General features: G+C 67.9%; 63 protein-coding genes (1 of these 63 only partly in view). 29 read left to right on the forward strand and 34 right to left on the reverse strand.

Annotated features, from left to right (window positions below):
* Positions 1 to 191: 191 nt before the first annotated feature.
* Positions 192 to 629, reverse strand: coding sequence for a DUF4307 domain-containing protein (locus EV653_RS31610; RefSeq protein WP_134108256.1), 438 nt, complete (start codon positions 627 to 629; stop codon positions 192 to 194).
* A 58-nt stretch (positions 630 to 687) separates the two neighbouring features.
* Here EV653_RS31610 and mca point away from each other — a divergent pair, with 58 nt between their 5' ends.
* The 3 genes from mca to EV653_RS31625 all read left to right on the forward strand — a co-directional run bounded on the left by mca (position 688) and on the right by EV653_RS31625 (position 3,263).
* On the forward strand, positions 688 to 1,551 hold the full coding sequence (mca, locus tag EV653_RS31615) for a mycothiol conjugate amidase Mca (RefSeq protein WP_134108258.1): 864 nt from the start codon (positions 688 to 690) through the stop codon (positions 1,549 to 1,551).
* A 65-nt stretch (positions 1,552 to 1,616) separates the two neighbouring features.
* Positions 1,617 to 2,090 (forward strand): hypothetical protein, encoded by a 474-nt coding sequence (locus EV653_RS42875; protein ID WP_238160559.1) that lies wholly within the window; start codon positions 1,617 to 1,619, stop codon positions 2,088 to 2,090.
* Positions 2,091 to 2,228: 138 nt separating this feature from the next.
* On the forward strand, positions 2,229 to 3,263 hold the full coding sequence (locus tag EV653_RS31625) for a copper resistance D family protein (protein ID WP_238160560.1): 1,035 nt from the start codon (positions 2,229 to 2,231) through the stop codon (positions 3,261 to 3,263).
* On the opposite strand, the gene EV653_RS31630 is transcribed toward EV653_RS31625, so the two are convergent.
* Positions 3,260 to 3,808 (reverse strand): nitroreductase family protein, encoded by a 549-nt coding sequence (locus tag EV653_RS31630; protein WP_202871919.1) that lies wholly within the window; start codon positions 3,806 to 3,808, stop codon positions 3,260 to 3,262. The two genes, EV653_RS31625 and EV653_RS31630, sit on opposite strands and share 4 nt — an antisense overlap.
* A gap of 28 nt (positions 3,809 to 3,836) precedes the next feature.
* On the opposite strand from EV653_RS31630, the gene EV653_RS31635 reads away from it, so the two are divergent.
* The 3 genes from EV653_RS31635 (at position 3,837) to EV653_RS31645 (ending at position 9,601) form a co-directional block, all read left to right on the forward strand.
* A complete protein-coding gene (locus tag EV653_RS31635; RefSeq protein ID WP_134108264.1) occupies positions 3,837 to 5,789 on the forward strand; it encodes a thioredoxin domain-containing protein in 1,953 nt (650 codons plus the stop codon).
* A gap of 252 nt (positions 5,790 to 6,041) precedes the next feature.
* A complete protein-coding gene (locus EV653_RS31640) occupies positions 6,042 to 8,096 on the forward strand; it encodes a M4 family metallopeptidase (protein ID WP_134108266.1) in 2,055 nt (684 codons plus the stop codon).
* A gap of 53 nt (positions 8,097 to 8,149) precedes the next feature.
* Positions 8,150 to 9,601: a M28 family metallopeptidase gene (locus EV653_RS31645; protein ID WP_134108268.1), complete on the forward strand. Its 1,452-nt coding sequence runs from the start codon at positions 8,150 to 8,152 to the stop codon at positions 9,599 to 9,601.
* Here EV653_RS31645 and EV653_RS31650 read toward each other — a convergent pair.
* Both EV653_RS31650 and EV653_RS31655 read right to left on the reverse strand, forming a co-directional pair.
* A complete protein-coding gene (locus EV653_RS31650) occupies positions 9,598 to 10,086 on the reverse strand; it encodes a hypothetical protein (RefSeq protein ID WP_134108270.1) in 489 nt (162 codons plus the stop codon). The two genes, EV653_RS31645 and EV653_RS31650, sit on opposite strands and share 4 nt — an antisense overlap.
* Positions 10,087 to 10,186: 100 nt before the next feature.
* Positions 10,187 to 11,338 carry a phosphotransferase gene (locus EV653_RS31655; protein WP_238160561.1) on the reverse strand — a complete coding sequence of 384 codons (1,152 nt, stop codon included), beginning with the start codon at positions 11,336 to 11,338 and terminating at the stop codon, positions 10,187 to 10,189.
* Positions 11,339 to 11,392: 54 nt separating this feature from the next.
* On the opposite strand from EV653_RS31655, the gene EV653_RS31660 reads away from it, so the two are divergent.
* The 3 genes from EV653_RS31660 to EV653_RS31670 all read left to right on the forward strand — a co-directional run bounded on the left by EV653_RS31660 (position 11,393) and on the right by EV653_RS31670 (position 13,234).
* Positions 11,393 to 11,842 (forward strand): MarR family winged helix-turn-helix transcriptional regulator, encoded by a 450-nt coding sequence (locus tag EV653_RS31660; RefSeq protein WP_134108272.1) that lies wholly within the window; start codon positions 11,393 to 11,395, stop codon positions 11,840 to 11,842.
* Between the two features lie 55 nt (positions 11,843 to 11,897).
* Entirely contained in the window at positions 11,898 to 12,821 is a 924-nt protein-coding gene (locus EV653_RS31665; protein WP_134108274.1) for a phosphotransferase family protein, read from the forward strand.
* An 83-nt stretch (positions 12,822 to 12,904) separates the two neighbouring features.
* The gene (locus tag EV653_RS31670) at positions 12,905 to 13,234 is read left to right on the forward strand and encodes a hypothetical protein (protein WP_202871921.1); all 330 of its coding nucleotides are present in this window, start codon (positions 12,905 to 12,907) and stop codon (positions 13,232 to 13,234) included.
* 129 nt (positions 13,235 to 13,363) lie between these two features.
* Here the strand turns inward: EV653_RS31670 and trhA are convergent, their stop codons facing one another.
* On the reverse strand, positions 13,364 to 14,059 hold the full coding sequence (gene trhA / locus EV653_RS31675) for a PAQR family membrane homeostasis protein TrhA (RefSeq protein WP_134108276.1): 696 nt from the start codon (positions 14,057 to 14,059) through the stop codon (positions 13,364 to 13,366).
* Positions 14,060 to 14,319: 260 nt separating this feature from the next.
* On the opposite strand from trhA, the gene EV653_RS31680 reads away from it, so the two are divergent.
* The 3 genes from EV653_RS31680 (at position 14,320) to EV653_RS31695 (ending at position 18,756) form a co-directional block, all read left to right on the forward strand.
* Complete coding sequence (locus tag EV653_RS31680) at positions 14,320 to 15,099, forward strand: isoprenyl transferase (protein ID WP_134108278.1); 780 nt, start codon at positions 14,320 to 14,322, stop codon at positions 15,097 to 15,099.
* A gap of 1,444 nt (positions 15,100 to 16,543) precedes the next feature.
* Complete coding sequence (locus EV653_RS31690) at positions 16,544 to 17,875, forward strand: PhoH family protein (protein WP_134108280.1); 1,332 nt, start codon at positions 16,544 to 16,546, stop codon at positions 17,873 to 17,875.
* Between the two features lie 182 nt (positions 17,876 to 18,057).
* Positions 18,058 to 18,756, forward strand: coding sequence for a hypothetical protein (locus EV653_RS31695; RefSeq protein ID WP_134108283.1), 699 nt, complete (start codon positions 18,058 to 18,060; stop codon positions 18,754 to 18,756).
* Position 18,757: 1 nt separating this feature from the next.
* On the opposite strand, the gene EV653_RS31700 is transcribed toward EV653_RS31695, so the two are convergent.
* Entirely contained in the window at positions 18,758 to 19,480 is a 723-nt protein-coding gene (locus EV653_RS31700; RefSeq protein WP_238160562.1) for an SDR family oxidoreductase, read from the reverse strand.
* 92 nt (positions 19,481 to 19,572) lie between these two features.
* On the opposite strand from EV653_RS31700, the gene EV653_RS31705 reads away from it, so the two are divergent.
* Positions 19,573 to 20,214: a hypothetical protein gene (locus EV653_RS31705; protein WP_166679635.1), complete on the forward strand. Its 642-nt coding sequence runs from the start codon at positions 19,573 to 19,575 to the stop codon at positions 20,212 to 20,214.
* On the opposite strand, the gene EV653_RS31710 is transcribed toward EV653_RS31705, so the two are convergent.
* Positions 20,199 to 20,576, reverse strand: a complete 378-nt coding sequence (locus tag EV653_RS31710; protein WP_134108291.1) for a DUF3224 domain-containing protein — start codon at positions 20,574 to 20,576, stop codon at positions 20,199 to 20,201. The two genes, EV653_RS31705 and EV653_RS31710, sit on opposite strands and share 16 nt — an antisense overlap.
* A 78-nt stretch (positions 20,577 to 20,654) precedes the next feature.
* On the opposite strand from EV653_RS31710, the gene EV653_RS31715 reads away from it, so the two are divergent.
* Genes EV653_RS31715 through EV653_RS41400 form a run of 4 tightly spaced genes read left to right on the forward strand, consistent with a single transcriptional unit; the run spans position 20,655 to position 23,454 of the window.
* Positions 20,655 to 22,058 carry a class II fumarate hydratase gene (locus EV653_RS31715; protein ID WP_134108293.1) on the forward strand — a complete coding sequence of 468 codons (1,404 nt, stop codon included), beginning with the start codon at positions 20,655 to 20,657 and terminating at the stop codon, positions 22,056 to 22,058.
* The gene (locus EV653_RS31720; RefSeq protein WP_238160563.1) at positions 22,055 to 22,720 is read left to right on the forward strand and encodes a DUF402 domain-containing protein; all 666 of its coding nucleotides are present in this window, start codon (positions 22,055 to 22,057) and stop codon (positions 22,718 to 22,720) included. The genes EV653_RS31715 and EV653_RS31720 overlap by 4 nt, the downstream gene beginning before the upstream one ends.
* Positions 22,720 to 23,238: a hypothetical protein gene (locus EV653_RS31725; RefSeq protein WP_134108295.1), complete on the forward strand. Its 519-nt coding sequence runs from the start codon at positions 22,720 to 22,722 to the stop codon at positions 23,236 to 23,238. The genes EV653_RS31720 and EV653_RS31725 overlap by 1 nt, the downstream gene beginning before the upstream one ends.
* Before the next feature lie 57 nt (positions 23,239 to 23,295).
* Positions 23,296 to 23,454, forward strand: a complete 159-nt coding sequence (locus EV653_RS41400; protein WP_166679636.1) for a hypothetical protein — start codon at positions 23,296 to 23,298, stop codon at positions 23,452 to 23,454.
* A gap of 414 nt (positions 23,455 to 23,868) precedes the next feature.
* Here the strand turns inward: EV653_RS41400 and EV653_RS31730 are convergent, their stop codons facing one another.
* Positions 23,869 to 25,533 carry a fumarate hydratase gene (locus EV653_RS31730; protein ID WP_134108297.1) on the reverse strand — a complete coding sequence of 555 codons (1,665 nt, stop codon included), beginning with the start codon at positions 25,531 to 25,533 and terminating at the stop codon, positions 23,869 to 23,871.
* 79 nt (positions 25,534 to 25,612) lie between these two features.
* Positions 25,613 to 25,945 (reverse strand): hypothetical protein, encoded by a 333-nt coding sequence (locus tag EV653_RS31735; RefSeq protein ID WP_134108300.1) that lies wholly within the window; start codon positions 25,943 to 25,945, stop codon positions 25,613 to 25,615.
* 120 nt (positions 25,946 to 26,065) lie between these two features.
* Here EV653_RS31735 and EV653_RS31740 point away from each other — a divergent pair, with 120 nt between their 5' ends.
* Positions 26,066 to 26,737 carry a DUF1707 SHOCT-like domain-containing protein gene (locus tag EV653_RS31740; RefSeq protein ID WP_238160564.1) on the forward strand — a complete coding sequence of 224 codons (672 nt, stop codon included), beginning with the start codon at positions 26,066 to 26,068 and terminating at the stop codon, positions 26,735 to 26,737.
* On the opposite strand, the gene EV653_RS31745 is transcribed toward EV653_RS31740, so the two are convergent.
* Together EV653_RS31745 and EV653_RS31750 are read right to left on the reverse strand one after the other, a co-directional pair.
* Entirely contained in the window at positions 26,730 to 27,227 is a 498-nt protein-coding gene (locus EV653_RS31745) for a hypothetical protein (protein WP_134108304.1), read from the reverse strand. The two genes, EV653_RS31740 and EV653_RS31745, sit on opposite strands and share 8 nt — an antisense overlap.
* Entirely contained in the window at positions 27,218 to 27,721 is a 504-nt protein-coding gene (locus EV653_RS31750; protein WP_134108306.1) for a hypothetical protein, read from the reverse strand. The genes EV653_RS31745 and EV653_RS31750 overlap by 10 nt, the downstream gene beginning before the upstream one ends.
* 74 nt (positions 27,722 to 27,795) lie before the next feature.
* Between EV653_RS31750 and EV653_RS31755 the strand changes: the two genes are divergently transcribed.
* On the forward strand, positions 27,796 to 28,608 hold the full coding sequence (locus EV653_RS31755) for a hypothetical protein (protein WP_134108308.1): 813 nt from the start codon (positions 27,796 to 27,798) through the stop codon (positions 28,606 to 28,608).
* On the opposite strand, the gene EV653_RS31760 is transcribed toward EV653_RS31755, so the two are convergent.
* Both EV653_RS31760 and EV653_RS31765 read right to left on the reverse strand, forming a co-directional pair.
* Positions 28,550 to 29,338 (reverse strand): ABC transporter ATP-binding protein, encoded by a 789-nt coding sequence (locus tag EV653_RS31760; protein ID WP_134108310.1) that lies wholly within the window; start codon positions 29,336 to 29,338, stop codon positions 28,550 to 28,552. The genes EV653_RS31755 and EV653_RS31760 overlap by 59 nt on opposite strands.
* On the reverse strand, positions 29,326 to 30,654 hold the full coding sequence (locus EV653_RS31765; protein ID WP_238160565.1) for a 2-isopropylmalate synthase: 1,329 nt from the start codon (positions 30,652 to 30,654) through the stop codon (positions 29,326 to 29,328). The genes EV653_RS31760 and EV653_RS31765 overlap by 13 nt, the downstream gene beginning before the upstream one ends.
* Before the next feature lie 187 nt (positions 30,655 to 30,841).
* Here EV653_RS31765 and EV653_RS31770 point away from each other — a divergent pair, with 187 nt between their 5' ends.
* Positions 30,842 to 31,510: a FadR/GntR family transcriptional regulator gene (locus EV653_RS31770; RefSeq protein ID WP_134108313.1), complete on the forward strand. Its 669-nt coding sequence runs from the start codon at positions 30,842 to 30,844 to the stop codon at positions 31,508 to 31,510.
* Here EV653_RS31770 and EV653_RS31775 read toward each other — a convergent pair.
* From EV653_RS31775 to glpX, 3 genes are read right to left on the reverse strand one after another with little or no spacing between them, the layout of a single operon-like run.
* Positions 31,507 to 31,977 (reverse strand): hypothetical protein, encoded by a 471-nt coding sequence (locus tag EV653_RS31775; protein WP_134108315.1) that lies wholly within the window; start codon positions 31,975 to 31,977, stop codon positions 31,507 to 31,509. The genes EV653_RS31770 and EV653_RS31775 overlap by 4 nt on opposite strands.
* 1 nt (position 31,978) lies before the next feature.
* Positions 31,979 to 32,926 (reverse strand): carbohydrate kinase family protein, encoded by a 948-nt coding sequence (locus EV653_RS31780; protein WP_134108317.1) that lies wholly within the window; start codon positions 32,924 to 32,926, stop codon positions 31,979 to 31,981.
* A 5-nt stretch (positions 32,927 to 32,931) separates the two neighbouring features.
* Positions 32,932 to 33,966 (reverse strand): class II fructose-bisphosphatase, encoded by a 1,035-nt coding sequence (gene glpX / locus EV653_RS31785; RefSeq protein WP_134108319.1) that lies wholly within the window; start codon positions 33,964 to 33,966, stop codon positions 32,932 to 32,934.
* 69 nt (positions 33,967 to 34,035) lie between these two features.
* Here glpX and EV653_RS31790 point away from each other — a divergent pair, with 69 nt between their 5' ends.
* Positions 34,036 to 34,650 (forward strand): DUF4245 domain-containing protein, encoded by a 615-nt coding sequence (locus tag EV653_RS31790; protein ID WP_134108321.1) that lies wholly within the window; start codon positions 34,036 to 34,038, stop codon positions 34,648 to 34,650.
* A 165-nt stretch (positions 34,651 to 34,815) separates the two neighbouring features.
* Complete coding sequence (locus EV653_RS31795) at positions 34,816 to 35,469, forward strand: nucleotidyltransferase family protein (RefSeq protein WP_134108323.1); 654 nt, start codon at positions 34,816 to 34,818, stop codon at positions 35,467 to 35,469.
* Between the two features lie 133 nt (positions 35,470 to 35,602).
* On the opposite strand, the gene EV653_RS31800 is transcribed toward EV653_RS31795, so the two are convergent.
* Positions 35,603 to 35,923, reverse strand: a complete 321-nt coding sequence (locus tag EV653_RS31800; protein ID WP_134108325.1) for a DMT family transporter — start codon at positions 35,921 to 35,923, stop codon at positions 35,603 to 35,605.
* A gap of 25 nt (positions 35,924 to 35,948) precedes the next feature.
* The gene (locus tag EV653_RS31805; protein ID WP_134108327.1) at positions 35,949 to 36,554 is read right to left on the reverse strand and encodes a flavodoxin family protein; all 606 of its coding nucleotides are present in this window, start codon (positions 36,552 to 36,554) and stop codon (positions 35,949 to 35,951) included.
* Positions 36,555 to 36,594: 40 nt separating this feature from the next.
* On the opposite strand from EV653_RS31805, the gene EV653_RS31810 reads away from it, so the two are divergent.
* Complete coding sequence (locus EV653_RS31810) at positions 36,595 to 37,221, forward strand: TetR/AcrR family transcriptional regulator (RefSeq protein WP_134108329.1); 627 nt, start codon at positions 36,595 to 36,597, stop codon at positions 37,219 to 37,221.
* Here EV653_RS31810 and EV653_RS31815 read toward each other — a convergent pair.
* Genes EV653_RS31815 through xseA form a run of 3 tightly spaced genes read right to left on the reverse strand, consistent with a single transcriptional unit; the run spans position 37,199 to position 39,182 of the window.
* A complete protein-coding gene (locus tag EV653_RS31815) occupies positions 37,199 to 37,717 on the reverse strand; it encodes a GNAT family N-acetyltransferase (protein ID WP_134108331.1) in 519 nt (172 codons plus the stop codon). The two genes, EV653_RS31810 and EV653_RS31815, sit on opposite strands and share 23 nt — an antisense overlap.
* 38 nt (positions 37,718 to 37,755) lie before the next feature.
* On the reverse strand, positions 37,756 to 37,950 hold the full coding sequence (locus tag EV653_RS31820; protein ID WP_238160646.1) for an exodeoxyribonuclease VII small subunit: 195 nt from the start codon (positions 37,948 to 37,950) through the stop codon (positions 37,756 to 37,758).
* A gap of 17 nt (positions 37,951 to 37,967) precedes the next feature.
* Complete coding sequence (gene xseA, locus EV653_RS31825; protein ID WP_134108334.1) at positions 37,968 to 39,182, reverse strand: exodeoxyribonuclease VII large subunit; 1,215 nt, start codon at positions 39,180 to 39,182, stop codon at positions 37,968 to 37,970.
* Positions 39,183 to 39,228: 46 nt separating this feature from the next.
* On the opposite strand from xseA, the gene EV653_RS31830 reads away from it, so the two are divergent.
* Together EV653_RS31830 and EV653_RS31835 are read left to right on the forward strand one after the other, a co-directional pair.
* Positions 39,229 to 39,726: an HAD domain-containing protein gene (locus EV653_RS31830; RefSeq protein ID WP_134108336.1), complete on the forward strand. Its 498-nt coding sequence runs from the start codon at positions 39,229 to 39,231 to the stop codon at positions 39,724 to 39,726.
* A 146-nt stretch (positions 39,727 to 39,872) separates the two neighbouring features.
* Positions 39,873 to 40,913, forward strand: a complete 1,041-nt coding sequence (locus EV653_RS31835) for a 4-hydroxy-3-methylbut-2-enyl diphosphate reductase (RefSeq protein ID WP_134108338.1) — start codon at positions 39,873 to 39,875, stop codon at positions 40,911 to 40,913.
* On the opposite strand, the gene EV653_RS31840 is transcribed toward EV653_RS31835, so the two are convergent.
* The 3 genes from EV653_RS31840 to EV653_RS31850 form a co-directional block, all read right to left on the reverse strand.
* A complete protein-coding gene (locus EV653_RS31840) occupies positions 40,906 to 41,709 on the reverse strand; it encodes a hypothetical protein (protein ID WP_134108339.1) in 804 nt (267 codons plus the stop codon). The two genes, EV653_RS31835 and EV653_RS31840, sit on opposite strands and share 8 nt — an antisense overlap.
* Entirely contained in the window at positions 41,706 to 42,230 is a 525-nt protein-coding gene (locus EV653_RS31845) for a SigE family RNA polymerase sigma factor (protein ID WP_202871922.1), read from the reverse strand. The genes EV653_RS31840 and EV653_RS31845 overlap by 4 nt, the downstream gene beginning before the upstream one ends.
* An 82-nt stretch (positions 42,231 to 42,312) precedes the next feature.
* Positions 42,313 to 42,672 (reverse strand): winged helix-turn-helix transcriptional regulator, encoded by a 360-nt coding sequence (locus EV653_RS31850; RefSeq protein ID WP_134108343.1) that lies wholly within the window; start codon positions 42,670 to 42,672, stop codon positions 42,313 to 42,315.
* A 75-nt stretch (positions 42,673 to 42,747) separates the two neighbouring features.
* On the opposite strand from EV653_RS31850, the gene EV653_RS31855 reads away from it, so the two are divergent.
* Positions 42,748 to 43,356, forward strand: a complete 609-nt coding sequence (locus EV653_RS31855) for an NAD(P)-dependent oxidoreductase (protein WP_134108345.1) — start codon at positions 42,748 to 42,750, stop codon at positions 43,354 to 43,356.
* Here the strand turns inward: EV653_RS31855 and EV653_RS31860 are convergent.
* From EV653_RS31860 to EV653_RS31900, 9 genes are all read right to left on the reverse strand, one after another.
* Entirely contained in the window at positions 43,340 to 44,455 is a 1,116-nt protein-coding gene (locus EV653_RS31860; protein ID WP_134108347.1) for an aromatic ring-hydroxylating oxygenase subunit alpha, read from the reverse strand. The two genes, EV653_RS31855 and EV653_RS31860, sit on opposite strands and share 17 nt — an antisense overlap.
* 164 nt (positions 44,456 to 44,619) lie before the next feature.
* Positions 44,620 to 45,078 (reverse strand): SRPBCC domain-containing protein, encoded by a 459-nt coding sequence (locus EV653_RS31865; protein ID WP_134108349.1) that lies wholly within the window; start codon positions 45,076 to 45,078, stop codon positions 44,620 to 44,622.
* Positions 45,075 to 45,413, reverse strand: coding sequence for an ArsR/SmtB family transcription factor (locus EV653_RS31870; RefSeq protein WP_134108351.1), 339 nt, complete (start codon positions 45,411 to 45,413; stop codon positions 45,075 to 45,077). The genes EV653_RS31865 and EV653_RS31870 overlap by 4 nt, the downstream gene beginning before the upstream one ends.
* Positions 45,414 to 45,452: 39 nt before the next feature.
* Positions 45,453 to 46,625, reverse strand: a complete 1,173-nt coding sequence (locus tag EV653_RS31875; protein WP_134108353.1) for a glycoside hydrolase family 64 protein — start codon at positions 46,623 to 46,625, stop codon at positions 45,453 to 45,455.
* A gap of 97 nt (positions 46,626 to 46,722) precedes the next feature.
* Entirely contained in the window at positions 46,723 to 47,262 is a 540-nt protein-coding gene (locus tag EV653_RS31880; RefSeq protein WP_134108355.1) for a DinB family protein, read from the reverse strand.
* A 46-nt stretch (positions 47,263 to 47,308) separates the two neighbouring features.
* Positions 47,309 to 48,478: a DNA recombination protein RmuC gene (locus EV653_RS31885; protein WP_134108357.1), complete on the reverse strand. Its 1,170-nt coding sequence runs from the start codon at positions 48,476 to 48,478 to the stop codon at positions 47,309 to 47,311.
* Between the two features lie 40 nt (positions 48,479 to 48,518).
* On the reverse strand, positions 48,519 to 49,523 hold the full coding sequence (locus EV653_RS31890) for a methyltransferase (protein WP_134108359.1): 1,005 nt from the start codon (positions 49,521 to 49,523) through the stop codon (positions 48,519 to 48,521).
* Between the two features lie 23 nt (positions 49,524 to 49,546).
* The gene (locus EV653_RS31895; protein ID WP_134108361.1) at positions 49,547 to 50,320 is read right to left on the reverse strand and encodes a polysaccharide deacetylase family protein; all 774 of its coding nucleotides are present in this window, start codon (positions 50,318 to 50,320) and stop codon (positions 49,547 to 49,549) included.
* 78 nt (positions 50,321 to 50,398) lie between these two features.
* Positions 50,399 to 51,265: a DUF817 domain-containing protein gene (locus EV653_RS31900; RefSeq protein WP_238160566.1), complete on the reverse strand. Its 867-nt coding sequence runs from the start codon at positions 51,263 to 51,265 to the stop codon at positions 50,399 to 50,401.
* Positions 51,266 to 51,333: 68 nt separating this feature from the next.
* Between EV653_RS31900 and EV653_RS31905 the strand changes: the two genes are divergently transcribed.
* The 3 genes from EV653_RS31905 to EV653_RS31915 all read left to right on the forward strand — a co-directional run bounded on the left by EV653_RS31905 (position 51,334) and on the right by EV653_RS31915 (position 53,427).
* Positions 51,334 to 51,864: a GNAT family N-acetyltransferase gene (locus EV653_RS31905; RefSeq protein ID WP_134108363.1), complete on the forward strand. Its 531-nt coding sequence runs from the start codon at positions 51,334 to 51,336 to the stop codon at positions 51,862 to 51,864.
* A 208-nt stretch (positions 51,865 to 52,072) separates the two neighbouring features.
* On the forward strand, positions 52,073 to 53,149 hold the full coding sequence (gene ychF / locus EV653_RS31910) for a redox-regulated ATPase YchF (protein WP_134108365.1): 1,077 nt from the start codon (positions 52,073 to 52,075) through the stop codon (positions 53,147 to 53,149).
* An 11-nt stretch (positions 53,150 to 53,160) separates the two neighbouring features.
* Positions 53,161 to 53,427 (forward strand): hypothetical protein, encoded by a 267-nt coding sequence (locus EV653_RS31915; protein ID WP_134108367.1) that lies wholly within the window; start codon positions 53,161 to 53,163, stop codon positions 53,425 to 53,427.
* On the opposite strand, the gene EV653_RS31920 is transcribed toward EV653_RS31915, so the two are convergent.
* On the reverse strand, positions 53,416 to 53,760 hold the 3' portion of the coding sequence (locus tag EV653_RS31920) for a hypothetical protein (protein ID WP_134108369.1). Its footprint extends 243 nt past the window's final position; only the last 345 of its 588 coding nucleotides appear in the window; its start codon lies beyond the right edge, outside the window — the gene reads right to left on this strand; its stop codon occupies positions 53,416 to 53,418. The two genes, EV653_RS31915 and EV653_RS31920, sit on opposite strands and share 12 nt — an antisense overlap.

A 53,760-nucleotide genomic window follows, 5' to 3' on the forward strand; every position in this document is an offset into this window, starting at 1 on the left:
CTGCTGGCCGCCGTCGTCGACGGCGACCAATCCAACGAGCGTAGCAAGAGACCGCCGATAACGCAGGGGTTCCAGGGCGACGCAAACGCTTGGAAAACGTTTGCTCGGAAGGTTTTCGCCGCTATGCGGGCAGAGTCGCGGTAATCGGTTGCCGTGTCAGGTTGGCCGGCGCGATCGCGGGCCGGTGGGGCTCAGTGCGGGCGGTGCTGGTCGGCCGTCGTACAGCCGACCAGTACGACGGCGGTTGCGGAGCGTTGCGTTGTCAGCGTGACCGGGACCACCTGATGGCGAGGTGAATCCGCCTTCACCGTCACGGTCACCTCGCCGACGATCGAGAAGTCGGCCGCCTTCGCCTGCAGCCGGCAGCTGGCCTCGACCGATTTGGTCCGGTCCACCTGCATCGTGGCCTTCGCGCTCGTCGGCGAGACGATCTCGAAACCGTTCAGTTGCGAGGTGACCGGCGGATTCGACTGCACCCAGGCCGCCCACACCAGCCAGACCAGGCCGGCCAGGATCACGACCCCCAGAACCCCGATCACCAGCGGCCGCCGGGACCGGCCGCGCCTGCCGTACCGCGTGTTCAGGTCGGAGGTCGGGGTGGCGGCAGGTGACGCAGATGGCTCAGACACAGGTAGTCCAGGGGGTCGGTCGTGGGTTTTGCCGGAGGTTGGAGGACCATTGTGTCTTGTGAGTGGAGATCTTCGGTTGTTGCATGTGCACGCCCACCCGGATGACGAGTCGAGCAAGGGAGCCGCGTCGACGGCCAGGTACGTGGCCGAGGGCGTCGAGGTGATGGTCGCCACCTGTACCGGCGGCGAACGCGGATCGATCCTGAATCCGAAGATGGACCGCCCGGAGGTGCTGGCGAACATCACGGAGATCCGCCGCAAGGAGATGGACGCGGCCCGCGAGATCCTCGGCATCCGGCAGGAGTGGCTGGGCTGGGTGGACTCCGGTTTCCCCGAGGGCGACCCGCTGCCGCCGCTGCCCGAGGGCTGCTTCGGCCTGATGAAGGTCGAGGACGCCGCCGCCCCGCTGGTGAAGCTGATCCGCGAGTTCCGGCCGCAGGTCGTCACGACGTACGACGAGAACGGCGGCTACCCGCACCCGGATCACGTCATGTGCCACCAGATCACCGTCGCTGCCTTCGAGGCGGCCGGTGACAAGGACGCGTATCCGGAGCTCGGCGAGCCGTTCCAGCCGCTGAAGCTGTACTACCACCACACGTTCCACTACGAGCGGATGAAGGCCCTGCACGACGCGATGGTCGCGCGCGGCCTCGAGTCGCCGTACGCCGAGCGCCTGAAGGACTGGAAGCCGGACCCGGAGAACGAGCGCCGGATCACCACCCGGGTCGAGTGTGCCGAGTACTTCTCGGTCCGGGACCGGGCGCTGCTCGCGCACGCCACGCAGATCGACCCGGACGGTGGCTGGTTCACCGTGCCGCTCGAGGTGCACCAGGCGGCCTGGCCGACCGAGGACTACGAGCTGGCTCGGAGTCTGGTCGAATCCGAGCTGCCTGAAGATGACCTGTTCGCGGGGCTGCGCTGACGGGCGGCTGGGTGACCGGGGCGGTGGGGTGGGGAAGGAATCCAAGACAGTGAGAGACTGGTGGCGTGACAGCGACGACCTCCCTTCTGACGGCCGAGATCGACCCGAATACGGTGAAACCCGGTTGGGTCGCGCTGTTGATCGTGCTCGCTCTCGGTGCCGCCACGGTGCTCCTGTGGCGCAACATGGGCAAGCAGTTGAAGCGCATCGACGTGGACCGCGATGGTGCGGACGACCCAGCACCGTCCGGCGACCCAGCGAGTCCGGACAGCTCGCCGTCCCAGGATGGCGCTGCAGCGCCGACGACTTCGGACCGGACACCGACGCAGACTCCGGCGGAGACCTCGGCTGCGACTGACCCGGCGACCGACCCGGCGACCGACCCGGCGACCGACCCGGCGACCGACCCGGCGACCGACCCGGCGACCGACCCGGCGACCGACCCGGCGACCGACAAGGGGACTGACGCGGCGACGGGCACCGCGGGCGACGCGGCGACCGAGGCCGCGAAGGAGTCGAAGCAACACTCTCAGCACTGATTCCATGACAGTGCGGTAACCGAATCCTGGGAGCTCGGAAACACCCTGGTCACGAGATGGTGTCGGACTGGGCTGCCCACCTCTGCGTGACCCTATAGTGAGCCGGGTGCTGAATGGTGCCCCTCCCCGGTCCGCTCGGTGAGCGCGACTCGCGCTACCCGCGCCGCCCGGCATCGCATGCCCGGACGGCTGGTCGCGGCCGGGGCCGGTGCTGTCGTCATCGCCTCGGTGGCTCTGGTGGTCGCGCTGTTCGCGGCCGGCAGCCAGCCGCGGAACCTCGGCGGGATCGGCGGTCCGGACCTCTTCATCTCCTGGCTGCTGCCGCTGCTGAAGCTGATCTCCACGCTGGCGACGGTCGGCTGCGCCGGCGCGCTGCTCGCGGCGGTCGTGCTGCTGCGGATCGACGGCGGTCCGCTCGGCGTCCAGGGCCGGCGTGCCGTCCGCGACGCGAGCAACTCGGCGATCATCTGGGCGGTTTGCGCGTTCGCCAACGCGGTCGTCACGGCGGCGATCCTGCTCGACACCCCGGTCGGTCTGCTACGGATGCGGCTCGACGACGCGCTCGGCGTACCCGAGGTCAAGGCGCTGCTGATCACGGGCATCCTGGTGCTCGCGCTCGCGATCGGCATCCGCCGTGTGCAGACGTCATCGGCCGCGGGGCTCGGCGTACTGGTCGCGATCGCCGCATTGGTCCCGACCGCGGTCACGGCGTTCCCACGGAACGAGTCGTACGTCGTACTGGCCGGCGCGGCGCTGGTGATCCACGTGATCGCGGCGACCACCTGGGTCGGCGGGCTCGCGGGTCTGGTCCGGTACGGGCGGGCTAGCCGGACCGGACTGCCGATCGTGCTGGAGCGCTACGGACAGGTCGCAACCATCTCGTCGATCGCCGTGCTGTTCAGCGGCCTGATCAGTGCCGCCGGAAGGCTGGCCGCGAAGGGCGGCGGCTGGGGCTCGATCCTCGACCCGCTCACCGGCGACGCGTACGGCGCATTGCTGATCGTCAAGACCGCCGCGTTCCTGCTGCTGATCGTCTTGTCGGCCGTCCACCGTAGCCGCGCCCACGGCGACCTCGTCGACGGCGGCCAGCCGTTCTGGCGGATCGTCGGCGTCGAACTCTTCGTGATGGCCCTGGCTCTGGGCCTGTCGATCGCCCTGTCGCAGACGATCTAGTCCCAGGGCGCGGTCCGGAGTTCCTCGGTACTGCGTCGTTCGCGGTCTGCCGGGCGATCTTGGGCAGCGCGGCCGATCGCGATCATCGAGACGATGTGCCAGCCGGCGCCCGGCTTCAGGTCATCGGTCAGGGTCTCGAGGTTGAAGGCCCGGAATTGGCGGCAGGCGAGGTCCATGGCGTGGGCCTGGAGAGTCAGGTGGGCGACCGATTGGCCGAGGTCGTAGTCGGCGAAGTCCGAGTAGGCCCAGTCGGTGTTCTCGACGTACCGGTGGGCGATGGTCACGATCAGCAGGGATGCGCTCGGTGCCCAGCGGGCTGAGCTGCGGGCGAGGTGCTTGACGACGCGATCGTGCTCTGGCTCGCCGCGACGCGCGACGAAGTACGCCCAGGGCTGGGAGTTGCCCGCGGATGGCGCCCAGCGGGCCGCGTCGAGGAGGAGCTCGACGTCGTCCTCGGTGACGGTCCAGTCGGAATCGAACCACAGCGGGCTGAAACGGCTGGCGAGCAACGGATGCACGGGCATGCACCAGTCCAACTGCTGCACGCAACGGTCCATTCCGTACGGTTGGGGTATGGCGAACGAGCTCGGGCGATCGACCAGTCCGTACCTGCGGCAGCACGCGGAGAACCCGGTCGAGTGGCGGGAGTGGTCGGACCGGGCGTTCGCGGAGGCGCGGGAGCGGGACGTGCCGGTGTTCTTGTCGGTCGGGTACTCCGCTTGTCACTGGTGTCATGTGATGGCGCATGAGTCGTTCGAGGACGCGGAGACGGCGGCCTACCTGAGCGAGCACTTCGTGAGCGTGAAGGTGGATCGGGAAGAGCGGCCGGACGTCGACGCGATCTACATGGCGGCGACGGTCGCGATGACCGGGCAGGGCGGCTGGCCGATGTCGGCGTTCCTCACGCCGGCGGGCGAGCCGTTCTTCTGCGGGACGTACTTCCCGAAGGATGCGCGCGGTGGGATGGCGTCGTTCCGGCAGGTGCTGGAGGCAATCACCGACGCGTGGACGAACCGGCGCGAACAGATCGACGGGATCGGGAAGCGGGTGGTCGAGCAACTCGGTGCGCAGCAGCAGCCGGCCGGGGGAGAGTTCGACCTGGACCGGGCGGTGCAGCTGCTGAAGACCGACTTCGATCCGGTCGACGCCGGGTTCGGGCAGGCGCCGAAGTTCCCGCCGTCGATGGTGCTCGACTTCCTGCTCCGCCATCACCGGCGGACCGGCGACAAGGACGCGCTCGCGATGGTCGCGCACACCTGCGACCGGATGGCGCGCGGTGGGATGTACGACCAGCTGGCCGGCGGGTTCGCGCGGTACTCCGTCGACCGTCAGTGGATCGTGCCGCATTTCGAGAAGATGCTGTACGACAACGCGCTCCTCCTCGACGTCTACACGCAGTGGTGGACCGTCTCCGCCGATCCGCTCGCGCAGCGCATCGCCGAGGAGACCGCTGACTTCCTGCTGGACGAGCTCCGTACGCCGGAGGGCGGGTTTGCGTCGGCGCTCGATGCCGACACCGACGGGGAAGAGGGCAAGTACTACGCGTGGACGCCGGCGCAACTGCGTGAGGTCCTGAGCGCGGAAGATGCCGACTGGGTCATCGATCTCTGCGACGTGACCGGCACCTTCGAGCACGGCACCTCGGTCCTCCAACTCCGGCAGGATCCCGACGATGCCGGGCGTTGGCAGCGTATTCGGCAGGCGTTGAAGCATGCACGGAGCAGTCGTACCTACCCGGGCCGCGACGACAAGGTAGTTGCCGCGTGGAACGGTCTGGCGATCTCGGCCCTCACCCGCGCGGGCGTGGTGTTCGGCAAACCGCAGTACGTCGAGGCCGCCGTCGCGGCGGCTCGATTGATCCGGGACGTGCATCTCGACGGGCGGCTGTACCGGACGTCGCGAGACGGTGTGCGGGGGAGTGCGGACGGCGTACTCGAGGACTATGCGGCGTTTGCCCAAGCATGTATGACATTGCTGGGTGCGACCGGTGAGGTCGAGTGGTTCGAGACCGCAGAGGCCTTACTGGACAGGGTTCTGGAGCAATTTGTTGCTGATGGCTCCTACTTTGACACTGCGGCGGATGCGGAGGAGCTGGTCTGGCGGCCCCAGGATCCGACGGACAACGCCACGCCGTCGGGGGTCAGCTTGGCCGCGGAGGCGTTCACCACGCTGGCGAGTCTGACCGGATCGGTCCGGTACGAGACAGCAGCCCTTGAAGCACTGAAGGCCTCAGCGGCCATTGCCGAGCGGGCGCCGCGGTTTGCCGGCCGGGCGCTCGCCGTCGCCGAAACGATTGCCGGCGGCCCCCTTGAGGTCGCCATCGTCGGCATGCAGCCCGAGTTGATCAGGACCGCGTTCACCGACGCGCCATGGGGTACGGCGATCGTCGCGGGCGAGCCCGGTCTCGCCGTACCACTGATGGAGGGTCGCGGCCGGCGCGCGGCGTACGTCTGTCAGAAATTCACCTGCCGGCTGCCGGTCACGTTGCCGGAACACCTTCGGCGCGAGTTGCGCCCTGCGGACTGACAGCTCGTCGGACGCAGGTTTTCCCCTTCGTTTCGGTCATATCTCTTGACTCACGGCGACCGGACCGCAACAGTCGGTGCTCATGTCGGATGTAACAGAAATCGCATGATTCGACACGTAGTGTCACAAATGAGGCAGTGGCACTGCTGGGTCAGCATCCGGCGCGTCCCCAACTGAATTCGGTCGCTGCGCCCAAACAGCGACCACACGTGAGGAGATGTTGTCTTGAGACGACTGACATCAGCAGGGGCGGTGGCCATCGTCGCGGCAGCGGGTCTTGCCACGACGTTCACCGCTTCGACCGCGGGTGCCACCGACCGGGCGGTGCCGCTTCCGCCGTCCGGCTTCAACCAACCGGCCGCCGTCAAGGCCGAACAGGCGCTGGCCCCGCAGACCGCCGCCGCTCTCGGGCTCGGCAAGGGTGAACAGCTCAAGGTTCACGACGTGGTGAAGGACGCGGACGGTACGGAGTACGTCCGCTACGACCGCACATACAACGGCCTGAAGGTCGTCGGCGGTGACCTGATCGTCAAGCAGCAGGGCGAGTCGATCGGTCACGTCACGTACAACCGCGGCGCGAAGGCCGTCGAGGTTTCCACCAAGCCGACTCTGTCCCAGTCGGCGGCGCTCGCGAAGGGCGCGCAGGCAGCGAAATTCAAGGCTTCCGGCAACAAGGGGCAGCTGGTCGTCTTCGTGACGCCGACCAAGCCCGTGCTCGCCTATGAGGTCGTGACCACCGGTGTGAAGCCCGACCAGACCCCGTCGGTGCTGCACTCGTTCATCGACGCCAAGACCGGCGCGGTTCTCGACCAGGACGACGAGGTCAAGACCGGCACCGGCAACTCGATGTACGCCGGCACGGTCTCCATCGGCACGTCGGGCTCGTCCGGCAACTTCTCCATGACCGACCCGAACCGCGGTGGCAACTACACCACCGACCTGAACGGGTCGACCTCCGGCAACGGCACCACGTTCACCGACGCTGACGACACCTGGGGGACCGGTGCCGCGTCGAACCGCCAGACCGCCGGTGTGGACGCGCACTACGGCGCCCAGCTGACGTGGGACTACTACAAGAATGTCCACGGCCGGAACGGCATCTTCAACAACGGCCAGGGCGCCCGCTCCCGCGTGCACTACGGCAACGCGTACGTGAACGCGTTCTGGGACGGCACCCAGATGACGTACGGCGACGGGATCAGCAACACCCACCCGCTGACCGCCATCGATGTGGCCGGCCACGAGATGAGCCACGGTGTCACCGAGGCGACCGCCAACCTGAACTACTCCGGTGACGCGGGCGGCCTGAACGAGGCCACCAGCGACATCTTCGGCACGATGGTCGAGTGGTACGCCAACAACTCGAGCGACCCGGGTGACTACCTGATCGGCGAGAAGATCAACATCAACGGCGACGGTACGCCGCTGCGCTACATGGACAGGCCGTCGAAGGACGGCGCCAGCGTGGACTGCTGGTCGACCAGCACCGGTGGACTCGACCCGCACTACTCGTCCGGCCCGCTGAACCACTGGTTCTACCTGGCCTCCGAGGGCACCGGCAGCAAGACCATCAACGGCGTGACCTACAACAGCACCGCGTGCAACGGCACGACCTTCGCCGGCGTAGGCCGCGACGTGGCGTCGAAGGTCTGGTACCGCACGCTGAGCACCAAGCTCAGCTCGGGCAGCACCTACAAGGACGCTCGTGAGGGCGCGATCAACTCCGCGAAGGAGCTGTACGGCGCGGATTCCGCACAGTGCAAGGGCATCGAGGCCGCCTTCAGCGGTATCGCGGTCCCGGCCGGTTCGGCCGCCTGCGGCGGTGGCACCACGCCGCCGCCCACCGGCGACAACCTGCTGCAGAACCCGGGCTTCGAGTCCGGCGCGGTGAACTGGACCGGCACCTCCGGCCCGATCACCAACGACACCGGTCGCCCGGCGCGCACCGGTAGCTGGAAGCTGTGGCTGCAGGGCAACGGCCGCGCCACCACCGAGAACGTCGGCCAGTCGGTCGCGATCCCGGCGTCGGCGACGACCGCGACCCTGTCGTTCTGGATCCGGATCGACACCGCCGAGACCACCACCTCGACGGCGTACGACACCGCCAAGGTCCAGGTCGTCGACGGATCGACCACGACCACGCTGGCGACGTACTCGAACCTGAACAAGAACACGTCGTACGTGCAGAAGACGCTGAACCTCTCGGCGTACAAGGGCAAGACCGTCACGGTGAAGTTCGTCGGCCAGGAGGACTCCTCCGCGCAGACCAGCTTCGTCATCGACGACACCTCGCTGACCGCGAGCTGACACCCAACGTCCGGGGCGCGGGTCCACCGCCCGGGTCCGCGCCCCGGATCCCTTTGGCCGAAGGAGATCGGTCCACGCAGAAACTCCTCGTCGCCGCGCTCGCCACCTCGCTGACAACCGGCGCACTGGCGGCCGGCGCGCTGATTGCCCACGGCAACGTCGCTACCGCGGCGGAGTCACCGGACATTTCGGTCACCAACACCAAGGCCCATCTCGACCAGCTGCAGTCGATTGCCACCAGCAACGGTGGTAACCGGTACACGGGCCGGCCGGGCTACAAGGCGTCGGCCGACTACGTCAAGGCCAAGCTCGACGCGGCCGGCTACACCACAACACTGCAGTCGTTCAGCACTTCGGCGGGTACGTCCTACAACGTGATCGCGGAGTGGCCGCACGGCGACGCGAACCACGTCGTGATGACAGGCTCGCACCTGGACAGCGTCAGCGCCGGTCCGGGGGTCAACGACAACGGCTCAGGCGGCGCCGGCGTACTCGAAACCGCCCTCGCTTACGCTGCCAGCGGCCAAACCCCCAGGAATCGCTTGCGTTTCGGGTTCTGGGGTTCCGAGGAGCTCGGGCTGCTCGGTTCGAAGTACTACGTGAACAACCTGCCCGCGGCCGAGCGGGACAAGATCGAGCTGTACCTGAACTTCGACATGATCGCGTCGCCGAACCCGGGGTACTTCGTCTACGACGACAACCCGGCCGGCAACGGCGCTCGTGACGACCTGGTCTCGTACTTCGCCGGCAAGAGCGTGCAGACCGAGTTCATCGACGTACAGGGCCGCTCCGATCATGCGGCGTTCCGTTCCTTGGGGATCCCAACGGCGGGGACGTTCTCCGGCGCCGAGGAGACGAAGACGTCCGCCCAGGCGGCGAAGTGGGGAGGTACTGCGGGGCAGGCGTTCGACCCGTGCTACCACAGGTCCTGCGACACGATCAGCAATCTGGACCTGACCTCGCTGGACCGGCAGATCGATGCGATCGGCTACATGATCTGGACGTACGCGCAGAAGGACTACACCGGCGGGCCGCCGCCCGCCGGTGACAACCTCCTGCAGAACCCAGGCTTCGAGTCCGGTACGGCGAACTGGACGGGGACGAGCGGCGTGATCACCAGCAGCACCGGTCGCCCGGCCCGCACCGGGACCTGGAAGGCCTGGCTGCAGGGGAACGGCCGCAGCAGCACCGAGAACATCGGCCAAGCGGTGGCGATCCCGGCCTCGGCGGCGGCGTCCGCGTTGTCGTTGTGGATCCGGATCGACTCTGCCGAGACCACGTCGTCGACGGTGTACGACACGGTCAAGGTGCAGGTCGTCGACGGCTCCACGACGACCACGCTCGCGACGTACTCGAATCTGAACAAGAGTACGTCGTACGTGCAGAAGACGCTCGATCTCTCGCCGTACAGGGGAAAGACTGTCACTGTGAAGTTCGTCGGCCAGGAGGACTCGTCCTTGCAGACAAGCTTCGTGGTCGACGATGTCGCGGTGACCGCGTCCTAGATCTTCGTGCAGAGCTTGCCCGGTGGGATGGCGGCTTCGGTGAGCAGTTTGTTCACCGGGGCCGCCAGCGGCTTGACCTTCGGATCCTCGATCCGGGCAGTCTTTCCGTTCGCCGTGACCGCAAGGATCATGTCGTCCGGGTGCTTGGTCGTCGGCTTGGTCGCGACCAGGGCGGCCCAGTCGACCTGCTGTGCAGCCGCGGTGATGGTCGCCAGCAAGCTCGGGTCCAGCTTGCACCGGATTGTTTCCTTGCCGCGCCCGCTCACCGTCGCGACGCCGTCCGGGCTGATCTGCACCCGGTCGTCGAAACCCGCGAATCCACCGGTGCGGCTCACGGTCAACGGCAGACCGGCGCCGACCGGCGTGGACTGTGTCACGCTCGCGGTCGGCAGCGTCGGCGCTGAGGGCATCGGGGTGGTGGGGCTGCCGGCGGAACCGGACTCGTTACCGCACCCGCTCAGCACGAGTCCGGCCGTCACTGTCATGGCTGCCACTGCTGCGTATCTGCTCAGGTTCGTCACGCACTATGGATACACGGAGGCGGGGCGTTCGTTGCAGCTGTGACACGACTGAAATGTTCTGCTTTCAGACCACAGGTGAGACCAGGTCGACCATTGCGCGGGTCAGCTGGACACGCTGCTCGAACAGCTCCTTCGACGCGTCCGACTTGCCGAGTAGCTCCAGCGGCAGTGCGGTGAAGGCTGCACGGATGAGCAGCGAGCCCAAGTATCCGTACAGCACCTCGTCCTCGGACACCTGCATCCCCTCGGCTTTGAGCCCGTCCTGGAACGACTTCAGGATGACTTTGTGCACCGCGGGCAGCGCCTCCGGTGCCAGCTCGCCGGCGTGTGCCAACCCGATCAGCAGCTGCCCCAAGTCGAACCCGACGGCCTGCGGGCAGTCGAAACCCCAGTCGATCACTACGAACTCGTCCGGCTGGTCCCTCGGCACGAGGAGGTTCTGCGGGCTCGCGTCTCCGTGCTGGTAGCACTGCGGCAATGCCTCGAGCGCATCGAGTACTGCGGGGACGCGCTCGCCCAGCTCGAGCAGATCGTCGCGCAGGCCGTGCTCGCCCAGGTTGCAGACCGCTGCACTCAGCAGTGGCTGCTTCCAGGTCTGGGGGTCCGCCAGCGCGGGCAGTGCGGCACGGCGTACCCGACCTTCGGAGTAGAAGCGCAGTCCGATGCCCGGAGTGGTGACGTGATCGCGGGGGAGGAACGGCTCGACCAGGTGCGGCTGACGGCGCGCGGAGAGTCGGCCCAGCAGGTACGCCGCGCGCTCGAACCGGTCGATCGGCCACGGACCCCACTCCTGCACGACGTTCTCCATCCACAGGGTGGCGCGATCGTCGTCGTACACGTCGATCCGGTACGCCGCTGGTAGCCGCAGGCCCTCGGGGAGGAGCTCGGCGATGTCGCTGCGGTGGACGGCGATCTCGAGCTGCCACGGCAGGTTGTGGATGAAGAGAGCGCGGAACTCCTCGGGCAGCAGGTGCATCATCGGCCAGTACCGCACCGACTGGAACTTCTTCACGAAGCAGGACCACTCGACACCGTTGGACGTACCGAAGACCCGGTTGAGGGACTCGGTGCTCGGCGTACCGATCGGGTAGTCGACCGGCTCGACCCGGACGTCGGCGGGCACGGCCTCTGTATCGCCCGTGATCGTCCGGACCAGGGCGGTGAATTCGTCGTCGGGCAGGGCATCTCGCCCGAGCGGTTCGAGTGCGGTGATCATGATTCCCCCCAAGGAAGTAAAGCCACCTTACTAACGGCATAGTAAAGTGGCTTTATGACTTCCGTCAACGACGTTCCGGGCCGGGTGCAGGGACCGTGGTCCGGACACATCGCCGGCCTGCTCGGAGCCGCCCTGAAGCGCATCCGGGAAGAGATCCTGGCCAGCTCGGAGGAGCTCTACCCCGGCCTCCGGGTCTCGCACTACCGCCTGCTCGAGATGATCCCGCCCGACGGCGCCCGCATCACCGACCTGGCCGAGGTCGCGGTCATGACCAAACAAGGCCTCGGCCAGCACGTCGACTACCTCCAGCGCCTCGGCTACGCCGAATCCGACCGCCTCCGCGCCGACCGCCGCGTCCGCCTCGTCCGCCGCACACCGAAAGGCGACGAAGCAGCCGCCTACAGCCAAGCCGCCATCGAACGAGTCGAACAAATCTGGTCCACCCGCCTAGGCCCCGCCCGCTACGAAGCCCTACGAGAAACCCTCCGCGAACTGGGCAGCTAGCTGTAGCAGGTCAATTGCGGTGCGGTGATGGAGTCCGGGTCCTACAGTGCGTGGGGTGAATCTCTCGCAGCTCGGTGTGCCGGTCGGGCCGATGGTCCGTGTGCATGGCGGGTTCGCCAACCGGATGTATCGGCTCGACACCGATCAGGGGTCGTTCGCGGTGAAGGAGCTCAATCTCGGCGACCGTCGCTGGAGCTACCGCATCGAGGACGTGTTCAGGTTCGAACGGGCGGCCTTCGCGGCCGGCATTCCGATGCCGGAGCCGATCTCGGCGAGCGACGGCATGCTCGTGCACCGGTGGGTAGAGGGAGAAAAGGTGCCTGAGGCGCCGGTGGCGGAGGCCTATGCGTTCGAGCTCGGCGAGATTCTCGCGCGCCTCCACGGGCTGGAAGTCGAGTGGACCGAGACGGCGACAGAGGAACCGGCGTCACGGGACTGGCCCGAGCTCGCCGAGCGGGCGGCGGCGACCGGGCAGCCATGGGCCCATGAACTCGCGTCTCGAGTCGACGCGTTTCTGGCGATCGCACACTTCGTCGACACCTGCGAGCGGCCGGGTCCCGTCGTACTGACCCACAAGGACATCCAGCCGTGGAACCTGCTTGCTCGAGACAGTCGTCCGGTGATACTCGACTGGGAGCTCTCGGGCATGCTCGACCTGTCCGGTGAGCTCGGCTCCACCGCCTTGAGCATCTCGAAGGGCCCCGGCTTCGACACCGTCGAGCCCGCCATCTTCCGCTCGGTCCTCGACGGGTACGTCGTAGGAGGCGGCACGCTGCCGCCGCCGGGTCCAAGCTGGTTCGCGTTCATGATCGGCGGCTGGCTGGGCCACACACGGTGGAACATCCTCCGCTGCTTGGCCGGCGTCGAGGCGGGCACCGGGCCTGACCTCGCGCTGTCCCACGAGTCAGCGCGCAACGGTATCCGCGGCCTACCCGACATGTTCACCCGGCTGCCAGCCCTCGAGGCGCTACTCGCGTAGCCCGGTCGGCACTCGCCTGCTCCCGGGCCGAGCCTGTCGCCGGTGCATATCCCTCAGCTCAGGCTCGTGTGAGAATGCCAGGCATGGGCGGATTGTCGTTGCGGTCAGAGGACTCGTTTCTTTCGATCGCAAGCCGCGGATCGATCCTGTCGATCGGATCGGTCGGGTCGGTGCTCAGCATCGGATCGGTCGGCTCCGCGCTGTCGGTCGCGTCGGTGGGATCAACTCTGTCCGCCTTCTCGGCCGGCTCGGTGCTCTCCGTCGGTTCAGCACTCTCCGCCCGGTCCCGCTGGTCGCTGTTGAGCAGCGACGGCGACCGCGACGTACTGAAGGCCCCTCCCCGCGCCGCGTTTCGTGCAGGCACCGGGGTCGCGCTCGTCGTGCTCCTGGCAGCCTTCAGCCACAGGCGCTAGAAACCCCCCGCGCGGCTGGGCCGAGCCGGTAGCTCGATCGAAGAACGGGCGGTTGCACACGGCGCCACGCTCCCCCGCCAGCACGCCAGCCGGCAGTAGGTCAGCCGCGCCGGAGGCGTGGCCGATTTGCTAGCCGGCGTGGTAGGTGGCGATGCTGACGGCTATGTAGTGGCAGATGAAGGCGGCCACGGTGAAGGCGTGGAAGATTTCGTGGAAGCCGAACCAGCGGGGCGACGGGTTCGGGCGCTTGGTGGCGTAGACGACTGCGCCGATGGAGTACAGCCCGCCGCCGATAGCGATCAGGGTGACTACCGCGGCGCCGCCGGCGTGGTAGATGTCGCCCATCCAGAAGATGGCGACCCAGCCGAGCGCGAGGTAGATCGGCGTGTAGATCCAGCGAGGTGCGCTCAGCCAGAAGATGCGGAACAGGATGCCGAGTGCGGCGCCGCCCCAGACGAGGCCGAGCATCAGGAGGCGGTCCTTGCCGTGCAGGAGGACCATGCCGAGCGGGGTGTAGGTGCCGGCGATCAGCAGGAAGATGTTGCTGTGGTCCAGGCGGCGCAGGATCGCCTCGCCGGTAGGACCCCAGTAGAAACGGTGGTACAGCGCGGAGATGCCGAACAGCAGCATCGCGGCGGCGGTATAGACCGCGGCGGCCAAGCGGGCGTTCGCATGCGGGGCCAGGCAGATCAGGACGATGCCGGCGGCGGTGGCGACGGGGAACGTTCCGGCATGCAGCCATCCGCGGAGCTTCGGTTTGAGCGGTCCGAGCCGGCCGGAGAGCCGGTGACCGAGTTCCTGGGGCTGGGCGCCGGTAGCGGTCATCGCCGTCCTTTCGAGAGTTGCCGGGCGGGTTGTACCTACGCAACCGTAACCTACGGAACCGTAGGTTGCATGGGTCGGAAGGATGAAATGTAGGCGACGTCACCCGGTCGGCGCAGCACCACCCGAGGTTACGACGCACGAACGGCGAGGATAGTTCGGCCTTCCTGACAGCTTTCTGTGAGGCACTCCGAGGGCTCTCACCCGCACCGCGATGTGGGCTAGCCTCGTGACCGAGAGTCTTTGAGGAGAGCAACCTGCCCATGCGGACACCTGGCAAGCAGAAGCTGCGCGACGCGGTCTACGGTCTGTACGAACGCCGGCTGATGCGATCGCTGTCGCCGGACCGGATCCCGCGGCACATCGGCGTCATCATCGACGGCAACCGGCGCTGGGCCCGTCAGGTCGGCGATCCCGTGTCACGCGGCCACGAGGCCGGGGCGAACAAGATCTCCGAGTTCCTCGAGTGGTGCGACGACGTCGGCGTGAAGGTCGTCACGGTGTGGATGCTGTCCACCGACAACCTGACCCGCCCGGCCGACGAGCTGGAGCCGCTGCTGCGGATCATCGAGCAGACCGTCGAGGAGCTGACCGCGATCGGCCGCTGGCGGATCCACCCGGTCGGCGCACTCGACCTGCTCCCCGGCAGTACTGCGGAGGTCCTGAAGGCCGCCGAGACCGCGACCCACGACAACGACGGCCTGTTCGTCAACGTCGCCGTCGGGTACGGCGGACGGCGTGAGCTCGCCGACGCCGTCCGCTCGCTGCTCCTCGAGGAAGCCGCGAAGGGCATGTCGATCGAGGAGCTGGCCGACCGCGTCGACGTCGAACACATCGCCCGGCACTTGTACACGAAGGGCCAGCCGGACCCGGACCTGGTCATTCGTACGTCGGGTGAGCAGCGCCTGGGTGGCTTCCTGCTCTGGCAGAGCGCACTGAGCGAGTTCTACTTCTGCGAAGCGCTCTGGCCGGACTTCCGGCACGTCGACTTCCTTCGCGCGATCCGGAGCTACGCCCAGCGAGAGCGTCGCTTCGGCACGTGACGCCGCGTCCGCAGCGCGCACACGTCGTACGGCGGCGCAGGTAGTAGGCGTACGTCGCCGTACCGAGTGCCGCTCCCCACACGACCCAGAGGATGCCTGGGGCATTGATCGCCCAGTTGTCGCCGTCGAGGGGGAGTTGGGCGTTCATCAGGCCGGCGGGAACGAGTACGACGGCAACGATCGAGGCCGGGATGATCGCGAGCAGCGGTGGCACGCGCTTGCCTGCCTTGAACCAGATCCAGCGCGGGTAGATCTCGCCCCAGCGGTGCACGAGGCCGTGGGTGAGGACGCCGCCGGCGAGCCCCATCACGGCGAGGCCGAGGCCCATCTCGAGCATGCCGGGTGTGTCGGCCATCATCTGGTGGAAGTCGTCGCTGATACCGACCGGCCAGCCGAAGTACCAGGCGACGCGGGTGAACTCGTACGGAAGGTTCGCCGCCACTGCGATGCCCACGGCCCACTTGCCCCACCGGAGCGCGGCCGTGGGGCTCTGCCACGCCGGCTCGGAAGCTCCTCGACCGCACGACACGCAGACGTTCCGGCTGCGGCGGTGGTACGCGATAGCGGTCGCCGCCCACAGGACGCCGCCGATGAACAGGATGACCAAGTTCACCCGATGCCAGTACAGGATGTCGCCGATGCCACCCTGCGCGCCCGGTACGCCGGTGAACGCGAAGACCACGATCGCGGGTGAGAGGGCAACGACCGCGATCAGTGTGTAGTCAGGGATCACCAGCGCGAGTCCGACCGCGAGTACGGCGGCAATCGCCTGCAGAACCGATCCGCGCGGGCGCATCCGGGTCATCGCGACCGCAAGTACGGCGCCGGCGAGGCCGATCGTTGCCATCACCGGCGCGACCACGTCCACCGGCGTACCTTCCAGGATCGACGCGGTGGCGCGGTCGTCCGGCACGTGCGCGAACGGGTAGCCGGCTCCGCCGAAGCTCCAGTAAACGCCGAGTACGCCGTACAGGAGCGACCATCCGGCGGTGGCGTACCCGGTCCACGACGGCCAGTTCTTCCTCATGTACCGAGCGTCGCCGGGCGGAACGGCGTACCGGATCACCCTCCCGAGTGAACCTGCTCCCTCGGTTGGTTGAAGGCGTGTAACGCCGTGTTAACCCCGTGGCCGGGCGTGTCGGGCTGCGCCGTTTGCAGGGGGCTCCTACTCTGGCAGAGACGGTCGGAGGGGAAGCCGGCTGTCACGGGAGGCCCGATCAGTTTGAGAATCTCGTTCCAGCCGGTTGCCCCATGAGGGGCCGAACGGAGTCCCCGAGACCTAGGGCGTGTCCCCTGGTCTCGAACTCACTGATCGCCGTTGCCGCTCCTGCGGCGGCGCGGACGGGGTCAACACCGGACCCCGAGGGCGGCACCCGACCCATCACCTAACCACTGGCGGGCCGGGGCGAGGGTGTACGTCACGGCCTAGAAGAGGACGTGCGACATGGCCATCCACGCCAAGGCGTCAAGTACCTCATCAACACCGGACCAGCGCACCTTCGTGCTGGACACCTCGGTGCTTCTCTCGGACCCGCACGCGATGCTGCGGTTCGACGAGCACGAAGTGGTCGTTCCGGTGGTCGTTGTCACCGAATTGGAGGCCAAACGGCACCACCCGGAACTCGGCTACTTCGCTCGCACCGCGCTGCGACTGCTCGACGAGCTCCGGATCCTGCACGGACGTCTGGACGCGCCCCTGCCAGTGGGGGAGAAGGGTGGAACTCTCCGGGTCGAGTTGAACCACACCGACCCGGAGACGCTGCCGGCCGGTTTCCGGCTCGGCGACAACGACAGCCGCATCCTGGCCGTGGCCTGCAATTTCATGGCCGAGGGCAAGGATGTGACGCTGGTCTCGAAGGACCTTCCGATGCGGGTCAAGGCATCGGCGTGCGGGCTGCAGGCCGAGGAGTACCGCGCCGAGCTGACCCTGGAGTCCGGCTGGACCGGGATGGCCGAGCTCGAGGTCGAGACGCACATCGTGGACGACCTGTACGAGAACGGCTCCGTGGAGCTGCCGCAGGCGGGCGAGTTCCCGACGCACACCGGTCTGGTGATGCTGTCCGACCGCGGCAGTGCGCTCGGCCGGGTGATGCCGGACAAGCGGATCCGGCTGGTCCGCGGCGACCGGGAGGCATTCGGGATCCGCGGGCGGTCCGCCGAGCAGCGGGTTGCGCTCGACCTGCTGCTGGACCCCGATGTCGGGATCATTTCCCTCGGCGGCCGCGCCGGTACCGGTAAGTCCGCGCTGGCCCTGTGCGCCGGCCTGGAGTCGGTGATGGAGCGCCGGCAGCACAAGAAGGTCATCGTGTTCCGTCCGCTGTTCGCAGTCGGCGGGCAGGAGCTCGGGTACCTGCCGGGCACCGAGTCCGAGAAGATGGGGCCGTGGGCGCAGGCCGTCTACGACACGCTCGGCGCGCTGACCAGCGGTGACGTAATCGACGAGGTGATGGACCGCGGCATGCTCGAGGTGCTGCCGCTGACCCACATCCGCGGGCGGTCGCTGCACGACGCGTTCGTGATCGTGGACGAGGCTCAGTCGCTGGAGCGGAACGTGCTCCTGACGGTGCTGTCGCGGGTCGGGGCGAACTCGCGGGTCGTGCTGACCCACGACGTCGCCCAGCGGGACAACCTGCGTGTCGGTCGTCACGACGGCGTGGTCGCGGTGGTCGAGCAGCTGAAGGGTCACCCGCTGTTCGCGCACGTCACCCTGACCCGCTCGGAGCGGTCGCCGATCGCGGCTCTGGTCACGGAGATGCTCGACGACCTGCAGCTGTAAGGAGTGTTCGCGTTATTGGGTCATAACTTTCTGTAAAGCAGAGGTAAGGATTCCGCGCTCGGTGCGGTCGCCACGCTGGCGGCCGCACCGTTCGTTTGTGACCTGCTTGTGATCACGCACGGTTTACGTCAGAGTATGTTCTCGTTGCAGCCGACGGGGGTCGGGTTTTCTCGGAAGGACAGATGAAAGCGAAGCGCTCCGTCGCGGCTCTCGCAGTAACAGGAGTCGCCGTCGTCTCCGTTGTCGCGGGTATCGACCTCTTCAGCTCCCCCGGGAGCAGCAGTGCGTCGGAGAAGGTCTCAGGGCGAGCTGAGATGGCCGTCATCAACAGTGGCAAGGTGCTCTCCGGCGCCGCTACGCCATCGGCAGCCCCGAAGTCGACCAGCTCCGCCGCGGACGAGGCCGCCGACGCGATCCGGATGCGGAACCAGGTCGAGTTGATCACCGCGGCCCAGGATGCGGCCGACGTCAAGATGAAGGCCAAGAACGCTGCCCTGCGCCGGTACGAAGCGCTGGCGAAGGCCGACCGTTCGGTCCAGGAGGAGCGGGCCAGCCGCGACGCCGAGCGGAAGAAGTACCAGGGCACGCCCAAGGAGGTCGCGATGAACCTCCTGCCCGACCACGGCTGGAGCCAGAGCCAGTTCAGCTGCCTGGAGAAGCTCTGGAACAAGGAGTCGCGCTGGAAGGTCAACGCCGACAACCCGTCGTCGACGGCGTACGGCATTCCGCAGGCGCTGCCCGGCAACCGGATGGCGGCGTACGGCAAGGACTGGCGCACCAACCCGGTCACCCAGATCAAGTGGGGACTGGACTACATCGAAGCCACCTACGGCTCCCCGTGCTCCGCTTGGGGCCACTCCCAGGCCAAGGGCTGGTACTGAGTTACCAGGCGATCGGGCCGTTCTCGTCGTAGAAGCCCGCGGTCGGCCCGTCGGTGGGGAGAGTCGCGTACCGGACCACAACGGCCGCGGCCTGTGCCGCCGAGCGGTCCGCGCCGGGGGACATGTCGGTCTTGGTGAAGCCTGGGTTCACCGCGTTGACCTTGATCGGTGTCTCCCGCAGCTCGCTCGCGAAGGCGACGGTCACCGCGTTGACCGCTGATTTCGACCTGTTGTAAGCCAGGCCGTTCCACTCCGGCCGCCAATCCGGTGCGCTGACCAGGGCCAGCGACCCGGCGCCGGAGGACAGGTTCACGATCCGTCCGGCCTCGGCTCTGCGCAGCAACGGCAGCGCTGCTTGCGTCGTTGCGACCAGGCCGAACACGTTGGTCTCGTACACACGCCGCAGTACGTCGACAGGCACTTCACTCGGCCGGCCCTCGGGCAGGGCGACACCGGCGTTGTTCACGAGTACGTCGAGCCGTCCGTACTTCTGATCGATCAGGCGGATCGCGACCGCGACGCTGTCCAGGTCGCTGACGTCCAGGACGACGTACGACGTCCGCGCCCCGTCGGAGCGGAGTTTCTCCGCAGCGATCCGGCCACGGTCCTCGTCGCGCGAACCCAGCACCACTTGGTGGTCCAGCTGGGCCAACTGCCGGGCGACCTCGAAACCGATGCCTTTGTTGCCGCCGGTCACCAATGCGACCTTGCCGCTTTCCGTCACTCGCGTTCCTCGGCATAGGGTGTTGGTCCGCGTCCGGGAGGCCGGAGCGAAGGAGGACACCATTCTTACCATCGACTGCGGCGGCGTCTGACGTGGAGCTGGCACGAGCGGTCAGCCCGCGTGGCGAGCTGGTACTGCGCCGACGTGATGACGGGGCGCTGGAGTTGCGGGTCAACGGTGTGTTCGTGATGGACGACCGGGAGACGTCGAGCGAGGAACTGCTGGCTTCGGCTGCGCTGGAGGCGGTACGGCGGCCTGACCGCGTGCTCGTCGGCGGGCTCGGACTCGGTTACACGGTCTGCGCGCTGCTGGCTGATGCGCGTCTCGGCCAGGTGATTGTCGCCGAGATCGAACCGGACCTGGTGTCCTGGATGCGCTCCGGCCTGATCCCGTCGGTCCTCGACGACCCTCGGGTCGGTGTGGTGGTCGGCGACGTGCGCGCAGTCGTCACGGAGCTGCCCGACGCGTCCGTCGACGCGATCCTGCTCGATGTCGACAACGGGCCGGATTTCCTTGTCTACAACGAGAATTCGGCCATCTACACCTCTGACTTCCTCGCCACCTGCCAGGCGAAGTTGCGCACCGACGGCGTCCTCACCGTGTGGTCGTCGTCCTCATCTGCTGCATTGGAGTCAGCCGTCACAGCGGTCTTCGGCAAATGCCAGGTCGCCCCCGTCCCGGTCCGCCTGCAGGATCGGGACGAGACCTACTACGTCTATCAGGGCAGCTCGTAGTCCACCGAGACCCGAGCACCCTGCTCGTCGTGCACATACTCGACCGTGCCGGTCATCCCGGCCAGATCTCCTTCAGCCGCAACGATCCGCCCAGGAGACGAATTCTGGTCGGTCGTTGCCCCGTGCAGCATGACGAACGACCCCTTGCCCCCACCGAGCGTCCCGGTGAACCTCTCCATCGCCGTGTACGCCGTTGGGCCGTCCGCCGTCCCGACCATCAACAGCTCGGCCGAACTCGTGCCCTCGAGCTCGCCGCCGGTGAACGTCTTCCCGACCGTCGCCCGCCCGAGCTGGATCGAACCGGCCTCGTCGTACGCCGCCTGGTCCCACTGGGTGATCTCGAATACCTGGGTGAACTTCATCCAGTCCCCTCCTGTGTCGTTGTCCACAGCTTGTCTATCAGGGCGTTCCGACAACGCTCAGCGACGTACTCTGCAGGTATGGGTGATGACGTGGAATTCAGGATCGAGCACGACACGATGGGCGAGGTCAAGGTGCCTCGCGACGCGTTGTGGCGGGCGCAGACGCAGCGTGCGGTGGAGAACTTCCCGATCTCCGGGCGGCCGCTCGCGCCGGCGCTCGTGCACGCGCTGGCACAGATCAAGGCTTCGGCCGCGGTGGTGAACGCCTCGCTCGGCGTCATCGACGCGGGCCGGGCGGAGGCGATCGTTGCCGCGGCGGACAAGGTCGCCGCGGGGGAGTTCGACAACGAGTTCCCGATCGATGTCTTCCAAACCGGCTCCGGTACGTCGACGAACATGAACGCCAACGAGGTCCTGGCCACCCTCGCCACCCGCTCGCTCGGCGACGACGTGCACCCCAACGACGACGTCAACGCATCCCAGTCGAGCAACGACACGTTCCCGTCGGCGATCCACGTCGCCGCGACGGCCGGCGTCGTGCAGGACCTGTTGCCGGCGCTCGAACACCTCGCGGATTCCCTGTCTCGTAAGGGATCTGAGTTCGCCGAGGTGGTGAAGTCGGGGCGGACGCACCTGATGGACGCGACGCCGGTGACCCTCGGCCAGGAGTTCAACGGGTATGCGCAGCAGATCCGCCGGGGGGCCGCGCGGGTGCGGGCGACTCTGCCCAGGGTCGCCGAGTTGCCGCTGGGCGGGACGGCGGTCGGCACCGGAATCAACACGCCGCCGGGGTTCGCCGCCGCCGTCATCACCGAGCTGAACCGCCGGACCGGTCTGGAGCTGACCGAGGCCGAGGACCACTTCGAGGCGCAGGGTGCTCGCGACGGACTCGTTGAGCTGTCAGGGCAACTGAAGACCGTCGCCGTGAGCCTGACGAAGATCTGCAACGACCTGCGTTGGATGGGATCCGGCCCGCGCGCCGGGCTCGGCGAGATCTCGCTGCCGGACCTGCAGCCGGGCTCGAGCATCATGCCGGGCAAGGTGAATCCGGTGATCTGCGAGGCGACGCTGATGGTCGCCGCGCAGGTGATCGGCAACGACACCGCGATCACCGTGGCCGGTGCCGGAGGCAACTTCGAGCTCAACGTGATGCTCCCGGTGATCGCGCGCAACTTGCTGGAGTCCATCAGCCTGCTGGCGAACAGCTCACGCCTGCTGGCGGACCGTTGCGTCGACGGCATCACCGCGAACGTCGACCACGCCCGCGCTCTCGCTGAGTCGTCGCCGTCGATCGTGACGCCACTCAACCGCTACATCGGCTACGAGAACGCCGCCGCGGTGGCCAAGAGTGCTTTGAAACAAGGGAAAACGATCCGCGAGGTCGTGATCGAGAACGGTCACGTCGAGAAGGGAGACCTGACCGAGGAGCAGCTGGACGCGGCCCTGGACGTACTCTCCATGACCCGCCCGGCTGAGTCGTGACCGAATTCTGGGCGCCGGGGACAACGATCGAGTGGGTGTACGAAGGGACCGGGAGGCACGCCGACAAGCCGAACGTGCGGCCGATGACGGTCGTGCGTGACGACGCGGACGGGCTGGTCGCCTGGCTCGCACCGGGTACACCGTTGCTCAAACCGGTCCTCGTCGACGGACGCGAGACGCGGCACGCCGGTCCCGTCGCGATGTTCACCGAGGAGCGAGTGCTGAAGCTCGACGTCTGGCACGGGACCGGGATCCTCAAGGTATCGCCGTCCGGGAAGCCGTGGTCGGTCTGGTACTTCTGGGGCGAGGACGGGACGTTCCACGGGTGGTACGTGAATCTCGAGCGGGAGCATGTCCGCGACTGGGCAGCCCGCCGTACCAGCACGGTCGATCACGCGCTCGACCTATGGATGAAGCCCGACCGCACCATCGAGTGGAAGGACGAGGACGAACTGGAGGGCGCGGTCACCGCCGGACGCTTCTCTGAGGCCGATGCGGAGCGCATCGTTGGTGACGCCCACGCCGCCATCCGCGACATCGAGGCGTGGACGTCCCCGTTCTCCGACGACTGGCAGTTCTGGACCCCGCCGCCCACCTGGCGCCTCCCGGCCGCGCCGACGACCCACCAGCCCACCCTGATCGCGGAGGAGCTCCACAGCTGATGCCCCGCGCCTTGCTTCTCACCGGAGGCAGTGGTGTTGGCAAGACCACCACAGCCCAGGCGATCGGTGGTGTGCTGACGGGCGCCGGCCACACCACCGGCGTACTGGACCTGGACGCCGTCGCCCAGTTCGGCGGTCCTCGACGACGCACGCCGGATTCCGGCCTGCGCTTCAGCGACCACCTCCGCATCGACAACCTGGCCGCGGTCTGGCGGACCTACCGAGCGGCGGGCGCCGAGTTCCTGATCGCCAGTGGCCCGGTCTTCTCCGCCCAGCTCCGCGACGCCTATACCGCCGCGCTGCCCGACTGCGCGGTGCAGGTCGTGCGGATCGTCACGGCGCCCGAGCTGATCGACGCTCGCACCCGCACCACCCGCGGTCCGGAGTGGGATCTCGCCACGGCCCTTGCCTTTGCCGAGACCCATCAGCCAATCGAGGACTTCGTTGTTCGCAACGACGGCGAGGTGGCGGACACGGCGGCGGAGATCCTCAGGCTGGTGGGTTGGCCGGGGGGCTGACAACACAGGTGGGTCACGAGCGGTTGCAACTCGGGCGGATGGGCTTAGCTTGGAAGTATGTACACCATCGAATTGGAGGCTGAGGAGCTGCAGCTCGTCCGCGCGGCGCTGGGGTCTTACCTGCAGGCCTTCGGCCACAACGAAGCAGATCTCGTCAAAGCCACCCGCGTCCTGCTGGCGAAGCTCCCCGAGCAGATCGAGACCAAGGCCGGCTGAGGTCACTCCTCCAGCGGTTCCAGCACGGCGACGGGCACCGTCCGCCGTGCCTCCGTCGCGAACCGGCCGACACCCGGATGCGATTCCCGACCCGCAACAGCCATTCGCTCCACCCCCCAATCCTGAGGGTGGAGCGGTCAACTCAGCAGCTCAGCTCCGGGGACGCACGGTCGGGGACGGGCTTGCGGGTGTGACTACACCAACTGCTTGTTTCTTTTAGCTCCGCGGGCGCACGGTCAGGGGGATTGGCTTGCGGGTGTGGCTCCGCCAACTGCTGTTTCTTTTAGCTCCGCGGGCGCACGGTCAGGGGGGTTGCGGGTGTGACTCCGCCAACTGCTTGTTTCTTATAGCTCCGGGGACGCACGGTCGGGGGGACCGGCCTGCGGGTGTGACTTCACCAACTGCTTGTTTCTTTCAGCTCCGCGGGCGCACGGTTAGGGGGACCGGCTTGCGGGTGTCGGTGAAGAAGTCGTTGCCCTTGTCGTCGACCACGATGAAGGCTGGGAAGTCCTCGACCTGGATCTTCCACACCGCTTCCATCCCGAGCTCGGCGTACTCCAACACATCCACGGACTTGATGCAGTCCTGCGCCAACCGCGCCGCCGGACCGCCGATCGAGCCGAGGTAGAACCCGCCGTGCTCCTTGCACGCCGCCGTCACCTTCGCCGACCGGTTGCCCTTGGCAAGCATCACGAAGGACCCGCCGGCCGCCTGGAACTGATCGACGTACGCATCCATCCGCCCCGCCGTCGTCGGCCCGAACGACCCGGACGCGTATCCCTCAGGAGTTTTCGCCGGTCCCGCGTAGTACACCGCGTGATCGCGCAGGTACTGCGGCATCTCCTCGCCCGCGTCCAGCCGCTCCTTGATCTTCGCATGCGCGATATCGCGCGCCACCACCAGCGGCCCGCTCAGCGACAACCGCGTCTTCACCGGCAGCTTCGACAGCTCCGCGCGGATCTCGCTCATCGGCCGGTTCAGATCGATCCGTACGACGTCACTCGCGTCGTCGAGGTGCTCGTCGGTGGTGTCCGGCAGGAACCGCGCCGGGTCGCGCTCGAGCTGCTCGAGGAACACACCCTCCGGCGTGATCTTCGCCAGCGCCTGCCGGTCCGCCGAGCACGACACCGCGATCGCGACCGGGCAGGATGCGCCGTGCCGCGGGAGGCGGATCACGCGGACGTCGTGGCAGAAGTACTTCCCGCCGAACTGCGCGCCGATCCCGAACTCCTGCGTCAGCTTGAAGACCTCTTCCTCCAGCTCCACGTCGCGGAACCCGTGCCCCAGCGGCGATCCCGCGGTCGGCAGCGTGTCCAGGTAGTGCGCGGAGGCGTACTTCGCGGTCTTCAGCGCGTACTCCGCCGACGTACCGCCGACCACGACCGCGAGGTGGTACGGCGGGCAGGCCGCCGTACCGAGCGAGCGGATCTTCTCGTCCAGGAACTCCATCATCCGCGACGGGTTCAGGACCGCCTTCGTCTCCTGGTACAGGAACGACTTGTTGGCCGAGCCACCGCCCTTGGCCATGAACAGGAACTTGTACGCCGGGTCGGTCGTGCCCGGCGTGGAGTAGAGCTCGATCTGGGCCGGCAGGTTCGAGCCGGTGTTCTTCTCGTCCCACATGGTCAGCGGGGCCATCTGCGAGTAGCGCAGGTTCAGCTCGGTGTACGCGTCGTACACGCCGCGGCTGATCCACTCCTCGTCGACCGCGCCGGTCAGCACGCCCTCGGACTTCTTGCCCATCACGATCGCGGTGCCGGTGTCCTGACACATCGGGAGTACGCCGCCGGCCGAGATGTTCGCGTTCTTCAACAGGTCGAGCGCGACGAACCGGTCGTTCCCGGACGCCTCCGGGTCGTCGATGATCCGCCGCAGCTGGGCCAGGTGCGCGGTCCGCAGGTAGTGCGAGATGTCGTGCATCGCCTCCGCGGTCAACGCCTGCAGCACCTCAGGCTGAACCTGCAGGAACGTCCGGTCGCCCGCCGTGAAAGTGCTGACACCTTCCGTCGTCAGCAGCCGATACTCCGTCTCGTCAACACCCAACGGCAACAGATCGGAGTAGTTGAAGTCGGCAGACACCGCGCATACCTCCAGGAGGAGTGGACTGAACGGCCAAAGCCTAGTTCTCCCCACCTGCCGAGCCGACGCGACCTCCGTCTCACCCGCCGGTGAGGCCACCCTCACCACGGACGACGCGCCAAGCGCCCCTCAGCTCGAGCCCAAGTGCCAGCCGGTGGTACGCCCGCTGGTCCCCGGCCATGTTCTTGGTCAGCCTGTTCGTCTTCTCTGGCACCCGCTTGCGGAGCACCACGGACAGACCCGTGATCGTGAGCACGCCGGCCACGAAGAGGATCAGGGCGCCTCCGCCCCACCCGTCGTCCCCGGACCACTGCAGGATGAGGGTCCACACCACGCCGGCAAGCGTCGCCGGCCAGGCGGTCAGGTACAGGGCTGCCAGTGCGCGCCCCAGGGCTCCATCGGGCCAGGTCATGGTCGTCAGTATGAGGCCGGATCAGGGTCCTGGTCAGGGGTGAATCGGGGGAGAAACCTGGCGGCAGCTGGCGCGCTGCGCGCGTATGGTTTTGGGGTGGCTCAGGATGACGTTCCTCAGGTGAACCGACCGCAGGATGCCGTGCCCTCGCAGGCGGCGACCGGTGACGAGCTGGCGTTGCGGCGGCGGGTGTCCGACCTCGAGCGGGAGGAGGTCGCCGACGTACTGCGCGAGGCCGCGGGCGAAGGCCGGTTGTCGTACGCCGAGCTGGAGGAGCGGCTCGAGACGCTGTACGGCTCCAAGACGTACGGCGAACTCGTCGAGCTGACCGCCGACCTGCCGAACGGTCCGCGCGCTCCGGGCGTCCCGTCGGTCAGCCCGCAGTACAGCGGCGCGATGGTCGAGACCGGCCCGGTGATCAACGTGTTCATGTCCGAGACCAAGCGGATGGGCAACTGGCTCGTCCCGCAGCGGCAGGAGGTGAACGCGGTCCTCGGCGACGTCACGCTCGACTACACCGAGGCGCAGATCCCGTACGACGACATCCAGGTCGACGTGAAGTCGATCCTCGCCGACGTGAAGATCCGCGTTCCCGCGAACGCGATCGTCCTGCTCGACAGCAACCCGATCCTGGGCTCCGTCTCCGAACAGGAAGCCGGCCTGAAAGCCGTCCCCGACCCGAACGCGCAGCCCGCCGCCCCGAAACGCTTCCACATCCGCGGCACCGCCATCCTCGGCGAGATCAAGATCAAACGAGGCCCGCGCCTGAGCAAACGCCTCGGCCTCACCTAGGCGCCGTACGGCGGTGTTCCTCGAGCAGGTCGATCAGCCAGTCCCTGAACGCGACCACATCGCGTACGTGCTGCTCGCCGAGGCGGAGTCTCCTCCGGCGGATGCTCGATCCCACGGCGAACGACCGGTCGCCTGCTGGTCCGTCCAGCCCGTTGATGGTGTCGATCTCACTCCACGACACGAACCGCCTGCGTCCGCGCCGCACGCCGGTTGTATCGATCGTCAGCGTCGGGCGGCGGGTCAACAGTTGCCAGCCGCTGACGCATAGCCCGATCAGAACCGCGGTCGTGACGACGACGGCCACGACGCGAAGCACGCCGCCGCTCTTCAGCGCGTGGGGTAGCTGGGTGGTCGCCAGCAAGACCAGGAGGATGACGGCGGACCGGGTCTGCCGGAGCAGCGGTTGGCGCCGCAGTGGGAACACGACTCGTCCGGTCCGCCGCAGCTCGGCGGTCCAGACCTCGCTGGGCCCGTCCCCGATCATTGCCATTCCTGGTCCTTCGGGCTGGCTGAACGGCGCTGGTCGGTGAGTAGTTCGTCGAGCCAGGTGTGGAAGGACTTGAGGTCGTTGACGTGTCGGCGGGTGAGGACGAGGTCGTTGGCCCAGACGTTCTTCGGGTGGATGGGTAGTTTGCCGATGGGGTTCGGGCCGGTGACAAGACCGATGGAGCCGATCTCGTTCCAGGGGAGGAAGCGGCGGCCGGAGCGTATGCCTGCTCGGTCGACGACGACGTACGGGCGCCGGGTGACCAGTTGGTAGAGGAAGACCAGCACCAAGCACGCGTATGCCGTGATCCACAGGTAGGCGAGGAAGCGCCAGTTGCCGTCGGCGAGCATGTCCGGAAGGCTTGCCAGCACCATTGACGTGGGTGCCAACGCCAGTAGTAGCGGGAACTGCAGGAACGACCAGCCGCGGAGTGGGAATTCGACGCGGTTGTGGTGGTGCCACTCGACCATCCAGGCCTCGGGTAGGCGCTCGCCCATGACGGCCAAGTTGTCCCCCAGTCTCGCGACTCCACCCCCGGAGCAGAGTCACTGTAATGCACGACACTTGGTCCATGGGACGGGTCAGGGCGATGCTCAGCTGGGGGTTCGTGCGCGGGCCGGCGGCGACGTACGCGTTCCTCGGCTCCGGGTCGACGCTCGCCTCGTTCGCGTCGGTTGCCGCGATCGCCCTGTCCGCAGCCCTCGGCGCAGCAGTCGGCGCGCTGGTGGGAGTCGTGACCCGGAACTCGGTCGGCGACGTGGCCGGCGTCGGCGCTCTGATCGGCGGCGGTCTCCTGGTCGCGTGGCTCGTGCTGAGCCTGGTCGTCGGGGCGGTGCTGTGGGTCCGAGGCGTGAGCCCCGCCGAGACTGCGACCGGCGAGAAGCCGACCGGTAGGCACGCCGCTCCCTCAGACGGTTGGCGACGGCGTGGAGAACCACTCGTGCCTGTGAGCCTTGTGCTGTTCTTCGCGTTGATGACACTGGCGTTCGGCAGCCTGTGGGTGCACGCCCGCCAGGTGTCGCAGCCATGGGACGACCGGCTGACCGCGACGACGAACGGCACAGTGGTCACCGTGCACGAGCCCGCCTGGTGGGAGAAGGGCAGCGGCTCGGTCGACATCCGGTACTCCGTCGCAGGCGCGGACTACGTCATCGAAACCGGACGCGACCCGGGCGAGCACGTGCTCGCGGTCGGCGAGGTCGTACCAATCCAGTACGTCGCCACGGGCCCCGCCGACGCGCGCTGTGTGTGGACGGTGGAATCGGCGCGCTCGGACGTCACCTTCTGGTTCTGGCTCTCCGCAGGCTGCGCCTTCCTCGGGCTGCTCAGCCTGATCGGGTTCCTCGGTGGGCGGTGGCGGTCCAGCGGCCGGCTTGGCGGTTGATTTCGATCGGGTGGTCGAAGGTTGTCGAGATCAGCCCGGTGGTGATGGTCTCGTCGACCGGCCCGGCGGCCAGGACACGACCCCTGTTGAGGAGAGCCGCGTGCGTCGTGGAGGTCGGGAGCTCTTCCAGGTGGTGGGTGACCAGGACCCACGCAAGGTGTGGATGACTGGCGTCGATTTGGTCGAGGGTCTCCAGGAGCTGCTCCCGGGCGGCGACGTCCAGTCCGGTCGACGGCTCGTCGAGGAGGAGCAGCTTCGGGTCGGAGATGAGCGCCCGGGCGATCAAGGCGCGACCCCGCTCGCCCTGGGACAGCGTGGTCCAGGGCGAGCGGGCGAGGGTACTGACGCCCAGCAGGTCGATCAGCTCGAGGGCGCGGGTCGTTTGCTCAGGTGTCGGTTCCCAGCGGGGCATGCGTTCGACGGTGCCGGTCAGACCGGTGAGGACGACGTCGAGGATGGAGAGTGGCGAACGCAGCGGATGCCGCGGATTGACGTGCCCGATGGATTCTCGCAGCGTGCGGATGTCGACCGTCCCGAGTCGCTTCCCGAGGATCTCGACGGTGCCGCGGGTGGGGTGCGTGACCGCGCCGCAGAGGCCGAGGATCGTGCTCTTGCCTGCGCCGTTCGGTCCGAGCAGAGCCCACCGCTCACCGTCGCCGACCGTCAGCGACACCCCGGACAGCAACAGTTTGCCGTCCCGGACGAAGTCGACATCTTTCAGTTCGAGCACCCGTAAACCTCCTCGTACAACGCCTTCAGCTCCTCCGCGCTCGCTTCGCGCCCGGTCTCGTCCGTACGCCGCTGCACATGCTGCGCGAACTCGCGTTCCTGTGCGGCCGACAGCCGTACGCCGTACACAGACTCCAGCACGTGGGCGATCCCGCCCTTACCCGACTGGCTGTTGACCCGGACGACGGCCTCGTACCCGCGCCCGACATCCGCCGGATCGATCGGCAGGTACGGCACGTCCCAGAAACCGTCGTCCTGTACGGCGAACCCCTTCCGGATCGCGTCCTGATGCGTCCCGGAGAACGCTGTGTAGACGAGCTCCCCGACGTAGGGGTGTCGTGGGTGGATCGGCATCCGCGTGCAGTACTCGACCACCTCGCGGATCCGGTCGATGTCCGAGAAGTCGACCATAGGGTCCACGCCTTGCGCGTGCAGGTTGAGCGCGAGGGTCGCGATGTCCACGTTGCCGGTGCGTTCGCCGTTCCCGAAGATGCAGCCCTCGACCCGCTGCGCACCCGCGAGGACGGCGAGCTCGGCGCAGGCGATCCCTGTGCCGCGATCGTTGTGCGGATGCACGGACAGGATCACACCGTCGCGCCGAGGCAGGTTCTGGTGCATGTACTCGATCTGGTCGGCGTAGACGTTCGGCGTCGCGACCTCGACCGTCGCCGGCAGGTTCATGATCACCGGCCGCTCCGGCGTCGCGTCCCACTGCTTGGTGAGGTGATCCGCCAGTTCGAGCACGTAGTCCGGCTCGGTCAGGTTGTAGACCTCAGGCGAGAACTGGAACCGAACGGAATCGCCGGCCAACCGCAGGATCTCCTCGGATCCGGCGTAGATCATCGACGCCAGTTCGTCCCGCGTACGACGCAGTACGACGTCCCGCCACTTCGGCGCGGTCGCGGCGTACATGTGGATCACGACATCGCCGCGCATCCCGGCGACGGACTCGACCGTCCGGGCGATCAGATCGGCCCGGGCCGGCGTGAACACGACGATGGTGACGTCGGAAGGCACAAGATCCGACTCGGCCAGCAACCGGACGAAATCGAAGTCGGTCTGCGATGCGGACGGATACCCGACCTCGATCTCTTTGTAGCCGATGGCAACCATCAGCTCGAAGAACTTCCGCTTGCGCGCCGGATCCATCGGCTCGGCGAGCGCCTGGTTGCCATCGCGCAGATCGACCGGCACCCACAGCGGCGCGGTGGTGATCCGGCGGTCCGGCCAGGTGCGGTCGACCGGGGCGACCGGGACCTTGGCAAAGATGTCGCGGTAGCGGTGGCTCGGCATGGGGGAGGGCTGTTGGCGGTTCATGGGGGTGTGGTCCTTCCGGAGCGATGGGAGGACCGGCAGGCGAAAGCACTCCACGGAGGGAGCGCCGGTCGACTCAGCTCCCGCCGTGGCGGCGAAGAAGGAGAAGACCCGAAAGCTTGCGCATGCCGAGCACGCTACCAACTCCTCAGACAAGCTGACAACCTGAGGGGTCTCGTAGACTGTCGGGATGATTCGCCGTCACCCGCTGGCCGAGCAGGCCGCCGAGGAGCTGCTGCGCCGGATCGGGAGCGGTGAGTGGACGCTCGGCGAAAAGCTTCCCGGCGAGACCACGCTGGCCGCGCAGTTGGGCGTCGGCAGGTCGACGATCCGCGAGGCCGTGCGCGAGCTCGCCGGCCGCCGCGTGCTCGAGAGCCGTCAGGGCGCAGGCGTGTTCGTCATCGCGCGACAGGCTGCCGAGGACTGGGACAAGGTTCTACGGAAGGCCGACATCACCGACGTACTCGAGGGCCGGCTCGCGATCGAGACCGAAGGCGCCCGGCTCGCGGCGTCCCGTCGTACTCCGGAAGACCTGAAGAACTTCCGCTACACGCTGACCGACCGCAAACGCGCGGCGCTGAGTGCTCCGGACGACTGGTACATCGAGGCCGATATGGCGTTCCATCGCGCGGTCGTGGCGGCCGCGCACAACGCCGTACTCACGGAGCTGTTCGACTCGTTCGCACCGCGGATCCGCCGGGCGATGATCGACATGCTGAAGCTCGACGACCAGCACCGCCACCGGCACGACCAAGCTGCCCACGCGGCGATCGCCGAAGCCATCCGCCTCCAGGACCCCGAGCTCGCCGCGGCCCGCTCCCGCGCGCATCTCAGCGCGGTCCGCAACACCCTGGCCTAATCGCGGTGCTGATCCAGGAGTGACCGCAGCCAGGGCGTCAGCGCTTCGAGATCCTCGACGTTGTCCTGGGGGATCGAGATCGGGCGCGTACGGCGGTCCGCCGGGTTGACCTGCACCGTACGGGCGAGCGGGAGACCGGTCGGCGCGTCGATGCTGGTGATGCCGGACCAGGGCAGGTTGCGGCCGCGGGTGATGCCTTCGGCGTCGATCGTGACGACCGGACGGTTCGTGATCAGCTGCCACGCGGTCAGCGCCGTACCGTAGACGAAGGCGGCGAGCGCTGTCAGCCGCAGTACGCCCAGCGCACCGGAGACGCCGTCAGCGCGCAGGTGGTCGATGTTCGTCCACGCGGACAGCACCATCAACAGTGCGAACCCGACCAGCCGGACCGTCAGCCGGCCGCGGCGTGGCGGGAACACCACGCTGCCCTTGGACTCCAACTCGGACGTCCACGTCTCCGCCGACATGTCAGGCGCCCCACCGCGCAGCGTGTTCGGCCGCGGTCGGCGGATCCGCGCCGTGCCGCGTGCAGGTGATCGCAGCCGCCTTCACCGCGTAGTCCACGACGTCGTGCAGGGCCTCGGAAGTCAGCCCGGCGAGCCGGCGCTGGCCGAGCAAGTCACGCTTGAGCAGACCGGTGATGAGCGCCGCCATCAGCGAGTCGCCAGCCCCGACGGTGTCGACCACCTCGATCGCCGGCGCCTTCACCTCGACCTGCACGTCCCGGCCGACACCGATCGCGCCCTCGCCGCCACGCGTGATGACCACGCACTGCGTCCGCTCCTCGGTCAGCAACTCCGCGGCAATCTCGTCGAGCGACACTCCGGGGCGGAAGAACGCGCAGTCCTCGTCGCTCAGCTTGACCAGGTCGGACAGCGCGGCCAGCTTCCGTACGGCGGCCCACGCGACCACCGGGTCCGGCGTGATCGCCGGACGCGCGTTCGGGTCAAGCGTGACCGTGACGGGCTGGTCGACCACCGACTCCAGGAACCGGTGGATCGCCGTCGCGCCGGGCTCGAGCATGGTCGCGATCGAGCCGGTGTGGATCGCCGGGCAACCGCGCCGCAGCGACAACGCCGGCGGATCCCAGGTCATGTCGAACTGGTACGTCGCCACGCCCTCGGCGTCGAGCGTCGCGGTCGCGGTGCTGGTCCGGAACCCGGGATCGACCGTTCCAGGAGCGAGCTGAACGCCGTTGCCGAACAGGTGCGCGCCGAGCAGGTCGCCGTACTGGTCGGTGCCGAAGCGCGCCACCAACTCGGTCGGCACGCCCATCCTGGCCAGTCCGACGGCGACGTTCGCCGCGAACCCGCCCGGGATCGCCTTGCCCTTCCCGTTCCCATTGCGGGTGGTCTTGGCCGCAGCGTTGACGATGTCGACAAGCGCTTCACCAATGACGAGGACAGGTGCGGTCACGGGGCTCACCGGGCGTGCTCGAAGTCGATGGTGGAGTAGGCGCGCAGCTTGGACAGCTGGTGCTCGCTCTCGATGCTGCGGATCGTGCCGCTGCGCGATCGCATCACCAGCGAGTGCGTACGTGCGGTGGACCGCCCGTACCGGACGCCGCGGAGGAGCTCGCCGTCGGTGATCCCGGTCGCGACGAAGAAGCAGTCGTCGCCGCTGACCAGATCGTCGGTGTCCAGCACCCGGTCGAGGTCGTGGCCGGCATCGAGCGCCTTTTGCCGCTCGGCGTCGTCGCGCGGCCAGAGCTTGCCCTGGATCTTGCCGCCGAGGCATTTCATCGCACAGGCGGCGATGATGCCCTCCGGCGTACCGCCGATGCCGAGCAACATGTCCAGACCGGTGTCCGGCCGCGCCGCCTCGACCGCGCCGGCCACATCACCGTCGGAAATGAACTTGATCCGCGCGCCGGTCGCCCGGATCTGCGTGGCCAGCTCGTCGTGCCGCGGCCGGTCGAGCAGTACGACGGTGACGTCGTCGACCGTGGAACCCTTGGCCTTCGCGACGCGGCGGATGTTCTCCGCGACCGGGAGCCGGATGTCGACGACCTCGGCCGCCTCCGGTCCGACGACGAGCTTCTCCATGTAGAAGACAGCGGACGGGTCGTACATCGAGTTCCGCGCGGAGACCGCCATCACCGCGATGCCGTTGTTCATGCCCTTCGCGACCAGCGTCGTACCGTCGACCGGGTCGACCGCGACATCGCACTCCGGGCCCTCGCCGGCGCCGACCTGCTCGCCGTTGAAGAGCATCGGGGCGTTGTCCTTCTCGCCCTCGCCGATCACGACTACGCCATTCATCCCGACCGTGCCGATCAGCGTGCGCATCGCGTTCACCGCCGCGCCGTCGGCGCCGTTCTTGTCGCCGCGGCCGACCCAGCGCCCGGCCGCCATCGCCGCGGCCTCGGTGACCCGGACCAGTTCGAGGGCGAGGTTCCGGTCAGGCGCATGCGCCTCGACCTCCAGGTGGGCCGGTGGGCTGGTCGGGTCGCTCATGCCAACGGATCGTAGCCAACGGGTCTGACCGGTGTTCGGGCGGATTGCGGCTCGCGAGACACTGTGCGTATGAGTTCGACAGGTCAGGGTGCTTCCAACGAGGCTGCGGCGCGCGAGCGGGCGCAGATCCAGGCGGAGGCGAACGAGTACCGCCAGGCGTACCGACGGGACAAAGCGAAGTCGCAGACCGTCGGGAACATGGTGTTCGCGCTCGTCATCTGCCTGGTGGTGGTCGCGTTCCTGATCCTGGTCACCTGGCGGTCGAAGCCGGCCGAGGTGCCCAAGGCGGTCGAGTACACCGCGCAGTTGCAAGACGCGAAGGCGGCTGCCGCCTGGGTCCGCGGCCCGGAGCCGATGCCGTCCGGCTGGACCGCGACCAGCGTCGAGTTCCGCAAGCCCGAGCAGGAGCCGATGACCTGGCACCTCGGCGTCGTCACCACCGAGAAGAAATACGTCGGGCTCGAGCAGTCCAATGTCACCGGCGGCAAATTCCAGGCCGAGAAACTCGGCCGGACCTCCGACGACGGGACGACGACGGTGGCCGGCGTGACCTGGCAGCGCAAGGTCCTACTGGACCGTAAGGGCGAGAACGCCTTGGTCCTGGTCGGTTCCGGAGTCACCACGATCGTTACCGGAAATGCGGGTTATCCCGACCTGGAAGCGTTTGCTTCCGTCTTACGCTGACCATTTTCCGGGCATTCCCGACCACTTTCCGGACGGTCGTTGACATGCGCCCACGGCAGAGGGTTCGATCGAAGCTCGGCTTCTGACGCTCGGGGACTAGCGAGAGGGCCCGAGCAGCCATGCCCACCGTGCTCACGCCGTTCCAGGCGGGGAGTTGATCCGGCGATGTTCGTGACCGGCCTCTTGCTGGGCGCAAATAGCTCACCGCATCTCGGCGTTCCTTGGCAATTATTGGCCTATCGGGGCGGCACTCTGTTCGGCTCGTCGCTGGATTCCGCGCGGGACTGCGGATTCGACCAGTTGGTCGTGACCCTGGGCAGCGCGTCCGCGCAGATTCGCGACCGGGTTGACCTCGACGGGGTCCGGGTGGTCGAGTCGCCGCACTCCGACACCGACAGCTCGTCGATCGTCCCGGCGCTCGACGCGGTCGACCGGCGCGCGGACGGCATCGTCGTACTGCTCGGTGATCAGCCGGGGATCACCTCGGCGGCCGTGTGGTCACTGGTCGCCGAGGCGGCTACACCGATCGGCGTCACCCGGTACGACGACGGCGAGAGCTACCCGTGCTGGTTCGGGCGGGAACTGTTCGGCGAGCTGCGTTCCCTGCGCAGCGACTCGGATCTGTGGAAGCCGATCCACGACGGGACGCATCCCGTCACCAAGGTCGATGCCATTGGCAACATTCCGCCGCGGGCGACGACGTGGGCGGCGTACCACCGGATGATCTCGGGCGGGACCGCCGCCGAGGAGCTGCCCCTCGAGACGCACCCGATCCCCGTCGCCACCCACCCCCGCCTCCGACGCCGTGCCTCCAGCTGACCGGTCGGCCGCCTGCAGCCGGCGGCCGACCCGGACCCCCCACACTGATCAACCGGCCGCGTGCAACGCACGGCGGGGCGGGAGAGGCGGGCGGACCGGCCGCTGCGGGGGGTGGTCAGTGGTGCAGGTCCGCCTACTCGGCGCCGGCCAGGCGGAGGCCGATGATGCCGGCGACGATCAGCGCGATGCAGCCGAGTCGCGCCGGGGTGGCCGGCTCGTCGAACAGGATGATCCCCAGCGTCACCACGCCGACCGATCCGAGCCCGGTCCAGATCGCGTACGCCGTACCGACCGGCAGCCGATCGAGCGTCTTCGCGAGCAGCACGACCGAGATCACGCCGAACACCAGCACGCCGGCCGTCGGCCACAACCGGCTGAAACCCTCGCTCGGCTTCAGACTGAGTGCAAACGCAATCTCGAACGCCGCTGCCGCGAGCAGCACAAGCCACGCCATCAGTCAGCCCCACTCAGGTAGTTGGTCACGCGGCCAAGGCTCCTCGGAGGTGTCGGTGCGTCACCTGCGCGACGCGAGCGCCGAGGGCGGCCGCCGTACGGAGGTCGGTGGCCGGGGGTGCCTTCTCGGCTGACAGGTCTGCGTCGGACTGGGCCATCGCGCCCATCCAGCTGCCGAGGCGGTTGAGGTCCTCGATGCTCGCGGTGCTCTCCGCCCAGCCCGGGTAGATGTCCAGGCCGACCCAGATCATGCCGTGCTGTGCCGCGAACACGGCCAGGTCGACCAGGCTGTTGAGCTTGTCACCGGACATCGCCTTGGAGTTGGTGAACCCGGCCGCGATCTTGTCCCGCCAGCCGAGGTCAGCCGCCCAGATCCGCACGCTCTCCTCGGCGAACTTCTTGAACACCCAACTCGGACTCCCCATGTACGTCGGGGCGCCGAAGACGATCGCGTCCGCGGCGGTCAGCCGCTCCCACACATCCTCGGTCAGCTCGTCGAGGGGAACGAGATCCGTCACGGTCCCGGGGACCGACGCCGCCCCGTCGGCAACCGCCTCCGCCTGCTTCGCGGTGTGCCCATACCCCGAGTGATACGCGATCGCGACGGTCGCGGTGCCTGGTGTCGTGCTCATGTGCTTCCTCCTGAAGGCTTAGCGGACTACAGTCCGTCTTATGAATGACAGTACCGGACCGCAGTCCGCTTCACAACGGGGTCTGCCGGTGGTGGGCGAACCGCGCCCGGAACGTGCCGACGCGCGGCGCAATCGGCTGCGCGTGCTGGAGGCGGCCGACCGGCTTTTCACCGAGCACGGGGTGAAGAATGTTTCCCTCGACGCGATCGCCGCGGAGGCAGGCGTGGGGAAGGGCACGGTCTTCCGCCGGTTCGGCGACCGCGCCGGCCTGGCGGTCGCGCTACTCGACGAGCGCGAGCAGGAACTCCAGGCGAAGATCCTCAGCGGCCCGCCGCCGCTCGGCCCCGGTGCGCCGCCGCTCATCCGCGTGATGGCGTTCCTCGACGCCTACCTGGACCTCCTCGACCGCCACGTCGAACTGTTCATGGACAGCGAGAACGCCTCAGACGGCGCCCGCTATCGAATCGGCTCGTACCACCTCTGGCACCGCCACCTCTCCCACCTGATCGAAGCGGCGCACCCCACCCTTGACGCCGACTACACCGCCCACGTCCTACTCGCCCCGTTAGCCGCCGACCTCCACAACGCCCTCCGCACCCAGGGCTTCGACCTCGACCGCATGAAGTCCGGCCTCCGCGCGGTGGCTAAAGCCTTGCTGCCAGCCTGATTTCGGGCAGGTCGTTCAGCGAGGAGTGGGTACGGTCGCCGGTCTCGACGAAGCCGTACGTCGTGTAGAACCGGCGCGCTCGGGCGTTTGCCTCCAGCACCCACAGCCATACATTCACGCAGCCGGCCTCACGGAGATCGCTGCAGGCGGCGTTGGCGAGCGCTCGCCCCGCGCCGACGCCCCAGTGGGAGGGATGGACGAAGAGGGCGTACAACTCGCCGGTCTTCGGTGGTGCCGACGGATCACGCTCGGGCCCGACCCCGGCGTACCCGACGATCCGATCGTTGACGGCGGCAACATACAGGCGTGAGCGGCCGGCTGCGATGCTCTCCGTCCACGAGGCGGCGATCGAGGCGGGATCCATTGCGTCCAGGAAGTCCTGCGGCACCAAACCGCTGAACGCACCCCGCCAACTGGCTATGCGCGCATGCGCTGCGCCGAGCAGGTCGCCAGGGCGAGCGAGCCGCGTCACGAGCTGGTCGCCCGGCGTGCGCATGCCAGGCAAGGGCGGTTCGCCGCTTGGCGCGGACGTGGTCAGTTGGGCTTTTCTTCGTGCGTGGCTTGGGCTTTGGCGAGGCGTTCGCGGGCTCCGTCGAGCCAGCGTTGGCAGGTGGTGGCGAGTTCTTCGCCGCGTTCCCACAGGGCCAGGGATTCTTCGAGGCTGGTGCCGCCGGCTTCCAGTTTGCGGACTACGTCGACGAGCTCCTCGCGGGCCTGCTCGTAGGTCATCTCGGGTCGGTCGGCGCTCACTTGTTCTCCTCGGACTTGACTTCGACCGCGAAGCGGCCGTCGGTGACGCGTGCCTGCAGCACGTCACCGGGCGCCACCTGCGCCACTTCCCGGACGGCGGTGCCATCCGCCAGCTGCAGCACGGAGTACCCGCGCTCCAGCGTCGCCTTCGGGGACAGCGCCCGCACGCTCGCCAGCCGGTGCGCGATGTCGTCGCTCGCGCGATCCAGCCGATGCGTCAGCGTACGGCGGCTGCGCTCGATGAGTGCCGCGACCTCGTCGGAGCGTCGCTGCAGATCCGTGACGGGAGCTGCTAGCGCCGGACGCGAACGGATCGCGGCCAGCGCGTGCATCTCCCGGTCCAGCCACGACGTGATCGCCCGCAGGCCGCGTTCGCGCAGCAGCCGCACGCCGTCCAGCTCCTCGCGTACGTCAGGCACGATCCGCTTCGCGGCGTCGGTCGGCGTCGAGGCGCGCAGGTCCGCGACCAGGTCGAGCAGCGGCGAGTCCGGCTCGTGCCCGATCGCGCTCACCACCGGCGTACTCGTCTTCGATACCGCGCGGATCAGCCCCTCGTCGGAGAATGGCAGCAGATCCTCCAGCGAGCCGCCGCCGCGCGCGATCACGATCACCTCGACCGAGTCGTCCGCGTCGAGCTTCCGCAGCGCCGTCATCACCTCGCTGGCCGCCGACGGGCCCTGCACCGAGGCGTACTCGATCCGGAACGCGACCGCCGGCCACCGCCGCTTCGCGTTCTCGAGCACGTCGCGCTCCGCCGCCGAGTCGCGCCCGCAGATCAGGCCGATCGTGTGGGGGAGGAACGGCAGCTTCTTCTTCCGGTACGGCTCGAACAGTCCCTCGGCCGCGAGCAACTGCTTCAGCCGCTCGATCCGGGCCAGCAGTTCACCGATGCCGACGTGGCGGATCTCGCTGACCGCGAGCGCGAGCGTGCCGCGGCGGGCGAAGAAGTTCGGCTTGGCGTGCACGAGGACCCGCGAGCCGTCGTGGACCTCGACCGTCTCGAACACCCGCCGGTTGCAGGTGAACCGGAGCGAGATGTCCGCGTCGGTGTCCCGCAGCGTGCCGAACACCGTCGTCGTACCGCGTCCGATCGAGACGTCCGTCAGCTGCCCCTCGACCCACACGGCGCCGAGCTGGTTGATCCAGCCGGCAATACCGTTCGCAATCGTGCGAACGGCCGCAGGCGCTTCCGGCGACGTCTCCAAAGCCACGCCCCAGACCCTACGGCCCGCCACGGACATTCCCTAACGTTGAGTAATGCGCCCTCTCTTGCTGTTGGATGTCGACGGCCCGCTCAACCCACACCGCGCCGACGGGATCCCACCCGGCTACCGGGAGCACGAGATCACCGAGGGTACGAAGACGTGGCGACTGCTCCTCAACCCGCAACACGGGGTGGAGCTCAACAAGCTGGCGAGCACCTTCGACCTGGTCTGGGCCACCAGCTGGGAACACGGCGCCAACCGCCTCCTCGGGCCAGTCCTTGGTCTGCCCGAGCTCCCGACGATCACCTGGTCGGACCGGCGGCCGGTGCCCCAGGGTTCCTGGAAGGCGCCGTACGTCGCGGACTGGGTCGGCGACCGGCCCTTCATCTGGGTGGATGACGAGGTGGGGGAGTCGGAGTTCACGGCGGATCATCAGCTGGTCTATCCGGTGGATGCCCGGATCGGCTTGACTGCAACGGATTTCGCGGCGATCCGGTCCTGGGCCGACGGAAAATCCTTTGCGGGCAAGGCGTTTCCCACGCATCCTTGAGGTGCTGGCAACACCTCCCACGGGGGAGCCGTCCGGACAGGGCGGACGGCTCCTCGACTTCCGATGGTGATGCTGCTCACAAAGCCTGTGACGCCGGTGGTCCCGCCCGTCGTGCGGATCCGGCCGCGTTAACCCCGGCCCGTACCATGGGGATCGTGACTGCCCAGCCTGAGGACACTGGTACGACGACCGCCGTAGAGACCAAGCGGGTGCTGCTCGCGGCGCCGCGGGGGTACTGCGCGGGCGTGGATCGGGCCGTGGTGGCGGTGGAGAAGGCGATCGATCTGTACGGGCCTCCGGTGTATGTGCGCAAGGAGATCGTGCACAACAAGTACGTCGTAGAGACCCTGCAGAAGCGCGGCGCGATCTTCGTCGACGAGACCGCTGAGGTGCCGGAGGGGGAGACCGTCATCTTCTCCGCGCACGGTGTCGCCCCGGTCGTGCACCAGGAGGCGGCCGCGCGGCAGTTGAAGACGATCGACGCGACCTGCCCGCTGGTCACAAAGGTCCACCACGAGGCGAAGCGGTTCGCCGCGACCGACTACGACATCCTGCTGATCGGTCACGAGGGCCACGAAGAGGTCATCGGCACCTCCGGCGAGGCGCCGGAGCACGTCCACCTCGTCGACGGGCCTGACGACGTACCGAACGTCACTGTCCGCGACCCGGAGAAGGTCGTCTGGCTGTCGCAAACCACGCTCTCCGTCGACGAAACGATGGAGACCGTACGCCGCCTGCGCGAGCGGTTCCCGAGCCTGCAGGACCCGCCGAGCGACGACATCTGCTACGCCACGCAGAACCGTCAGGCCGCGGTGAAGAAGCTCGCTCCCGAGGCCGACCTGATGATCGTCGTCGGCTCCCGCAACTCGTCGAACTCGGTGCGCCTGGTCGAGGTCGCGGTCGAGCACGGCGCGAAGGCCGGCTACCTGGTCGACTACGCCGACGAGATCGATGAGGCCTGGCTCGAGGGCGTCGACTCGGTCGGCGTCAGCAGCGGTGCGAGCGTCCCGGAGGTGCTGGTCCGCGACGTACTGCGCTGGCTCGCCGAGCGCGGCTACGGCGACGTACGGGAGATCACCACCGCGGAGGAGAGCCTCACGTTCGCCCTCCCCCGCGACCTCCGCACCGACCTGAAGGCCGCCGGCCTCCCCACCACCGGCACCTCGGACCACGCGTGGACTATCTGACCGTCACCCGAGTGGTCTTGGTGACCGGCTTCCAGCCGCTCGCGCTGCAGTAGTTGACCGTGTACTTGAAGGTGTAGGTGCCGGCCTTCGCGTACGTGTGGGTGCCTGACGCGTTGGGCAGCCCGGAGTCGTTCATCAGCGTGTAGGTCTGCTTCTTGCTGATGCGCTGGGTTCCGCTCACGCAGTTGACCGCGCCGGCGTCGGAGCCGCTCTGCTGACCGTCACCGAAGAAGTACTGCGTCCCACCCAGCAGGTCGACGAAGTCGATGCCCGAGGTCGAGAGCGGTCGGCCGTTCTCGCCGGTCGGCACCAGCGTGCTTCCCGACAGCGTCACCTTGAAGGTCACGCTGCGGCCCTGGACGGTCGACTTCAGCGAAACGTGCACCCCGAGCGGCGGGGCGACCGGCGGCGCGACCGGCGTGCTCGACGTCGAGCTCGGCGGCGGGTTGCCGGTGGTCCGGGTGGAGGGCGGCGGCGTGTTCGGTGTGTGGATCGCGTTGCTTGCCGAGTTCGTTGTGCCCGAGGTCGTCGGCACCGCGGAGGTGGGCGCCGGTGTGACGATCGTCGTCGGCGCGCTCGGCGAGTTGGACACCGGCGGGCGGCCGTTGACGTCGGTGACGTTGGTGATCGCAAGGGCGACGGCGACCACGGCGGCGGCGGCCAGTATGACGGCACCGGCAGTGCGGCGGCGTCGTACCGTCCGGACCCGGGCGAACACGGCCTGGCTTGGCAAGGTGCTCGGCGGCGGCGGATCGGCAACGAGCTGCTCGAACTTCTGCTTGAGATCGTCAGTCATGGTCGGGCCTCCTTCTGGACCGGAGTGGACATCGCGGTGATCAGCTCGTGCTCGCGGAGTCTGGCCAGCCCGCGGGAGACGCTCGACTTGACGGTGCCGACCGAGCAGCCCATGATCTGCGCGATCTCGGCCTCCGGCAGATCCTCGAAGTACCGCAGTACCAGCGCTGCGCGGGTACGGCGCGGCAGCGTTGCGAGCGCCCGCAGCAGCAGATCCCGGTCGTCGATCGACCCGTACTGCTCCTGCGCCCGGTGCTCGGGCAGCTGCTCGGTCGGTGTCTCGCCGCGCCACTTCCGGCGCCACCACTGCGTGCTGGTGTTCACCATCACGGTCCTGGTGTAACTCTCCAGCGCGGCGCTGCTGCGCAGGGAGTTCCGGTGGAACCACACCTTGGTCAGCGCGCTCTGCACCAGGTCCTCGGCCTGGTGCCATTCACCGGTCAGCAGATACCCGAACCTCTGCAGTGCGGTGAACCGGCCGTCCACGAACTCGGCGAATTCGTGGTCGCGTCCTGGATCCATCCCAACCCCCATCTCGTTCAACTCGGTCAGACTTGTGATGCCCGAGCGGGCCGGAAAGGTTGAGCGCCGACGCGGAAGGATTTCAGACCGCGTCGTACTGCGTCTGGGCTTTGGTGATGGCGGGCATGTGGGTCTCGGCCCAGGTGGTGAGGACGCTGATCGGGTCGATCAGGGACGCGCCCATCGGGGTGAGCGTGTAGACGACGCGGGGCGGGATCTCGGCGAAGACCTCGCGGCTGACGAGACCGTCGCGCTCCATCCGGCGCAGGGTCTGGGTCAGGACCTTCGGCGCGATCCGGCCGATACCGTCGCGGAGCTCGGTGAAGCGGAGCGGGCCGTCGCGCAGCAGCAGGACGACGAGCACCGTCCATTTGTCGCCGATCCGGTCGAGGATCACCCGGGTCGGGCAGTTCGGGTCGAACACGTTCCCTTTGGTTACCACAAGGTACTTATAGCACGTTGAAGTAGCCAGTTACCAATAGATACCGTTGGCGCGATCGCAGACGAAAGGACAACGATGAAGATCGCGGTGTACGGGGCAAGTGGCATGGTCGGCAGCCGGATCGTGGCCGAGGCAGTGAGCCGCGGCCATGAGGTGGCCGGCGTCACCCGGTCGGGCGGCGAGCTGCCCGCCGACGTCCGCGCGGTGCAGGCGAACGCCGGGGACATCGCGTCGGCGAAGGAGCTTGCGGCCGAGTCGGACGCGCTGGTGGCGGCGATCGGGCCGAGCCGGACCGGCGGCGACCACCAGGACTACCTGGACGCGATCGACAACCTGATCGCCGCGGTACAGGGGACGGCGACCCGGTTGATCGTGGTCGGCGGCGCCGGCAGCTTGGTTGTCAACGGCAACCGTGTGGTGGACAGCCCGGACTTCCCGGCCGAGTACAAGAACGAGTCGCTGACCGTCTCGCAGGCGCTCGAGAACCTGCGAGCGAGCGACGTCAACTGGACCATGCTGTCCCCGGCCTTCGTGATCGCCCCGGGTGAGCGTACCGGTGTCTTCCGCCTCGGCCAGGACGAGCCGATCGGCGAGCACATCTCCGCCGAGGACTACGCGGTTGCCCTGGTCAACGAACTCGAGCAGCCGGCCCACAACAAGCAGCGCTTCACGCTGGGGTACTGAGAGGTTTGCCGAGGTAGCCGCGGGCCAGCATCGTCACCCATTGGTAGACGGCGTCCTCCGCGGGCGCCAGCGGACCGGGCCGGAAGTGCGGGGACTCGGCGCCGCGCTGGACCGATTCACACGCCGCCCAGTCCTCGCGGTTCGTGATGTCCCAGAACTCCACGGCGTACGACGGATCCTTGACCTCGGGCCGGAAGTACCAGGAGCACTCGATCGCGGTCAGGCTCGGCGTACGTGGCTCCAGGCGATGCGTCATCACGTAGTCGGGGTGGAGCGAGATCAGCAGGTTGGGGAACAGGCCGAGGTAGTTCACCCGTCGCGGGTCAACGCCCTCGAGGGGTACTCCGTGTGACCGGCCGTCGAGCGACATCGTCTCGGCGTCCGGTCGCAGGTCCATCAGCCCGCCGACCCACGCGCCGGGCAGATTCCAGTTGTCGCCCGACGTCGGCGGCGACACCTTGCACAGCTCGGGATGGATCAGCGGGCAGTGGTAGCACTCGTGGTAGTTCTCCACGATCGTCTTCCAGTTCGACGCGACGTCGTATGCGTGCCGGGCCTTCAGAACAAGGGATTCCGGCGCGTACGGCGCGACCAGTTCGGTCAGGCCACCGACGTGATCCGCGAACGACGTCGCCGTACCGGTCGCGTTGACGAACAGCCAGCCCTGCCAGACCTCGGCCGGCAGCTCGACCAGACCATACGGTTTGGTATGGAAGGAATCGCCCATCCGCGGTGCCGTCTTCACCGAGCCGTCCAGCTCGTACGACCAGCCGTGGTACGGGCAGACGACCGCACGCCGCTCGCTCGTCTCGTTGCGCTGGAGCAGTTCGTGACCGCGATGCCGGCAGGTGTTCGCGAACGCCCGCGGTCGCTCGCCGAACGTCACGATCGCCGCGATATCGCCGACCGTCACCTCGCGGTACGTCGTACCGTCCGACAACTCGTCGACGCGGCCGAGGCAGGTCCACGTACCGGCGAAGAAATGCCGGCGTTCCCAGGCCAGCACGGCAGGATCGGTGTACGCCTCGCGCGGCAGCATGACCGATTCACCATGCGGCCGCAACGAAGCCTCCAAGGCGCGGGGATCGAGTGGCATCATCTGCCAACTGTAAGTGCCGGGTAAGCGGTGTGGATTGGCGCTATCGGCGCCCAGGCACGCACCTCGCGGCACTTGGCCAGCGCCCACGATGCTCCGCATCGAGGCCACTGACCAAGCACCCCGATGCACGCACCTGGACGCCGCTATCGCTCAACCCACACCGCTTACCCGGCACTGCGGGCGAACTCCACATACTTGCCCAGTACGTAGTCCCATCCCGTGTCGTAGCTGAGGCGGGCGCGCGCTCCGTCGCCGCGGCGCTCCCAGCCGGAATGCACGAGCTGTACTTCGGTGCCGTCGCCGGTCGGCGTGAATGTGACGGTGACCTGACCGGCCTCGCTCGGATCGCCGCCCGGGTGCCAGCTGAACCCGACCGTTGTCGGCGGATCCCAGTCCGACACCGTGCCCCAGGTCGCGAGCTCGCCCTCGGCGCCGTACTCGACGATGCGGCCGCCGACGGCGCCTTCCATCTGGACCTCGTTCGCTGCGGCGCCGCCGACCGAGTGGCCGAACATCGGCCACCATGCCGACGTCTCGGCGGTGAATGCCTCGAACGCCCGCTCGACGCCGACCGGCACCACAACGGTCTTCACCAACGGCGAGATCTCTTGCTTCACACTCATGTCCGTTCCTCCTCGGTCCGCCTGACGTGGTCGGCGTACGCATCCAGGGCGTCGCCCCAGAACCGGTCGAGCCAATTGCGGAGTTCGTCGAGACCGGACTGGTGGACCCGGTAGATGTTCCGGGTGCCGCGCGACTCGTGCCGCACCAGACCGACCGCCCCGAGCACCTTCAGGTGCTGCGAGATCGCGGGACGGCTGACGGGCACGCGCTCGGCCAGAACACCGACCGAGCACGGCCCGCCGGTCCGCAGTGTCTCGAGGATCACGCGGCGCGTCGGGTCCCCGAGCGCATCCAGTACGGGGCCCGCCGCTTCGAGTGATCCGTAAGTTCCCACGAACGGTAAGTTGCCACTAACGAACCAAGGAGTCAAGCCTCAGTTGAACGGATCGAGGATCAGGCCCGCCTGCTGCGGGTTCCCGTCGTGGACAAGCGCCTCGTGATTGCCGACGTCGTCGAAGGCGAACCCGTACGCGCGGCCGTCGGCCATCTGGGCGTGGATGTTCTTCGAGTACTGGTTGGTGACGGCGTCCTGGTAGAAGCCGGCGTCGTTCGGATCGGGCTGGTTGGGGTTCGTCAACAGCGTGGAGCGGTTGTAGCCCGCGCAGAGCGTGCGGGAGATCGGACCGCGAACCTGGTCGTTCGGCGCGTCGAGCAGGTTGAAGCAGCCGAAGACACTGGCCGAGTCGGGCTTCTGGAAGGAGGTGACGACCGCGCCGGAGCCGTCGGTGAAGTTCATGGCGTTGCCGGAGACGCGGCCGAAGTACTTCGTGTTGGGCTGGTCGCCGAACGGCGTGACCGTCAGCGTCTGCGAGCTGTACTTCGACCAGACGCGGTTGATGTAGTCGTCCATCGCGCTCGCCGGCAGCGCGCCGGTCTCGACGCCATACAGCGGGGAGAGTGCCCGCAGGACCGACCCGTCGGATGCCTTCTGGATCAGGCCGCCCCAACCGCTGGCGTTGAGTGCGTTGTAGACCGCGTTGTAGCCGCCCGCCTTCAGGTGGCCGGTCGTGTTCCCGTTGACGCTCACGGCGTACGGCGCGGAGAACATGTCGACCTGCGTGCTGTTGATCCACAGCCCGCCGTCGTTGAGCGTGTACTCCGACCAGCTGAACAGGATGTTCCGGTTGGGGTCGCTGGGGTTCTGCACAGCGGGCTGCACCAGGCCGCCCGTGGTCAGTTTGAAGACGAGCTTCTGACCGTACGAGAAGTAGACCCGGCCGGAGAACTTCGGCATCTGGATCGTGACGGACTGGCCGTTGCCCGGTCCGGCGATGGACGCGTCCGGTGCCGGCGTCGGCGGGTTGCCGCCGGCCGGCCAGGCGTGGAACGTGCCGCTCGCGTCGGCCCAGCCCTGCTGACCGGTGGCCAGGTTCGTGCCCAAGTTGTAGATGTAAACGGCGTCGCCGCGGCCCGAGTTGTTCGTGATCGTCAACGGGATCGTCGCCGGCACTGCAGCATCCGCCGGCCGATCCGTGTGCGCCGACAGCACACCTGCAACGGTTGCGGCGGCCGCGACGACAGCCAGCATTCGCGTTCTGAACCGCATGGTTCCTCCTCACGTCGGCCCCCCGAGAGAGCGCTCTCATCGTGTCGTGAGGTGACCACCGGCTGTCAACGGCCCACCACTGTCGGCTTTCCGACAATTAGGGCTGAGGAACGCCTTCTCCGGTGAGTCCGTCGATCGATTCCCGGATCAGGTCGGCGTGGCCGGTGTGGCGGGCGTACTCCTCGATCAGGTCGACCAGGATGTAGCGCAGGCTCGGCGAAGTCCCGTCGCGCCCGGTCCACCGGGCCAGCTGGTCGACGCCGCCGTTGGCGAGCGCTTCGGTGACAGCGGCGCGGGAGCGCTCGACGGACGCCTCCCACAAGTTCATGAGGTCCTCGGACGAGTCGTCCGCCGCGCTGTGCCACTCCCAGTCCGGGTCGGCGTCCCAGTCGACCGCGTCCCACGGGGCGCCCAGCTCCCGGCCGAGCAACCGGCGGGTGAAGTACTCGTCCTCGACCAGCGCGAGGTGCTTGAGCAGTCCGCCCAGCGTCACCGTCGACGGCGGGTGCTGCTTGGTCAGTCCGGCCGCGTCCAACCCGCCGCATTTCCACGCGAAGGTACGGCGATTGCGCTCGAGCGCACCCAGCAGTGTGTCAGCTTCCGAGCCGGCGACCGGTGGTCCGGTGAGGATGTCCATGGCGAGGAGGGTATCGATGGTTCCGGACGATCGCCGTCCGGAACATCTATCCGGCCTGGGTGGGTGGCCAGCGTCTGGTGGGTTCGGGGTCCTCGATGGCCAGGAACTCGGGCGCGGTGAGCGGGCGGACCGACGCCTCGATCGACTCCATCGCGGTCAGCTCGGACTCGGTGACGTGCAGATCGCGGAGCTTGCGCGCGGTGATGAAGACGCGGCGCTCGAACGAACCGACCGTGCCGTTGTAGGCCTCGACCGCGGACGTCAGCGATCGACCTACCCGGCCGAGGTGTTCGCCCATCGTGCTGAGTCGCTCGTACAGCTCGCGGCCGAGCTCGAAGACCTGCTGCGCCGACTCGGTCAGCGCCGACTGATTCCACGCGTACGCCGCCGCGCGCAGCGTCGCGATCAGCGTCGTCGGCGTCGCCAGGATCACGCGGCGCTCAGCGGCGTACTCGAGCAGGGACGGCTCCGTGTCGAGCGCCGCGGACAGGAACGACTCTCCTGGCACGAACAGGATGACGAACTCCGGCGATGGCGACAGCCGCGTCCAGTACGCCTTCGACGCGAGTTGGTCGACATGTGTCCGCAGATGGCGAGCATGCGCGCGCAGTCGATCCTCGCGGTACGACGCGTCGTCGGACTCGCTCGCATCGAGGAACGCGGCCAGCGGGACCTTCGAGTCGACGACGATGTTCTTGCCCTCGGCAAGCCTCACGACCAGGTCAGGCCGCAGAACGCCGTCCTCGCCGAACGTCGTTGTCTGCTCGGTGAAGTCGCAGTGCGCGACCATCCCGGCCAGCTCGACCGTACGCCGCAGGTGCAGCTCGCCCCATCGTCCGCGCACCTGTGGTTTTCGCAGTGCGGTCGACAGCGATGCCGTCTCGCGTCGCAGTGCCTCGCCGCTCATCCGCACCTCGTTGACCTGTTGGTGCAGCTGGCTCTGCCAGGCGGCGCGCCCCTTCTCGAGCTGATTCAGCTGCGCGTGCAGGCGATCGAGCGCATCCTTGACGACAGCCTGGCCGCCCATCTGTTGGCCGACCGACGTCCGCTCCTGCGTCAGCTCGACCACACGATCCTCGGCCGCATCCCGCTCGGCCGTGATCCGCGCCAGCTTGGCGCCGTCGCGCCCGCGCACCCACAAGACACCGAACGCAGCACCCAACAGCAGCCCCACCGCGAGGAAGAGCAGCACCAACAACACCGTCGTACCGGACATGTCACTGATAGTGCCGAAGCCCACCGACAGTTTCTGACGACTACGCCTGATGCCGGGGTGTCGCCTCGATGATGAACGACTGGCCGCCCGTGGGAACGACGTCGCTGAGACCGAGGCCGGCCGCGGCGAACAACGCTTCGTACTGATCGGTGGTTCGCTCCCGCCCGCCGGTCATAACCAGCATGTTGAGGTCGGAGAACGCCGTACCGACGGGGTCGGGCGAGCGGTCCAGGAGCTGTTCCACCAGGAGTACGCGCCCGTCGGCGGGCAGCGCACGGCGGCAGGTGCGGAGGATCTGGATCGACTCGGCATCCGCCCAGTCGTGGATCACCGACTTCAGGACCATTGCGTCGCCGGCCGGAACGCTCTCGAAGAAGTTGCCTCCGACGACTTTGCAGCGCGCTGCGACACCGGATGCCGCGAGCACGTCGTCCGCACCCGCGACCACGTCGGGCTGGTCGAACAACACCCCACTGACCGACGGGTTGCGCTCGAGGATCCTGGCCAGCAACTGCCCGCGACCCCCGCCGATGTCGACGACGGTCTGGTAGCGGCTGAAGTCGTACGCCGCAGGGACAGCATCGGCCACGGCGTCCGACCTGGACGTCATTGCCGCGTCGAACGCCGCCTGCTCGTCCGGATGCTTGGCGCGGTACTCCCACACCGGCTCTCCGTGCACGGCCGGAAAGGCCGTCTCGCCGGTGCGGATGCTCTGTTCGAGACCGGTGTACGCCTCCCAGTGCGACCCGGTGCCGATGAACCGTGCCCAGCCGGCCACCGAGTGCGGTGCGTCGACCCGCAGCGCCGCGCCCAGTTCTGTGTTGGCGAACGCGTCACCGTCTGCCGTGTAGAGGCCGAGAGCGGTGAGCGCATGCATCAGCCGGGCCAGCGACTCTTCGTCCGTGCCGGTCGACGAGGCGAGTTCCGTCAGGCTCTTCGGGCTGGTCGCGAGCAGGTCGCTGATTCCCAGCCGGGCGGCGACGTGGATCGCCTGTGTCACTTGGTATCCGCCGGCCAGCCGCTGCAGTTCCCGGGAAGCATCCATGGCGCATTCTGCGCCGGTAGCGGTCAGCAGTCCATGGCTGGGAAGCTGTAGCCCTGGGCCTTCAGCAGCGGGAGGACCTTGTCGAGGGCCGCGACGGTCTGGGCGCGGTTGCCGCCGCCGTCGTGCATCAGGATGATGTTGTGGTTGTGCGCGTGGGTCATGATGTTGTGCACGATCGCCGTCGTCCCGGGGCGGGCCCAGTCGCGCGGGTCGACGTCCCAGAGCACCTGGACCATCCCGGCAGCCTTGATGTCAGCCCGGACTTTCGGGTTCGACGCGCCGTACGGCGGGCGGAAGCAGGTCGACTTCGGTCCGTCGAAGATCTCGTGGTGCCGCCGGGCCGGTGTGATCGCGGTCAGCTGCGGGTGCGTGATCGAGTGGCTGCCGATCGTGTTGCCGGCGGCAAGCACCTGCTCTCGCAGCCCCGGGTGGGCGGTCTGCATCGCGCCGAGCTCGAAAAACGTCGCGTGGGCGCCGTACTTCGCGAGCACCTGCAGCACCTTCGGGGTCCAGGCCGGATCCGGGCCGTCGTCGAAGCTGAAGAACAGCACCTTTTTGTTGCCTGTGGCAAGCGCTGCGGTCGGATCCGGCGCCGGCTTGCGGGGCGTCGACGGCGGTGCGTTGAGCGTCGGCGTGTCGGTCGGTGTCGGCGACGGCGTGGTGGACGTCGAGGTCTGCGTGGTTGCCGCGGTCGGTTCCGGCTGGCGTTGGTGGCTGAGCGCCAGGACCAGTAGCGACCCGGCGACGACGGCCAGCGCCACACCGGTCGCGACGAAGGCGGCAAGCTTTCGCGACATCATGCTCCCCTTGCAAAATCGGGCGGTTGTTCCCCAGCAACAGCTCCCCCTCAGGAGCCTCACACCCCTGAAGACGCCTTACCCGTCAGCAGGGTTGGCATTGTGATGTTGCGGTGCGATCTCGACTGTTGCAGCCGTGCCACGGTGGTACAGCCGGCCCTCGAGCGACTTCACGCTGGCGACCAGCACGAAGCTCATGCTGACCAGCAACGACCACGCTCCGAACTTCGCGGGGTGGACGAGATGCCACACGTTGACCTGGTCGGGGTAGTTCCACGCGTCGAGGAACGTTCCGGCGTTCTCGGCGATCCACAGGAAGAATCCGATCAGCGCGAACGAGACCGCGAGCGGCATGCGATACCGGCGTACGCCGACGGTGAAGAAGACCCAGGTACGTCGGAGCACGATGAGTAGACCGAGCGCGATCGGGATGCGCAGGTCGGGGAGCCACTGGTGGGTGAAGAAGTTCGCGTAGATCAGGACCGCGAAGATTGTGGTCAGGAAGGGGCGGTAGTTGCTGACGCGAAGGTCGAACCGCCGCCAGGCCTGGCACAGGTAGCTGCCGACGGCGGCGTACATGAAACCGGCGAACAGCGGTACGCCGGCGATCTTCGTCACGGCGTCGCCCGGGTACTGCCACGAGCCGACGCGCACCTTGAAGAGCTCGAGCCCGAGGCCGACCAGGTGGAATCCGAAGATCACCGCGACCTCACGCCACGTCTCCAGGCGGACCACCCAGAACAGCAACGTCAGGCCGATGCAGTAAATCAGCAAGGCGTCGTACCGGGCGATCGGCAGGTCGACGTACTTCGAGATCGCCAGGCCCGCGAACAGGAACGCCGGGAACAGGCAGGACACCAGCTCCAGGCAGCCGAACCGCAGGAATTGCAGGCAGGCGAACACGAAGCGTGAGGGGATGCCGACGCGATCCGTCCAAGTGGTCACAGACTGGAGACGTCGCTTGCTTGCCGCTGGTTGGGACCCGATAAATGAACGGTTGGGGAGGTGTGGCGATGGATCCGAGGATTGTGTACGAGACCGACCGGCTCGTGGTGCGCGATTGGGTCGACACGGACGGCGACCGGGTGTTCGACATCTATCGGCGCTGGGAGGTGTCGCGCTGGCTCGGCGCCTCGCCCCGGGTGATGGCGGATCGTGACACGGCCGGTCGCACGATCGAGCGGTGGAACGAGCGCAACCGCGATGCGACGTACGGCGTGTGGGCGGTCGAGGAGCGGGACACGGCGACGGTCGCAGGGACCGTGTTGCTCATGCCGCTGCCCGAGCCGTCGGACGGGAGCGCGAGCCGCGGCGAGGTCGAGGTCGGCTGGCATTTCCATCCCGACGCGTGGGGCCGCGGGCTGGCGACCGAGTCGGCGCGCGGCGCGATCTCCCACGGGTTCAAGGCCGGGCTGAGCGAGATCTACGCGGTGGTGCGCCCGGACAACGTCGCGTCGCTGGCCGTGTGCGGTCGATTGGGGATGCGTCCGCTGGGCCGGGTGGAACGCTGGTACGGCACCTCACTGGAGGCATTCGTCCTGTGACGATTGGGGTACTTCGGCGTGGAGGGCGTGTCTCCCAATCCCACGCCTACTGCGCGGCACTCGGCGGGCACCTCGCCGTGCTGGAGCGAAGGGAACGATGAAACCACATCGATCCCTCCGCTCCAGCACGCCGAGGCACTCCGCCGAGCACCTGCTCGCTACGGCGTGGAATTGGGAGACACGCCCTGGCCGCGTAACCTTGACGCCCGTGGCACTCACCATCGGAATCGTCGGGCTCCCCAATGCGGGCAAGTCCACCCTGTTCAACGCGCTGACCAAGAACGACGTGCTCGCCGCGAACTACCCGTTCGCGACCATCGAGCCGAACGTCGGGGTGGTCGGCGTACCGGATGCACGGCTGGGCAAGCTGGCCGAGCTGTACGACTCCGCGAAGGTGATCCCCGCCACCGTCCAGTTCGTCGACATCGCCGGCATCGTCCGCGGCGCGTCGGAGGGTGAGGGGCTGGGCAACAAGTTCCTCAGCCACATCCGCGAGTCGGACGCGATCTGCCAGGTCACCCGGGTGTTCCGCGACGACGACGTCACCCACGTCGACGGCAAGGTCTCGCCGTCCGACGACATCTCCACGATCCAGACCGAGCTGATCCTCGCCGACTTGCAGACTGTCGAGAAGGCGATCCCGCGGCTGGAGAAGGAAGCCCGGCTGAAGAAGGAGTCGGTCGCCGTCCTCGACGCGGTCCGCGAGGCGCAGAAGCACCTCGAGGCCGGTACGCCGATCATCGCGACCGACGTGGATCGCGACGCGATCCGCCAGTTGATGCTGATGACCGCCAAGCCGTACCTGTACGTCTTCAACTGCGACGCCGACGAACTCGCCGACGAATCGCTGAAGCAGCAGATGCGGGACCTGGTCGCGCCGGCCGAGGCGATCTTCCTGGACGCGAAGTTCGAGGCCGAGCTGGTCGAGCTCGGCGACGAGGACGAGGCCCGCGAGATGCTGTCCGAGATGGGCATCGAGGAGCCCGGCCTCGACGTACTGGCCCGGGTCGGCTTCGACACGCTCGGCCTGCAGACGTACCTGACGGCCGGCCCGAAGGAATCCCGGGCCTGGACGATCAAGCGCGGCGCCACCGCCCCCGAGGCCGCCGGCGTCATCCACACCGACTTCCAGCGCGGCTTCATCAAGGCCGAGATCGTCTCCTTCGACGACCTCATGTCCGCCGGATCCATGACTGCCGCCCGCTCCGCCGGCAAGGTCCGAATGGAAGGCAAGGACTACGTGATGCAGGACGGCGACGTCGTGGAGTTCCGCTTCAACGTGTAGGACTTACCGGCATGGCAGACCTGCAACAGTTCGAAGACGACTACGACCGCGCCGAAGCGGCGTACATCAGTGCTTTGCGTGCGGATCTTTCCAGGACTGACTTGGCGGACCTGGCAGGTGTCGTCGCGGCCGCGGCCGCGGAGTTCAACACAGAGGCATACCGCAACCTCCAAACCTCCTCCGGCGACGACCGCGAAGAACTCGACCGCCTGACCGACCTCACTGAAACCCTCAGCGAACTCTGGTCCGACATCCACAGTGCCTACCTAGGCCAGTAGTTGTCGCAGTCGCTCGGGAACTGTCAGGCCCGGAATCTCTGACTGTTTGTCGGCAATCGCTCGACGCAGGAGTCGCTGGTCGATCGGCGTGCGGGCGATGGTCGCGTCGATCCGGGCATCCTGCCGTCGGGCCATCATGGTGGCGAGTTGTACCTCGATCGGGACGGTCGGGATGGGTTGGCCGCCGCAGGTGAGGGTCTGGCGTTCACGCCATACCAGCGGGCTTCGGGTCTCGACCATCAGTTCGGCGACGTGGGGTATGTCGATGTAGGCCAGCTCCACCTTGACGTCATTGATCATCCAGCGGCCGAAGTGCCAGCGCTCGTCCGCGTC

The sequence above is a fragment of the Kribbella pratensis genome, assembly GCF_004365355.1.
In the GTDB taxonomy this organism is placed as follows: Bacteria; Actinomycetota; Actinomycetes; order Propionibacteriales; family Kribbellaceae; genus Kribbella.

What these genes read in the sequence shown, in the direction of transcription:
- EV653_RS31795 (WP_134108323.1), top strand. Translation starts at nt 34,816, where the DNA reads ATGTTCGTGACCGGCCTCTTGCTGGGCGCAAATAGCTCACCGCATCTC.
- EV653_RS31710 (WP_134108291.1), bottom strand. Translation starts at nt 20,576, where the DNA reads ATGAAGTTCACCCAGGTATTCGAGATCACCCAGTGGGACCAGGCGGCG.
- EV653_RS31895 (WP_134108361.1), bottom strand. Translation starts at nt 50,320, where the DNA reads ATGTCGCGAAAGCTTGCCGCCTTCGTCGCGACCGGTGTGGCGCTGGCC.
- EV653_RS31650 (WP_134108270.1), bottom strand. Translation starts at nt 10,086, where the DNA reads ATGACAGTGACGGCCGGACTCGTGCTGAGCGGGTGCGGTAACGAGTCC.
- EV653_RS31880 (WP_134108355.1), bottom strand. Translation starts at nt 47,262, where the DNA reads ATGGACATCCTCACCGGACCACCGGTCGCCGGCTCGGAAGCTGACACA.
- EV653_RS31670 (WP_202871921.1), top strand. Translation starts at nt 12,905, where the DNA reads ATGGGCGGATTGTCGTTGCGGTCAGAGGACTCGTTTCTTTCGATCGCA.
- EV653_RS31750 (WP_134108306.1), bottom strand. Translation starts at nt 27,721, where the DNA reads ATGGGCGAGCGCCTACCCGAGGCCTGGATGGTCGAGTGGCACCACCAC.
- EV653_RS31775 (WP_134108315.1), bottom strand. Translation starts at nt 31,977, where the DNA reads ATGTCGGCGGAGACGTGGACGTCCGAGTTGGAGTCCAAGGGCAGCGTG.
- EV653_RS31680 (WP_134108278.1), top strand. Translation starts at nt 14,320, where the DNA reads ATGCGGACACCTGGCAAGCAGAAGCTGCGCGACGCGGTCTACGGTCTG.
- EV653_RS31835 (WP_134108338.1), top strand. Translation starts at nt 39,873, where the DNA reads ATGGGGATCGTGACTGCCCAGCCTGAGGACACTGGTACGACGACCGCC.
- glpX (WP_134108319.1), bottom strand. Translation starts at nt 33,966, where the DNA reads ATGAGCGACCCGACCAGCCCACCGGCCCACCTGGAGGTCGAGGCGCAT.
- EV653_RS31890 (WP_134108359.1), bottom strand. Translation starts at nt 49,523, where the DNA reads ATGGATGCTTCCCGGGAACTGCAGCGGCTGGCCGGCGGATACCAAGTG.
- EV653_RS31845 (WP_202871922.1), bottom strand. Translation starts at nt 42,230, where the DNA reads ATGGATCCAGGACGCGACCACGAATTCGCCGAGTTCGTGGACGGCCGG.
- EV653_RS31885 (WP_134108357.1), bottom strand. Translation starts at nt 48,478, where the DNA reads ATGTCCGGTACGACGGTGTTGTTGGTGCTGCTCTTCCTCGCGGTGGGG.
- EV653_RS31725 (WP_134108295.1), top strand. Translation starts at nt 22,720, where the DNA reads ATGCCCCGCGCCTTGCTTCTCACCGGAGGCAGTGGTGTTGGCAAGACC.
- EV653_RS41400 (WP_166679636.1), top strand. Translation starts at nt 23,296, where the DNA reads ATGTACACCATCGAATTGGAGGCTGAGGAGCTGCAGCTCGTCCGCGCG.
- EV653_RS31855 (WP_134108345.1), top strand. Translation starts at nt 42,748, where the DNA reads ATGAAGATCGCGGTGTACGGGGCAAGTGGCATGGTCGGCAGCCGGATC.
- EV653_RS31820 (WP_238160646.1), bottom strand. Translation starts at nt 37,950, where the DNA reads ATGACCTACGAGCAGGCCCGCGAGGAGCTCGTCGACGTAGTCCGCAAA.
- EV653_RS31830 (WP_134108336.1), top strand. Translation starts at nt 39,229, where the DNA reads ATGCGCCCTCTCTTGCTGTTGGATGTCGACGGCCCGCTCAACCCACAC.
- EV653_RS31635 (WP_134108264.1), top strand. Translation starts at nt 3,837, where the DNA reads ATGGCGAACGAGCTCGGGCGATCGACCAGTCCGTACCTGCGGCAGCAC.
- EV653_RS31905 (WP_134108363.1), top strand. Translation starts at nt 51,334, where the DNA reads ATGGATCCGAGGATTGTGTACGAGACCGACCGGCTCGTGGTGCGCGAT.
- EV653_RS31840 (WP_134108339.1), bottom strand. Translation starts at nt 41,709, where the DNA reads ATGACTGACGATCTCAAGCAGAAGTTCGAGCAGCTCGTTGCCGATCCG.
- EV653_RS31660 (WP_134108272.1), top strand. Translation starts at nt 11,393, where the DNA reads ATGACTTCCGTCAACGACGTTCCGGGCCGGGTGCAGGGACCGTGGTCC.
- EV653_RS31805 (WP_134108327.1), bottom strand. Translation starts at nt 36,554, where the DNA reads ATGAGCACGACACCAGGCACCGCGACCGTCGCGATCGCGTATCACTCG.
- EV653_RS31695 (WP_134108283.1), top strand. Translation starts at nt 18,058, where the DNA reads ATGAAAGCGAAGCGCTCCGTCGCGGCTCTCGCAGTAACAGGAGTCGCC.
- EV653_RS31755 (WP_134108308.1), top strand. Translation starts at nt 27,796, where the DNA reads ATGGGACGGGTCAGGGCGATGCTCAGCTGGGGGTTCGTGCGCGGGCCG.
- EV653_RS31765 (WP_238160565.1), bottom strand. Translation starts at nt 30,654, where the DNA reads ATGAACCGCCAACAGCCCTCCCCCATGCCGAGCCACCGCTACCGCGAC.
- EV653_RS31735 (WP_134108300.1), bottom strand. Translation starts at nt 25,945, where the DNA reads ATGACCTGGCCCGATGGAGCCCTGGGGCGCGCACTGGCAGCCCTGTAC.
- EV653_RS31915 (WP_134108367.1), top strand. Translation starts at nt 53,161, where the DNA reads ATGGCAGACCTGCAACAGTTCGAAGACGACTACGACCGCGCCGAAGCG.
- EV653_RS31690 (WP_134108280.1), top strand. Translation starts at nt 16,544, where the DNA reads ATGGCCATCCACGCCAAGGCGTCAAGTACCTCATCAACACCGGACCAG.
- EV653_RS31860 (WP_134108347.1), bottom strand. Translation starts at nt 44,455, where the DNA reads ATGATGCCACTCGATCCCCGCGCCTTGGAGGCTTCGTTGCGGCCGCAT.
- EV653_RS31655 (WP_238160561.1), bottom strand. Translation starts at nt 11,338, where the DNA reads ATGATCACCGCACTCGAACCGCTCGGGCGAGATGCCCTGCCCGACGAC.
- EV653_RS31815 (WP_134108331.1), bottom strand. Translation starts at nt 37,717, where the DNA reads ATGCGCACGCCGGGCGACCAGCTCGTGACGCGGCTCGCTCGCCCTGGC.
- EV653_RS31810 (WP_134108329.1), top strand. Translation starts at nt 36,595, where the DNA reads ATGAATGACAGTACCGGACCGCAGTCCGCTTCACAACGGGGTCTGCCG.
- EV653_RS31790 (WP_134108321.1), top strand. Translation starts at nt 34,036, where the DNA reads ATGAGTTCGACAGGTCAGGGTGCTTCCAACGAGGCTGCGGCGCGCGAG.
- EV653_RS31770 (WP_134108313.1), top strand. Translation starts at nt 30,842, where the DNA reads ATGATTCGCCGTCACCCGCTGGCCGAGCAGGCCGCCGAGGAGCTGCTG.
- EV653_RS31800 (WP_134108325.1), bottom strand. Translation starts at nt 35,923, where the DNA reads ATGGCGTGGCTTGTGCTGCTCGCGGCAGCGGCGTTCGAGATTGCGTTT.
- EV653_RS31875 (WP_134108353.1), bottom strand. Translation starts at nt 46,625, where the DNA reads ATGCGGTTCAGAACGCGAATGCTGGCTGTCGTCGCGGCCGCCGCAACC.
- trhA (WP_134108276.1), bottom strand. Translation starts at nt 14,059, where the DNA reads ATGACCGCTACCGGCGCCCAGCCCCAGGAACTCGGTCACCGGCTCTCC.
- EV653_RS31715 (WP_134108293.1), top strand. Translation starts at nt 20,655, where the DNA reads ATGGGTGATGACGTGGAATTCAGGATCGAGCACGACACGATGGGCGAG.
- EV653_RS31865 (WP_134108349.1), bottom strand. Translation starts at nt 45,078, where the DNA reads ATGAGTGTGAAGCAAGAGATCTCGCCGTTGGTGAAGACCGTTGTGGTG.
- EV653_RS31745 (WP_134108304.1), bottom strand. Translation starts at nt 27,227, where the DNA reads ATGGCAATGATCGGGGACGGGCCCAGCGAGGTCTGGACCGCCGAGCTG.